This is a genomic window from Nocardioides sp. (assembly GCF_047602075.1).
GTDB lineage: Bacteria > Actinomycetota > Actinomycetes > Propionibacteriales > Nocardioidaceae > Nocardioides.
Genome location: NZ_JASGIF010000001.1, coordinates 2044200 through 2099277, shown reverse-complemented (window position 1 = coordinate 2099277; position 55078 = coordinate 2044200). Strand labels below are relative to the sequence as shown.

The window sequence follows — 55078 nt, the reverse complement described above, 5'->3', positions numbered from 1 at the left end:
CGACGAGCCGACGGATCTGCTGCGACGCGACGACCTTGACGTCGTACTCATCTTGACCAGCATGAACCAGCACGGTCCGCTCGCCCGGGAGGCGATGAGGCAGGGCAAGCACGTCCTCGTCGAGAAGCCGATGGCCACCTCGATGGAGGGGGCCGCCGAGCTGGTCGCGATGTCGCACGAGCTCTCCACGGTGCTGGTGTGCGCGCCGCACATCGTGTTGTCGCCGACCTACCGCGAGATGCATCGCCGCGTCCACGACGGCGTCATCGGGGATGTCTACCTCGCTCGGGCGCGCTACGGCTGGGCCGGTCCGTGGTGGGGCCGCTGGTTCTACGAGAGCGGCGGCGGGTCGCTCTTCGACCTCGGCGTCTACAACCTGACCAGCCTGTGCGGCTTCTTCGGGTCGGTGAAGCGGGTGACTGCCCTGGTCGGCGTGGCCATCCCCGAGCGGGTCGTCGAGGGTGCGCCGATGAAGGTGCGCGCGGACGACAACGCCCATGTGCTGCTCGACTTCGGCTCGTCGCGGTTCGCCTCGATCACCACCGGCTTCACGATGCAGAAGTATCGCTCGCCGGCCATCGAGCTGTACGGCGGTGACGGGGTCCTCCAGATGCTCGGCGACGACTGGGCGCCGGAGGGCTTCGAGCAGTGGACCAACGAGCGTGGCAGCTGGGAGGTGTTCCCGGAGACGGATCCGCAGTGGCCGTGGACCGACGGGCTGCGTCACCTGGTCGACTGCGTCGAGCGTGGTGTGCCGACTGTGACCCGACCCGAGCACGCCTACCACGCGCTCGAGGTGATGCTCGCGGCGAAGCGATCCGCCGAGGAGGGCCGGGTCGTGGAGATCGCGAGCGAGTTCCCCGCGCTGGACTACTCCTCGATCGCGTCGGCTGGTGGTGAGGGCCGTAGGGTGCACGACCCGCGGTCCTCATGACTGGCGTCCCAGCCGCCGATCGTGGCTGGCTCGCCTTCCCCGACGGCTTCGTGTGGGGCACCGCCACGGCGGCGTACCAGGTCGAGGGCGCCGCCGACGAGAACGGGCGCGGGCCGAGCATCTGGGACGTCTTCTGTCGCACCCCCGGCAAGGTGGCGCGCGGCGAGACCGGTGACGTAGCCTGCGACCACTATCACCGGGTCGAGGCCGACCTGGATCTGATGGCGTCGCTCGGGCTGCCGTCGTACCGCTTCTCGGTGGCCTGGCCGCGAGTGCTGCCCGACGGCACCGGCGCGGTCAACCAGCGCGGGATCGACTTCTATCGACGGCTCGTCGACGGCCTCCTCGAGCGCGGCATCACGCCGCTGCCGACGCTCTATCACTGGGACCTGCCGCAGGCCCTGCAGGAGCGCGGCGGCTGGGCCAACCGGGAGAGTGCGCAGTGGTTTGCCGACTACGCCACCGTCGTGGCCGGCGCTCTCGGCGACGTGGTCGGCACCTTCATGACGCTGAACGAGCCCTGGTGCGTCGCCTTCCTCGGGCACGCGACCGGCGTGCTCGCACCCGGCTTCACCGACGACGCCCTCGCCCTCCAGGTGGTGCACCATCTCAACCTCGCGCACGGGCTTGGCTCTGCCGCGATCAGGGCCGCGGCACCGTCCGCCCAGGTCTCGCTGGCCCTGAACGTCGCCCAGGTCTATCCCGCGAGTGATGATCCGGGTGATGCTGACGCAGCCAGGCACGCGGACGGCCTGGCCAATCGGATCTTCCTCGACCCGATCCTGCGGGGCGCCTATCCCGCTGACGTGGTCGCCGACACCGAGCCCTGGTGCGACTGGTCCTTCGTGCTGCCTGACGACCTCGCGACGATCGGGGTCGGTGTCGACGTGCTCGGGGTCAACTACTACACGCCCAGCCGCGTGGTCGGTCCGGCATCTGCCGGGGCTGCTTCTCTCGATGACGCACCCGCTGGTCGGTGGACCGAGAGGGCCGGCGCCAGGCCGGTCGCCTGGCCGGGGACACGGCTCGCCTGGACGGTGCCGCAGCCGGGACCGTTCACCGACATGGGCTGGCGGATCGAGCCGTCCTCGTTCACCGACCTGCTGACCCGGCTGTCCCGGGACTATCCGGGCGTGCCGATGATGGTGACCGAGAACGGCTGCGCCTTCGGCGACGGCCCAGGCGCCGACGGCCGGGTGCACGATAACCGTCGCATCGCCTACCTCCAGGACCACCTTGCCGCCGTCCATGCCGCGATCGCCGCGGGCGCCGACGTACGCGGCTACTACCTGTGGTCGTTCCTGGACAACTTCGAGTGGTCCCTCGGCTACGACAAGCGCTTCGGGCTCGTGCACGTCGACTACGACTCCCTGGTGCGCACGCCCAAGGACTCCGCGTCGTGGTACTCCGACGTGGTGCGCGCCAACGGTCTGCTGGGCTGAGCGGGTCGGCGGACTTCGTCAAGCACGGCAGGGCCATCGGCTGCGGCCGGTCGTCCTTGACCGCCTTGACCACCGCGATATCCTGGTGTTGAACCTTGACCCTCTTGACCATCCTGTGCGCGGGAGGGTTGGGCGAATGACGAAGGGAGCGGGCGATGGCTAACAAGGCGCGCGTTCCACGGGTGAGCGCAGAGACCTACGTCGACAGTGTCTTGAATGAGCTCCGCGTGGCGCTTCTGCCGAGAGTGGCGCGGCTGGCTGAGGCCGGTTGGGCGGTGCCGGCTCCATCGGATCTGGCCGACCTTCTCGGAGCCGGTCTGCCCGCTGCGGGGGTCGACGTCGCTCTCGATGAGCACTTCGCCGACCTGGGGCCGTTCTACGACTCTGCTGGGGCGAGGCTTCAGTTGGGGCTGCGGACCAAGCAGGCGCTCGACAGCCGCCGGAAGACGCAGACGGTTCTGGCGATGCAGACAGGCGATGGGACGTGGCTGTACCCAGCATGGCAGTTCACAGGTGACGGACAAGTCCATCACGTGCTGCGTCCGGCGCTGAAGGCGTTGCGGGGCATGGATCGCTGGCAGGCCGGCGTGTGGCTGGTTTCGGAGCATCCCGACCTGGGCGACATCTCGCCTCGGCAGGCACTTCGCGAGGGCGTTGACCCGGCGGCCGTGGCTCGGGTGGCCGCGCACGACAAGGCCGCGCTCGCCGCATGAGCCCGAGTGCACCGGTCAACCCGATCTCTGGCTCATCTGGACGCAGTAGCAATGCGAGGGGACTGGCGCATCATCCGGCCGCGCCGAGTGACCCCGATGAGGTGTTGGGCTTCCCGTCGCGGGATGCGTCGGGCACGTGGTTTCGAGCGCACGTGGACCGCGGTGGCCCGGATCGTGGCTGTTGGTGGTTCGCCAGCGTGGGGGCGGATCCTGACGAGTCTGGACGGTTCGACCTGCCGACCCCGGAAGGCACCTGCTACTTCGCTTCTACCGACGAGGCCGCCGCCCGGGAGCGGGTCGGGACGCAGCTGCGGAAGACCGCGGGACGTGAGAGCGTCCTGGCGTCTGTGCTCGCGGCCAAGGACGGCCCTGTCGTAGTCACCGGGGTAGTCCTGGGTGCGGTCAAGGCGGCCAACCTGCCGGTTCGCAAGGCTGATCGATGGGTCAACCGGTCGCTGTGGGTTGGGACCGGCATCTATCGCATCTCGCAGGGATGGGCCGCGTTGTGGCGTGCAGCCGGGTTCGAGGGCCTTCTCTACGAACCGCGCTTCACCGGCGGTGCACGAGTGCGAGCGCTGGCCCTCTTCGGAGCCGCGGGACGGCCGAAGCCCGCGCTACCGGTCGAGCACTCGAAGCCCATCGAGGACGTCCTGACTGCGCACCGAGTCCAGGTGGTGCGGCCGCCCGAGTCTGCGCCGACGCTGCCCTCGACGGTCCCTCCTCCGCCCCTGTGAGGAGCACCCGGGTTGCGCGTCACATGTCGACGCCGATGAACTCCGGGTCGCCGTGCAGAGCGGTGAGCGGGCCGAGCTCGGTGCAGGTTCCCGAGGGCACCTCGCAGTCGTACACCGTGGCGCCGTCGCCGGTCATCGCGGCGGCCAGGATCGAGCCGTCGGTGTCGACGGCGAAGAAGTCGGCTTGGTGGTCGAGCACGATCGGTGCGCTGCCATCGGTCGATTCGAGTCGGCTCGACCAGCTCAGGATGTGCCCGCCGTCGAAGGTGAGCTGCGCGTCGATCGGTCCGCGAACGAGGCGGTAGGCCGTGCTCGCGGGTCCGCCGGGAGTCTTGCCGTCGTAGAGCAGGACACCGTTGCGCACGTCAGCCACCGATGTCCGGCGGCCGGCGAGCTCGGCGACCTTTCCGGTCGTGGGGTCCCAGGTGGTGGTGCCGTCATCGGTGCGGAGGAACACGGTCCCGTCGTCGAGGGCGTCGATGACGGTCGCCTCCGAGACTGCTTGTCGGCCGATGACCTCGTTGGTCTCCAGGTCACGGACGATCACGGTCGGATGCCCGTCCAGTGTGGCGCCGTACGCGACCCACGGGTTCACTGAATCAGCCTTCGCGGTCGGCAGGAAAGAGCCCTTCTCGGCGTCGCCTTCGAGCAGTGTCGTGTCGCCGGACTCCGCGAGCAGCGCCGGCCGGCCACTGACGTAGAGGACGATCCCGAACGGCGTGGCCGCAGCATCGGTGTCCAGCGCCCCCAGACCGGCGGACGGGAAGGACCGCCCGCCCAGATGCACCTCTTGGCCGGGAACGGCGTAGGCGCGCAGACCATCGCTGAAGTCGAGCCGGCCCAGCGGGTCGAGGACCCGGTCGGCACGGCCACTTTCGCCGCCTGGACGGAGCGCATAGCCAGCTGCCCCGATGAGGACGGCCGCAGCGACGACCGCAGGCACCCTGCGACGGCGGCGGATGCCGCGCGCGGTGCGTTGGACGGCGGTCAGGTCGCCCGGTGGCACCGGGATCTGGTCGACGCGGTCACGGATCAGCTCGGCGAGGTCGGCGGTCATGTCAGGTCCTCGATGTTCAGGTCGGCGTGCCGACGAAGGTTGGCCAAGGCAGCGGAGGCCTGCGACTTCACGGTGCCCCGAGCGCACCCCAGCACCGCCGCTATCTCCTCCTCGGAGAGTTCTTCGTAGTAGCGGAGCACCACGATGGCTCGTTGCCGGACGGGCAACGCGAGCACTGCGCGCCACACGGCGTCGTGCTCGGTGACTTTGTGCTCGGCGGGGCTCGCAGTTGATGGCGCCGCTCGGTCGGCCGGCTCGGGTGGGCTGGCCGAGGGTCGCTCGCGCCGTGTCCACGCGCGCCGCCGGGTGCTGACGACCTCGTGCACGACGATGCGCCGCACGTACGCCACCGGATGCTCCGCCGACCGCACTCGACGCCACGACGCATAGGCCCGCGCGTACGCCGCCTGAAGCGCATCCTCTGCCGTGGCGGCATCACCCGCGACAGCCAGCGCGGTTCGGTACAGCCGCGGCCACGTCGCGCGGTAGAACTCCTCGAAGTCCGCGGGCTTGTCTGCCTGCACCATCAGCCTCCGGTCCGAGCCAGTCGTCACTGTGTCCACGCCCCACAGACGTCCGTCACCGCTCTCTAGGTTCGCCCGTCGCTGCAGAATCCTCCAGCCAGGTCGCCACGGGTCGCGTCCGCTGCTCATCGCCCAGAATGACGGAGGTGGCGGCGACTCGAGCCGCGGCGGCCGCGTGGAGTCCGGCGCGCACCGTAGCCTCGATCCGTGGACCGACTGGGCCGAGAGCGCTCAAACACCCACCGGATCAACCAGGAGAGCCGGTTCAGTGCGGCGGGGGGCTTGGCGGTGTTGGCTCGGTCGTGAATGCGTCTCGCATGCGTGCGTCGCAGCGCGGGTCAGAGATCGCGCAGCATGCCTGCACCTTCACCTTGCCGGTGAGGGAGCCGACGACAAGGAAGATGACGAAACCCATCACCGGGACTGCGATCACCCAACCCATAGGCCCACCTTCCGCGCCTTGTTCACGACTAGCCTAGGGCGCCGATCGCCCGGGAGGCTATCGGTTGGGGTCGGGGAAGCGCTGCCCGGTCCAACCGGCAGGTTCAGCAGGAAGCGCCCTGATCCGGCCCCCGGTCGCGGCGAGATCTTGGTGCGGGTGCATGTGACCACGGTGAACCGCACCGACTGCGCGTATCGGTCGGGGTATCCCTGGATCAACCGAGTTGTCTGTGGGTGGCCAAGGCCCCGAGTCCAGGTGCTGGGGTCGGAGTACGCCGGAGTCGTGGTCGGCGTCGGGGAAGGCGTCACATCTCACGCCGTCGGTGATCGTGCTCTTGGCCATGGGGCTACCGGGGCTATCGGCACCGGGCTCGTGCAGTTGCTTCACGCCGAGGGCGTCGAAGTCACTGCGGTGTGCGACCAGACCCCTGCTGGCCAGCCGGACCTGTTGGCCGAGCTTGGCGCTGCGGACGTCGTCAGCTTGGCCGAGGGCGACGGGTTGACATCGGTGAGGGGCGGCTTCGGCGCCGTCGTCGATGCGACCGGTCACTTCTCGGCGGTGGTCGCCGTGGCGGCGGCGTAGGCACGCAGCCAGGCAAGCATGGACTCGGGTTTGCGAACCGCCAGTCCTTGCTCAGGAACGTCGCGATCGACGGCGTTTCGTAGGTACGAATCGAGCTGGAACCACAGAGCACGCGAGGTAAGACCGCGTAGCCCGGGGAACCCCGAGTCGACGATCTCTGCTGCGTAGTCAGCTAGACGAAGGTCGCAGGACCCGTCGATCGGCGGCTGTTGTCCGGTGAGAAGTGCTTGGAGGCTCACCGTGGGCTCGACGATCCGCCGCTCAGATAGCACGCGCGGGAACAGTTCATCGAGCTCGGCGTCGATGGTCCGGCGGAGGTAGTCCACGGATGAATCATACAGGTAGCAGCCGCTGAACCGGTCGATTGGCAGGCGTTGAATCAGTCAGTTAGCAGGAGTTGAATCAGACGGTTAGCAGGACGAGCCCGCCTCAATCGCCCTGCAGCAGGCGGGCGGTGGAGAGAGAGTGAGGGCGACGTGGCGCGTACGGCGGGCACCGGTGTCCTCGGTGGACCCGAGCCGGACGAGGAAGGCGTCGGCGGAGTCGGGGAACGCGAAGTCCACTCGTGGCTGCTTCTCCGACGGGCGCCGGGTCGATGGGCGCTGACTATCCGCATGCGGCGGAGCGAAGGCATCGAGGTGGAGGAGCTGGGCCGAGGCTCACAAGCCGGACTGCCTGCGGGCGACCTCTTGACGTCGTCAATGTCGACCGTTAGCGTCTCTTGCCAGACATCAACCTGTCAGACATCCGGATGCCTGGCTCACAAGGCCAGACGCCACTACGCTGCGAAGACCGTGAAGGAGGTGGGAGAGCGTGGCAGGTCCCCGGCTCTTGCTCGAGCGTCGATCGATGGCCCAGCAGGTCCGCGACGACCTGCGCGAACAGATGAAGTCCGGGGCTCTCTCCGCTGGCGCCCGACTTCCCTCAGAACCGGAGAGCGCAGCCTCACGAGGTGTCCCGGGCCACCGTCCGAGAGGCCTACCGGCTGCTGGAGCAGGAGGGCCTCGTCGAGGTCCGACCCGGCTCTGGACGCTATGTCCTCCCGGGTGCGACCGTCATGGTGCAGGGTTCGATCAACCTGGTGCAGTCGACGACGGCGATCCTCACCGACTTCGGATACGACCCGGAGATCCACTTGATCGGCGCCACCGAGCGGCACCCGACGCCCGAGGAGGCCGAGGCGTTCGGTCTCACCCTCGACGATGTCGTCTTGCACGTCGAGCGGGCGTATGTCAGCCACGGAGAACTGCTCACCCACGCAGTCAACGCCCTTGATCCGAAGCGCCTGCCCATGGCATCGATGGATTGGACCACCTCCATCGCCGCCGCGTTCTCCGCTGTGGGGCGAGAGATCTCCTCCGGCTTCACCGATATCTCCGCGGCCGTGCTGCCGCGTGCCTTGGCGCGCCGGTACGCCGTGCCAGCGAGTGCCGCGTGGCTGCAATTCAATGGACCGCTGTTCGACCAGGCTGGCGAACCGCTGTGGTGGTCCAGGGAGCTGTGGCGTAGCGACGTACGCACCCTTCGAGTGGTCAACCGCAGCGGCCCCTAACTACGCCTGATCGCGGGCGCACCCACCCGCGCCACGCCGGAGGCTAGGGCGGCCTCTGGCAGCCGGTGCTGCTCGGTCACTGGCGACGCATGCCCCGGCTCGGACCCCTGCCCACCTCGACTTGTTCCAACCCCAACCCCAACCCGTTCCGTTCAACCTTCAGCTTCAGAAAGGAGGGGAGCCACATGACTCTGGTCCAAGCGATCCTCATCGGCCTCGTCGCGGTTCTCACCCACTTCGACGGCGCCTGGTTCGGCGAGATGAAGTTCCGAGAGCCAATCGTCTCCGGCTTCCTCGTTGGTCTCATCCTCGGTGATGTCTCGCAGGGCCTCATGGTGGGTGCGTCGTTGCAGTTGATGTGGATGGGCATCACCGGCATCGGCGCTGCCCCCAAAGATCGATATCGGTGTCGGCGGCACCATCGGCGCCGCTGCCGCGCTGGTGACCGGCGGCGACGCGGCCAGTGCCGTGCTCTTCGCCGTACCGGTCGCGGTGCTGATGCAGCTCGTCGAGACGGCGGTGATGTCGATGTTCTCGACATTCATGCCGTTGGCCGAGCGGCGCATCGACGACTTCGACATCCGCGGAGTGGTCCGAATCCACTACCTCTGCGGAGTCATCACGTTCTTCGTCTACTTCATCCCGAGTGCCGCCGCGGTCTACTGGGGCACGGACGCCATCGAGGCGATTGTCAACTGGATGCCGAACTGGCTGCAGCACGCCCTCGACGGGATGGCTGCCCTGCTGCCCGCACTCGGCTTCGCCATGCTGCTGGACGTCATCATGACCAAGAAGTTGATCCCCTTCCTCATCCTCGGCTTCGTGCCCGCGGCATTCGTTGGTCATGACCTGAGCATGGTTGGCATCGCGGCCATCGCTTTCGCTCTCGCGATGATCATCTTCAACCTCTACAACGACCTGCAGGCCAACAGTGGCCCCGGCGCTGACCCGCAGGCCAGCCCAGATGCGGCCCCGGTCCCTGCCATGGCGGGCGCGGCTGCAGATCCCGACAACGAGTGGGAGGACTGAACCATGACTGACGTGGCTGAGACGACCGGTATGGTCGCCGAACCCGAGCTCAAGGAGCTTCCGAAGAAGGAGTTCCGCAGCATCTTCTGGCGCAGCTTCTCACTGCTGGGGTCCTTCAACTTCGAGCGGATGGAAGCACTGGGGTTCCTCTACGCGCTGATCCCCTCGCTCAAACGCATCTACGGCGACGACGAGGATGGCCTGAAGAAGGCCATGCGCCGACACATGGCGACCTTCAACATGACCGTCGCACCATCCCCGCTGGTCATGGGCACGGCGATCGCCATGGAGGAGAAGGCCAAGGAGGACCCCGAGTTCCCGCCCTCCGCCATCACCGACGTCAAGGTCGCACTGATGGGGCCGCTGTCCGGCATCGGCGACACCTTCTTCTGGGGCATCTTCCGGATCCTGGCGATCTCGCTGTCCCTCGGCTTCGCCCAACAGGGCAGTTGGCTGGCGCCGGTCGTGCTGCTTGTGGTGTTCAACATCCCCAACTTCGCAACCCGGTGGTACACGCTGAAGCTCGGCTACCGACAGGGCCAGGCGATCATGCACTCGATGGGCAACCCACGAGTGATGCAGCTCTTCACCTACTGCGCAGGCATCGTCGGTGCGATGGCGATGGGCTCGATGACGGCGTTCTGGGTGTCCATCAACAGTCCGCTGAAGTTCACGATCTCCAAGAACGAGATCGTGATCCAGGACTACCTCGACCAGATCTTCCCCCAGCTACTGCCGCTTGCGGCGACGCTTGGCATCCTCTGGATGCTGAAGAGGCGGATGCCGGTCATGTCCATCATCGGGATTGTTATCGCTGTGGGCGGCGTCCTCGGCGCCCTCCGCGTGATCAGCGGCTGACCAGGGGTGATCATCGATGGCAATTGTTGAGGTCCGCATCGACGACCGTCTGGTGCACGGCCAGGTGTCCAACCTCTGGGTGCCCCACGTCGGAGCAGAGCGCCTCCTCATCGTGGACGACGTTGTCGCCCAGGACGAGGACCGCAAGGCGATCTTGAAGTTCGGCTGCCCGCCGCAATGCAAGCTTCTCCATCTTCAGCGCCGCAACAGCGGCCGAGAAGCTGGGCCGGCGGATCGACGAGGGCATCAACGTCATGATCATCGCGGCGAGTCCGATCCCGCTGTTGCGGATGATCGAACTCGGCTATCCGCTGCCTTCCATCACCGTCGGGAACATGTCGCGGCGCGAGGGCACGCGGCAGCTGGCCAACTTGGTCTTCGCGGACGGCGACGAGATCGCCGCGTTCACCCATCTCGTGGAGCTCGGCGCGAAGATCGTGTTCCAGCCCACTCCGTCCAGCCGCAGGGAGGATCTCACTGCGGCCATCGCCAAGAACTGAGGAGAAACATCACCATGGCAGAAGCGGTCGACATCGAGCAGACCGTCCTCGGCAACGTCCTGGATCAGCCGGAGATGCTGCAAGCGGCCTTCGCGGCTCGGGAGAGCTTCGCGACACCATTCGTCGCTGCCTTCCAGGCTGCTCCGGTGTCGCGCGTGGTGTTCCTCGGCTCCGGCACGTCGTACAACGTCGCGAATCTCGCCGCGTCGTACTTCACCCGCATCGTCGGCGTCGAGGGCACTGCTCCTTATCCCACCGAGTTCACCAACTACGGCGCCGGCGTCGACCCGGGTGTGACGGATCCGTCGACGATCCTGTGTGTCGGGATCAGCCAATCCGGCACCTCGATCTCCACATGTGGGGCCTTGGAGCATGCCCGGGCCAAGGGATACCGAACCCTGGCCCTCACCGGATACGCCGACGGCCGGGTGGCCACTCTCGTGGACGCGGTGGCGCCGCTGCTCATGGGCGTGGAGATCACCGGTCCGGAGACGAAGGGCTACACGGCTTCGGTGCTCACCGTCTACCTCTGGGCCTACGCCACCGCGCTGGCCACGGGAGCAGTCAGCGAGGCTGAGGCAGAGGCCGCGGTGGCAGCCGCCGGCGAGGTCACCGCTCGCTTCGAGACCGTGGTGCGCGAGTCGGAGGAGTGGTACGACCGCAACCGGACCGGGCTGCTGCACAGCACTCGGGTCAACATCCTCGGCTATGGCATCGACTACGGCACGATGCTGGAAGGTGTCCTCAAGGTTGCCGAGATGCTCCGGGTTCCCACGATCGGCAACCTGGTCGAGGAGCACGTGCACGGGCCGACGTACGCCCTGCGGTTCGACCACGCCACCCTCTTCATCGGTTCGGACGAAGCAGAGTTCGAGCGGATGGTGGAGATCCGCAACGCCATCGGCGAGCACGCTCCGGGAGCACACGTGATCACCTGTCGCGACTTCCCCGGCGCCGACGAGCGCGATCTGGTCTTCTCGGTGAAGGCGGGCGTCTTCCTCGCACCGCTGCTGTACACCGTGCCCTTCCAGTTCTTGGCGGCCAAGGGCGGGAAGGACGTCTACATCGACACCAATGTCAACCCGGTCCCGATCCACTTCGGACACTACGGGGAGGCCTGAGGAGGGGAATGACGTGACAGGGACGATGCGGGCCAGCGCCTCGACCGCGATTCTTGTCACTGGCCACGGTCAATTTGCGTCCGGTCTGGTGAGCGCCCTGGAGCTGATCATGGGACCGCAGACGAACCTGATGGCCGTCGACTTCCCGGGCACCGACACCGCCACCGAGCTCACCGAGCACCTCACGTCGGCGATGGCCTCACTCTCGACGGCTGACCAGGTCGCAGTGTTCTGCGATCTGCGCGGTGGATCGCCCTTCAACGTGGCGACCTCGCTGGCCAGCGACCGCGACGACGTCGCCGTGCTCTTCGGCGTCAACCTTCCGACACTGATGGAGTTCATCGGCCGACGCTCCAGGGCCGCCGAGGTCGAAACGCTCTCGACGGCGGCCATCGCCGCGGGTAGGGACGGCCTCGGGCGCTTCGCGCTGACGACGGCTCAGGCCGACGATGAAGGTGACTGGGCCTGATCCCGAGAGTCTGGCATGGGTGTGTGGCTCGCCCTGTTGCCCGGCCGGAGGTCGTGCTAGGCGCGCTCAGAGCAGTGCGGCGGCTGTCAGCTCAAGGGTCTGCTCACGCGAGCGGGCGCTCCGCGGGTCCTCACCTCGGTGGGCGGAGCCGATGGGGTTGACCATGACCTCGTCGACCTCGAAGCGTGCTGCCAGCTTGCGGATCTGCTCGGCCGCGTCGGCGGGGTCACCGATGACAGCGCGGGTCAGGCCGTCGTCGATCAGCGGCTGGAGCCGTGAGGTGTCGAGCGCCAACGCGTCCTCGATGAGGTCGAGCGGCCCCAACGGCATCCCGGAGCGAAGTCGAGCCATCAGCTGCATCTGCGGAAGCGCAGCCTCGACCGCCTCCTCGCGGGTCGGCGCCACGACGGCGTTGATGGTGAGGAAGGTGATCGGTTCGGCTGCGGCCTCCGACGGGGCGAACTCACGGCGATAGACCGCGAGTGCCTCGGCGGTGTGCTCTCCCGAGAAGTGGTGCGCGAACACGTAGGGGAGCCCCTTCGCCGCTGCGAGGTGCGCGGAGTACATCGAGGAGCCGAGCAGCCAGAGTCGCGGCTCGGTGGCGGCCGCGGGCGTCGCCTTGAGCACATACTGCTGGCGTGGGATCGGCACTCGGACACCGTCGCTGCCCATCAGCGCGACGACGTCGTCGAGGTACTCGGGGAAGCGCTGAACGTCGGTGTCGTCACGACCCGCGGCACCCCGCAGGGCGATCGAGGTGACCGGGTCGGAGCCTGGTGCGCGGCCGATGCCCAGGTCGATGCGGCCAGGGTGAGCCGCCTCCAGCAGGGCGAACTGCTCGGCCACGGCTAGCGGTGCGTGGTTCGGCAGCATCACCCCGCCGGAGCCGACGCGGATCCGCTCGGTGTGCGCAGCGAGATGGGCGATCAACACTGGCGGAGACGTTGCCGCGACAGCGGCCATGTTGTGGTGCTCGGCAACCCAGTAGCGCGTAAAGCCCAACTCGTCCGCGACTCGCGCCAGTGAGGTCGACGCCGCCAGGGCGTCACTGGTGGTCTGGTCGGTGCGGACCGGGACGAGGTCGAGGACGGAGAGTCGCATAGTGAGAGCCAACGCTCGAAGGCGTCGTCTGCTTCCGTCGCGACCCTCAGGTCACTCGCCGCGGGTCCCCGCCGCGACTGAGAGAAGTACGGCGGAGGAGATGAAGGCCCAGTCGCCGCACCGAGCAGCACCAGCGAGGCGAGCGCCAGCAGATAGCCGTTGACCACCCACTGCAGCTGCCCGAGGGACGCGTCCAGGTCCTCCCCGATCGTGCGGACCGCGACATTGACGACCGTCCCGTCGAGGATCGCGATCCCCTATCCGAGGGTCAGGGCGGCCAGCGTCAGGCGACCGCGTGGCTCGCCGCCACCGACATCGACCCCCGCCTCTGGAGCGACGGATTCGATCGTTATCGTTCCGTTATCTGAAGTCGGTGGATAACCCGGGTCGTGGGGCCATCAGTGTCGGTGGGCGGTGCTGGGATGGAGGCATGGGCAAGAGGAAGCACCGGGACCGAGACGAGCAGCCGCAGCCGCGGGCGCTCGATGACCTGGATGCAGCCCAGACTCTGGCGGCAGTCGAGGCCGGTGTCCTGCATCGTCGGGCAGCGGAGGTCGAGGACCTCGAGCTGGTCGGACGCTGGGCCGACCTGCACGGGGCCGATCCTCACGGAGGTCCGGGGACCGACTCGCCCTTCGGTGACCGACTGATTCACCTCGGCGGCGAAGGCACCCCGGGTGTCCAGGAGCTGTGCTTGAACGAGCTCGCCGTGGCCCAGCGGGTCTCGGTGCTGCGGACACGGTCCATGACCGCCGAGGTGCTCGACCTGCGCCACCGGCTGCCGCGGACCTGGGCGCTGACTCAGCAGCTTCAGGTCGAGCCCTGGCTGGCTCGCAAGGTCTCCAGCGCCACCAGGCATCTGGACCAAGACACCGCCAGCTGGGTCGACGCGTGCGTCGCCCGGGTCGCGGCGGACCTGCCGCCGGGGCGAGTGCTCGCGCTCGTTGAGGCCAAGATCGTCGAGGCCGACCCCGAGGGTCACGCCACTCGGGCGGCGAAGGAGCGCGAGCGGCGCTATGTCGCTCTGGGCCGCACAGACGAGGCCGGTCTGCGCCACGTGATCGCCCGGATCAGCGCTGGCGACGCGGTCTGGATCGATGCCATGGTGGATCGGGTCGCCGACATCCTCGTCGCCCGCTTCCCCGAAGGCACTAGCCGCGACGAGCTCCGCGCCGAGGCCTTTGGCTGGCTGGCGCGCCCCGCCGAGCTCCTCGAACTGCTTCTCACCGCTGCGCAGGAGACAGAAGCAGATGCCGAGACGGAAGTTGTGACCGACACCGACCCAGACCCCGATCCAGAGCGGGAGCCCGAAGAGCCTGCCGGATCTCGGGCTACCGACCTGTCCGCGTGGGCGATCGAGGCACTGCGGAGCTTGGACCCAGCTAAACTGCGGCCGCAGGCCGTCTTGTATCTCCATCTTCACCAGACAGTCCTGGCAGGCCAGAGCCCTGGTGTGGTCAGGGTCGAAGACCTCGGCCCGATCGGGCTGGATCAGCTCACTGACCTTCTTCGGCACGCCTACGTCACCTGCCGCCCGGTGATCGACCTGGCCGACCAGGTCGCGGTGGACAGCTACGAATGCCCCGAGTCGATCCGAGAGCGGATCCGACTGACGAACCCGACCGACTACTTCCCCTATGCAGCGACGGCCTCTCGTCGTCTCGATCTCGACCATGTCGTCCCGTTCGACCGGCATGGGCCGCCCGGACAGACGGGCACCCACAACCTCGGCCCGCTCGGCCGTCGACATCACCGCAGCAAGACCTTCGCCGGCTATCAGGCGCGCCAACTCGGTCCTGGCCGCTATCTGTGGCGGACGCCGCACGGCCGTTACTTCATCGTCGATGGCACCGGCACCCACCCGATCGATCCCGGGTCAGGCGAAGAACTGCTCCAAGCCAGTTAGGGGTCTGCCTCTCCGGGATAACTCCAGATGGCGGCCCTGCGGTCGGGATCATCCGGATCCACGGCGACCTGTTCGGGGAGTGCTCTGGGTCGCGATCTTGGTGACCAGGGATGAGCCGAGCGTAGAGACGGTCGAGCAGCCAGGGGCGCGGAGCACCTGGAAGGACTGCGTGATGCGGGTGCCGCTCCCGATCGGCTCCATCGTCAGCTGCCATTCGGTGCTGTCCGGGACGAAGAAGGTCGGCACCGTCCGCCAGGTGAGCACGTCGGGCGGGTCGACGACGGTGAACTCGCAGATCCGGCACTCACCGGTAGGATCTGCAGGGTGACTGACATCAACGCCGATGGTCCTGTGCTCGAGCACGCCGTCCTGGAAGTGAGAGCTGGGCAGGCGGCCGAGTTCGAGGAGGCGCTCGGCCAAGCCCTGCCGATCATCCGGTCCGCGACGGGGTGCGTGCGAGCCAACGTCTCTCGCTGTGTCGAGTCGCCGAGTCGCTTCCTCCTGCTCGTCGAGTGGGAGCGTCTGGCCGATCACGACCCGGGCTTCCGGAGCTCATCGGGATACCAGCAGTGGCGTGCGCTGCTCCATCACTTCTACGACCCGATGCCCGTGGTCGAGCACTTCGCCGAGGTCGGGCCGAAGGATGTCCGCGGCTGACTCGCCATGAAGCTCTGCCTCCTGCCCAGCCCCCTAACAACCCCGGCGGTGACGCAACCGTTGGCGGCTGCGCTACGAAGGCGCGGGCACGAGGCGTTGGTCGCCACCCGAGGTGGGACGGATGTGGAACAGGTGCTGGCGGAGTTCGTCGCAGCCGCCCAGGGCGCCGATGTCGTCGTACCCCATTCCAACGCCGGTCGGTTCGCGCCGGCAGTCGCGGAGCAGGTCGGTGCGCGACTGGTCTGCCTGGACTCACTGCTGCCCGGGGAGGAGCCCGATCCCGGATGGACCGACGTGCTTCGCTCCAAGGAGCTGGCCGACGGTCTGCTTGCGCCTTGGTCGACCTGGTGGCCGCGCGAGGACGTCGACGCGGTGGTTGGTGAACACTGGGCCCTGCTGACGACGGACGAGCCACGGGTCCCGCTTCGGCTGCTCCTCGAGCAGCCGCCCGCTCCGGAGGATTGGCTAACGCGGCGTTCTGGCTACATCGCCTTCGGCGACACCTACGCCGAGCAGGCGGCGCTCGCGGAGGCGAACGGTTGGGAAGTACGTCGCCTCGACGGCGGTCACCTGCATCTGCTCACCGCTCCCGATGACGTTGCCGACGTCCTGCTCGACGTCGTCGCGGGGCTTGCCCACTGAACCGTGTGAGCCTGCCGGTCGTAACCCGGAGTATGACAACCCGATGGGTCGGCGCCGCTGCGGTGGCGGTTTCAGCGATCGTCCACCTGTCTCTCTGGTTCGACGGGGTCAAGGACCAGGGCACGGTCGGCGCGCTCTTCGTAGTGAACGTGGTGGCGGGCCTGGTGATCGCCGTACTGCTGGTCCGCTGGCAGCACTGGCTGCCGCTCCTGCTGTTGGTGGGCTTCGGCGCGAGCACCCTCGGCGCCTTCTTGATCTCGGCGAGCGGAAGCCTCTTCGGGATCCACACGGGCTGGAGTTGGTATGCCTGGCTGGCGGCAATCGCCGAGATCGTGGCGGTGATCGCCGGTGTTGCCGCCGCCGCCCGGGAGGGCTACCTCAACCGTCGATAGCTGTCGCTGGTTCAGCGGGACGACGGCCCAGTGGACAGGCCGGCCGATACTGTTGCCTGCGCAAGCAGCTGGGCGAGGTCACCTACGTCTCGCAGACGGAGGCTCGTGCATCCCTGGGGCTGCCCACGGCTCCATTGCGGAATGCGCACAACTGAGCCCGGCCTAGTTTCACAAGGAACCTGACAGTCCGAGTCGGGGCGAGCTCTCTCCCGGGGTCGGCCCTATTCCCAGTCGGTGTCCGGACTGAGATGCAGTCTTGGGTCCATGACCTCGTGCAGGACCCGGCCGATGGCCAGCAGATCACCCTCCCACCGACAGTAGAGGACGTGGCGGGGCCGCTTGACGCGCTCGCCCGAGCTTCGGATGACGCTATTGCGCAGGTGCCAGCTCAGGATGTCGGGTCCGAGTTCAGGACGCTTCTTGAGCAGTAAGCTGTCACGGTTTCGTGCTGCATGGCGCAGGGCCGCGACGATCAGTGCGCCGTAGCGTTGCGAGGCTTGCTCACCGAACTCGCGGTACGACGTTGCTAGGACATCATCGATGTCGTTCAGGGCTGCTTGGCTGAGACGAAATCAGCCGTCATGTTCAGCGTCGACCCGCTGGGCCGCGCCACGCCCGATGTTTGCAATGAAGTCGTCGAGGTCGGCGTCCGCAACGTCGACATGACGGCCCTGATCCAAGTCATCGAAGCCCTTCTGGACCTCGGCACGCAGCGCGGTCAGCGCGGTGGCATGATCACCTGTCCCCTCGATGCTGTCCAGCAGTGCGTACGCCAGGTGCTCGCGCTCGGCGGAGGGCAACTCCATCGCCGCTCGAATCACCTCGGCAGTCGTCATGGAAGGAGTCTAGTCCGACTAGATGCTCGTGGGTCTCGTGTTGAGACTGCCCACGGCGCGGTTGTGGATACGCGCACCAGGTTGACCTGATCCACATACCGCAGCGCCGCTGTCTCAGCCCACCAGGCGGTCAGCTTCTCCCATTGCCCGAGCGCGGTCATCGCGATCGCCACCGCAGGCGCCGCGATGGCTAGGACAACTCCGGTGGCCGTGTTCCCCACCTGCCATCCCCAGACGGCGAGGCTCGCGAAAGCCGCCAGCTCGAGCAGGAACTTGACCGCCAGGTTGAGGGATCGCACCAGACCATTCTGGTGCGGCTCTGTTCTAGCCCGGTTCGGTGATGCCCTCGTAGAGCCCGATCTCGTTGCCGTCGGGGTCGCTGATGCTGGCCCACCAACTCGTCTCCGAGATGGGTGACTTCTCCATCACACTTGACCGCCCTGCTCGACCGCCGTCGCCAATGCGGCATCGATCGAGTCGACCTCGACGTAGGAGCGTGGCTGGGTGAAGCCTTCGGAGCGTGGGGCGAGTCCGCTACCGCTGATCTGGTTGGGCGCTCGCCACATCGGGTCGCCCTCAAACCCGGGCACCTCGGCGATCTCCCAGCCGAACAGCGTTGAGTAGAACCCGCTGGATCGTGCTGTGTCGCTGACGGGAATGTCGATATGCGTGATGTCGCCGTGGGGCATGAGTGGCTCCTCGTGATCGGGCGTGCAACATTCCCTCTACCCTGCGCCGCTCGACCGCCGGGTTCAGGAGCTCAGCCCAGCCAGTATGAGCAGATGGGCGTATAGTTATGCGTATGCCACGGATGCAGGTCTATCTTCCAGATGCGCTCTACCACGAGGTCAAGGAGCGAGGGCTCCCCGCCTCCGAGCTGCTGCAAGAGGCTGTCATGGCTGAGTTGCGCAGGCTGGAGCTCGAAGCACGCACGGATGAGTACCTCGATGAGCTTGTTGCCGAGGTTGGCGAGCCGTCGCAGGAGGAAATGGCCCGCGCGGATGCGATCGCCCTCAGACTCCAAGAGCGCGCGCTCGCGGCCCGAGCCGGCTGATGCTCGTCCTCGACTCGGGAGGTGTGAGCCAGCTCGCGAAGCGCGATCGCCACACGGCCGCACTGGTGCTTTCACTTCGCCGCCGAGGACTATGGCCGCCGGTCGTGCCGACGGTTGTGCTGGTGGAGTCGTTGACCGGATCGACCGCACGGGACGCGAACACCAACCGTCTTCTGAAGGCATGCGACATCCGGCCCATGGTGTCGGAGCAGTTGGCTCGCCGGGCGGCTGTGCTACGGACCGCGGCGCGTAGGGGCTCCGCAGTCGATGCGCTCGTCGTCGCCATGGCCGAGCCAGGGCACACCATCCTCACCTCGGACGGTGCGGACCTGAGCGCTCTGGCCGCGAACGCGACCGATGTCGCGATCGAGCTGGTCTGATCCGCTGCAATGGCGACGCGTAGGACGAAAGTCAGCTCGTTGCTCGTTGCTCGTTGCTCGCGGCGCCGCGCTCAGTGGCACCGGCACCCAGATCTCGATCTCGTCTCGGCGCTTAGAACTCGATCATCGGCCGGCTTAGGTCTAGTCGGCGGTCTTGTCGCAGTGGTCAGTTGGCGGTGTTGATCATCCCGGCGCCGACGGTGACGCCGGTGGCCTCGTCGATGAGGATGAAGGAGCCCGTGGTGCGGTTCTTGGCGTAGGGGTCGCACAGCAGCGGCACCGTGGTGCGCAGCTGGACGCGGCCGATCTCGTTCAGACCAAGGCCCTTGGTGGCCACGTCGTCGCTGTCGCGGTGCAGAGTGTTGACGTCGAGGCGGTACTGGATGTCCTTGACCAGCGCACGGCCCATCCGGGTGGTGTGCTTGATGGCCAGCTTCTGCCGAGGCCGCAGCGGCTGGTTCGTCATCCAGCAGACCATCGCGTCGATGTCCTGGCTTGGCTGCGGAGCGTTGTTGATCCGAGCGATCATGTCGCCACGAGAGACATCCACGTCGTCGGCCAGCCGAACGGTCACCGACATCGGTGGGAACGCCTCGTCGAGCTCGGTGTCGAAAAGGTCGATGGCCTCGACCGTGGAGGTCATCCCCGAGGGCAGCACGATGACCTCGTCACCCTTCTTGATGACGCCGCCAGCGACCTGTCCGGCGTACCCCCGATAGTCGTGGAATTCGTCGGACTTCGGCCGGACGACGAACTGCACCGGGAAGCGGACGTCGACCAGGTCGCGGTCGGAGGCGACGTGGACGTGCTCGAGGTGGTGCATCAGGGTCGGGCCGTGATACCACGGCATCGCGTCGCTGCGCTCGACGACGTTGTCGCCGTTGAGCGCCGAGATCGGGATCACCTCGAGGTCGGGGATGTTCAGCTTCGTGGCGAACTGGGCGAACTCGTGGTGGATCTTCTCGTAGACGTCCTCGGCGTAGTCCACCAGGTCCATCTTGTTGACCGCGAGCACGAGGTGCGGGACGCGGAGGAGCGAGAGGAGTACGGCGTGGCGCCGGGACTGCTCGGTCAGGCCCTGGCGGGCGTCGACCAGCACCAGGCCGAGGTCGGCGGTGGAGGCGCCGGTGACCATGTTGCGGGTGTACTGAATGTGGCCCGGGGTGTCGGCGATGATGAACTTGCGGGTGGGCGTCGCGAAGTAGCGGTAGGCCACATCGATGGTGATGCCCTGCTCGCGCTCGGAGCGCAGTCCGTCGGTGAGCAGCGCCAGGTCGGTGTAGTCGTAGCCCTTGGACTGGCTGGTCGCCTCCACGGCCTCGAGCTGGTCCTCGAAGATCGACTTGGAGTCGAGCAGCAGCCGCCCGATCAGGGTCGACTTGCCGTCGTCGACCGAACCGGCGGTCGCGAAGCGGAGCAGGTCCATGGCCCCGGTGCTCGGGACCACGCCCGCATCGCCGTGGGTGGTCGGGTTGGTCTCGTCGCTGGCGGCCATCAGAAGTAGCCCTCCTTCTTCCGGTCCTCCATCGCGGCCTCGGAGAACTTGTCGTCGCCGCGGGTGGCGCCGCGCTCGGTGACCCGGGCAACGGCGATCTCGTCGATGATCTTGCTGATGGTGTCGGCCTCGGACTCCACGGCACCGGTGAGCGACCTGTCGCCGACCGTGCGGAATCGGACGGTGCGCGTCTCGATCGTCTCGCTGCCCCTGGGCTGGACGACGTCCGATGCCGACAGCAACAGTCCGTCGCGGTCGATCACGTCACGCTGGTGGGCGTAGTAGATCGACGGGATCTCGATGCCCTCACGACCGATGTAGTGCCACACGTCGAGCTCGGTCCAGTTGCTGATCGGGAAGATCCGCATGTGCTCGCCCTCGTGCAACTTGCCGTTGTAGAGGCTCCACAGCTCGGGGCGCTGGTTCTTCGGGTCCCACTGGCCGAACTCGTCGCGGTGGGAGTAGACCCGCTCCTTCGCGCGCGCCTTCTCCTCGTCACGACGACCGCCACCGAAGGCGGCAGTGAAGCCGTTCTCCTCGATGGCATTGAGCAAGGTGCCGATCTGCAGCCGGTTGCGGGAGGTCTTGCCGTCATCGACGACGATGCCGTCGGCGATCGCCTGATCCACGCTCGCCACGATGAGGCGTACGCCGAGGCGCGCGACCCAGCGGTCACGGGTCTCGAGCACCTCCGCGAAGTCCAGGCCGGTGTCGACCTGCATCACGGGGAACGGGATCTTGGCGGGGTAGAACGCCTTCTCCGCCAACCGCAGCATGCAGATGGAGTCCTTGCCGCCGGAGAACAGCAAGACCGGCTTCTCGAACTCCGCCGCAACCTCGCGGAAGATATGGATCGACTCCGCTTCCAGCTGGTCGAGCTGGCTCATCTGGTAGTCGGCGTGCGTGGGTGGTGCGCTCATGCTGATGATCGGGCCTCTCGGGTGAAGACAGCGACGCCCATCGTATCCGTCCGAACGGCCGGAACATGAATTCTGACCGATTTGGTGGACTTTCTGGAAACGCCGACGACCGACTTGCGGCGTTGATTGACCCGATCAGCACATGGGCGAGTATCCTGACCCGGCATATATCACACCGAGCCAAGGGGCACAACGTGGCTGACCAGCGACCCGAGACGTCGTCTAGTAGGCGTCTCGATCGACGCGCCGTGGTCCGGGCGGGCGTCTGGAGTGTGCCCATGATCGCTGTCGCCACCGCTGCTCCGGCTCTAGCAGCGTCGGGCGTCGCCGGAACGTTGGTCATGTACACCTTCAACGGTTGGACTGGCGAGAACACGTTGATCTGGCAGGCGAAGGTCACGAACATGTGGTCCTCGACGACTCCTACGACAGGCGCCGTAACGCTGCTGGTGTCGTTTGACGACGCCTTGGTGACCGGTGAACTGAAGAGCATGTCCGGAAGTGATTGGACTTCGTCGGCGCCCGTACAATCGGGCTCCAAGTGGATCTACTCCTTCACCTATGGCGCGACCATCGGCGTTAGCCAAGACTCGACTCTGCTCCAGTTCACCGTCTCGCGCGACGTGACCGCGAGTGGCAGTTTCACGGTCGATGGAGTCGCATCCGCCTCGAACATGACTCCGGCAACCAAATCGGAGACCTTCGCTGTGTGATGACGCAGCCGCCGTTGTTTCGGCGGCTGGGTATGCGGTGCCGCCGACTCGAAGGCGGCGAGGTCATACAGCCGAGTGTCGTCGTAAGTGCCACGCACCAACGTGTTGTACTGCTCGCGAGACGCCTTCGAGTCGCTCAACGACGCGTCCAACTACGTGCGCGATCGAGAGTCGTCAAGGGCTCAAGATCGGTGCTCCCGAGGAAGGTCGCCTGGCGGATGGGCTCCCTGTCCGGCGCCGAGTTCGAGGCTCGCGGGCAGGCAGTGGCCATGAGTGGCTACGGGACCTATCTCCTGGGTCTGCTCGGATAGTCCACCATTCGGCTGCGCCCAGTGGGCGGCCTACATCGGGGCCAGCACTACCGTCCAAGCGACGGCCTTGCCGGAGGCGGTGCCGGCGGTGGCGTTCTGGGCGGGCACCGAGCCGGCTGGCCACGCGGAGCTGTCGGCGGTGAGCGAGGTGAGCATGCCGGCGGAGGAGCCGGTGGTGGTGGCCCGCGAGGTCAGGCCGCTCGGCACCGTCCAGCCGTGGGCGGTCGACGTCTTGTCCACCCAGTAGCGCAGCACCACCGAGCCGGCCGCGCCCACGCTGCTGGCCGGGGCGGTGTGGGTGGCCGAGTTGCCGGTCTCGGCTCGCGAAGCGGAGGCGCTCACGGCGCCGGCGTCGTACGCCGCCAAAGTCACGCTGGTCTTGGCCTTCGCGTCCAGTGCGACACGCACTGTGCTGCCGGCCGAGGAGGCGGTCGCGGTGGTGGTGAGCAGCCACGACCGCAGATCGCTGCCGTCGGTGACCGTGCCCAGCTGCGTCCAGCCGCTCGGCACGGTGAGGGTGGCGGTCCGGTTGGTGGTCACCAGGAGCACCAACCGGTCGCCGGCTCGCACCGCGGCAGGCACGTTCACGGTGACCGCGGCCTTGTTGGCTTCGGTAGCGATCGCGGCACGGAAGCTCGCGTCGGACGTGGTCTCGGCGGTGACCTGCACGCTGGTGGTGTTCGTGCCGGTGGCCCCGTCGTTGTCGGTGACGGTCAAGGTGACCGAGTAGGTGCCGGCCGCCGCATAGCTGTGGGACGGATTGGCGGCCGTCGAGGTCACGCCGTCGCCGAAGTCCCAGGAGCGCGCGGTGATGGTGCCGTCCGGGTCGCTCGAGCCCGAGGAATCGAAGGTGCAGTCCAGCTGGGTGCAGCTCACCGAGGCGACTGCAGTGGGGCGCTGGTTGACCTGCGTCCCGCCACCGCCCACCAGGACCAGGGAGTAGGCCTGGCCGCCGCCTCCCGCCTTGGTTGCATCCGAGATGCCGGGGACGGTGATGGCGGTGGACCGGTTGGTGGTGGTGCCGTCGCCGAGCTGGCCGCTGGCGTTGAAGCCCCAGGCCCGCACCGTGCCATTGGCGAGGATCGCGAGGCCATGGTCGCGGCCCGAGCCGATCGAGACCGCGTTGCTGACGTTGTGGACCACGACGGGCCGGGTGCGGTTGACGGTGGTGCCGTCGCCGAGCTCGGCGCGGTAGTTGCGTCCCCAGGCCCGGACCTGTCCGTCGCTGCCGAGTGCATAGGAGTGGTGCGCGCCGGCGATCACCTCGGTCATCTCGGTGGCCACCTGGACCGGTGAGGTGCGGTTGGTCGTCGTACCGTCCCCCACCTGACCGTAGGCGTTGGCTCCCCACGCCCAGACCGTCCCGTTGCCGAGCAGGGCGAGTCCGTGGTCGCGGCCGCCCGCGACGGCCACGACGTTGGTGAGGCTGCCGACCCGCACCGGCGTGAGTCGCCGGGTGGTGGTGCCGTCGCCGAGGCCGCCCTCGGCATTGCGGCCCCAGGCCCACAAGGTGCCGTCGGCGCGGATGGCGTAGCTCATGTCGCGCCCAGCGGCGATCGCGACCGCGTCGGTCAGCCCGCTGACCTGGACAGGGGTACGCCGGGTCGTAGTGCTGCCGTCGCCCAGCTGCCCGTCGGTGTTCATCCCCCAACTGAGCACAGTCCCGTTCGCGCGCAGGGCCAGGCTGTGGTCGTGGCCCGTCTCGACCGCGATGGCGTCGCTGATGGTGCCGACCCGGGTGGGCACGTTCGTCTCCGCGACGCTGCCCAGACCGAGTTGGCCGAAGCCGTTGCTGCCCCACGTCCACACGGTGCCGTTGGACCGCAGCGCGATCGCGTGATCCCGGCCGCCGTGCAGATCGATCACGTCGGTGAGCCCGGAGACCGGGCCAGGCGTACGGCGGTCGCCGGAGGTGCCGTCGCCCAGTTGACCGTCGGCGTTGCCGCCCCAGGTCCACGGCGTCCCCGGCGGCGCCGCACCCACTGCCGGTGGCGAAACGAGCAGCGTCATCCCCGCTGCGGTAGCTCCCGCGGCAAGGAACGCCGCGATTCTGGTCCCCACGATCCCCATGTCCGCACCCCACGATTGCGGTCCACGAGCCGACGCACGCGTCCGCTCGACTGCTTCCCAGCAGCGTAGGCGGTCGAGGCCCTCGACGGCAGCCTCGAGAAGGCAAAGCCTGACGGTTCGTCAGCCGACCGGTAGTAGTCTCCTTCGAGGCGCATCGTGGGGTGCGCCGATGCGGCCCCTGGGAGTGTTCATGGATCAGCGCAAGCCTCTTGTCGCCCTGGTTGCGGGAGCCGTCGGAGCCTTGCTGATGGTGGGAGCACCGCCCGCAGATGCGGCGACCCGCTGGGAGCCGGTCACCAAGATGTGTCGGGTCAAGGACACCCGGATCACCGAGAACAGCGGGATGTCACACAGCACGTATGCGCGCCGTACTCTCTTCGTCCACAACGACAGCGGCGGCGGCCCGCAGTTCTTCGCCCTCAGCGCCCGGTGCAAGACCCAAGCGGTCTTCGACGTCCCGGGCGCGCCGGCCAAGGACTGGGAGGACATGGACTCCGGACCCGGTCACACGCTGTGGTTCGGGGACATCGGTGGTGACCGCGCCGAGGTCAACGTGGTGAGGGTCAACGAGCCGAAGAAGCTTCACTCGCGGGCGATCGCCCATCACAAGACCTATCGGCTGCGCTACCCGGACGGCGCTCACAACGCCGAGGCGATGATGGTGCGGCCGAAGAGCGGCCGCCTCTACATCATCACCAAGGCGCCCTCGGGAGCCGGCATCTACCGTGCGCCCACGGTGCTCAAGACGCACGGCGTGAACAAGCTGACCCGGATCGCCGCCGCCGGTCAGGGTCTGAGCGGCGCTGACTACGCCCGCGACGGCCGCCTCTTCGTGCTGCGCGGCTATCACATGGCCTTCGTCTACAAGAAGATCGGCGGCGAGCCGGTGAAGTTCCGTCTGCCTGAGGCGCACACGTTCGGCGAGGCGGTCACCTTCGACCGCTCCGGTCGCTTGGTGTTCGGCGCCGAAGGCGTGCGGCAGTGGCTGTGGCGGACACCCTGAGGGGAGATGATGGCCCGATGACCCTCACCGACCCCGTCAGCGTCGAGTTCACGCTCGGCCGCGAGCAGTGCATCTTCGCCTTCGGTCCCGAGCTGCGACCGGCGGTAACGGTGGGCTCTGGGGCGGTGGTCCGGCTGATGCTCAACGACTGCTACCACGGGCAGGTCACCTCTGAGGCGGATCTGCCGTCGGGTATCGACGAGAGCATGATCAACGCGGCCACTGGACCGATCGAGGTGCGGGAGGCCCAGCCCGGCGACACGTTGGTGGTGGACCTGCTCGAGATCAACCCCGGGCCGCGAGGCGCGGCGACGGTCTCGGCAGGCCGCGGACAACTGCAACACCTCGGCCTGACCGATGCCACCCGGATGTTCGACGTTGCCGACGGGTTGGTCCGGATGAACGAACGCGTGGCCTTCCCGGCTCGCCCCATGGTTGGCGTGATCGGTGTCGCGACCGGAGGAGAGGTGGCGCCGACCCTCGACGCCGGCCCACACGGTGGCAACCTCGACGACAACCTGCACACCGTCGGCACCCGAGTCCTGCTGCCCGTGCGTCAGCCAGGGGCGATGCTCGCGATCGGCGACATGCATGCGGCGATGGGTGATGGCGAGGTCGGCGGCAGCGGCGTCGAGATCGACGGCGATGTCCTGATCCGGGTCGGCATCGAGCCCGGTCGGCAGACCACCTGGCCGGCGGCCGTCCTCGACGACCACTGGGTCACCCACGGCACCACCGTGGAGGACCTGACCGGCGCGGTGGATGCCGCCTGCGACGAGGCCGGCCGGCTGCTGGTCGACCAGTGGGGCTTCACGGTGGAGGACGCCATGGTGTTCCTCTCGGTCGCCTGCGATGTCGGCATCGCGCAGGCCGTGCATCCCTGTCCCGGCACCGTGATCGCCCGGGTGAAGGTGCCCCGGATCGACGCCTGCCCGCTGCCGTTCCGGCCGCGGACGTAGGGCTGACTTTCCGTCAGGTGAGCACGAAGTAGCACAGCGCTGCGCCGCCCACGGCGACGATCAGGGCTCGGTAGGCCGGCTGGGGGATGAGGCGGCCATAGCGACCACCGAGGATTCCGCCGAGCAGCGAGCCGACGGCGATCGCGATGGCGGCCGGCCAGGAGACGTGGGTGGTGGAGACGAAGACGATCGCGGCAGCCATGTTGGCGGTGGCGGCCAGCGCATTCTTGTAGGCGTTGGCTCGATGGAGGTCGCCTTCGAGAGTCAGCGACAGCAATGAGAGCAGCAAGACTCCCTGGGCGGCACCGAAGTAGCCGCCGTAGACGCCGGTCAGACCAGCGACGGTCCAGGTCGCGCGCGGGCTGTGCCGGATGGTGCCGGTCGCCTGTCGCTCGGCGATCCGCTCCTTCAACCGTGGTCCGATGATCACGAGCACCAGGGCGACGGCGATGAGCACGGGGACGACGGCCTCGAAGGCCTCCTTGGGCAGGCGGAGGAGGAGCAGGGCGCCGGCCAACCCGCCGGCGGCCGAGCACAGCATGGTCGCGGCAAGCGGTCGCCAGGCGCCGCCGTACTCGTGCCGATTGGTCCAGGCGGCCGCGACCGAAGCCGGCAGCACGCCGACGTTGTTGGTGACATTGGCGAGCACGGACGGATAGCCGAGCGCGAGCAGCGCTGGGAAGGTGATCAGCGAGCCCGAGCCCACCACCGCGTTGATGAGTCCGGCGAGCAGGCCGGCGACACCGAGGATGAGGAAGTCCAGCGGACTCACCCGGCCGATCCGAGGACGACGGCCGATCCGTCGGCGCGGGGGTCGCTGCCGGCCGTCACCGCTCCGTCGTTGTCCAGGGCGATGAGGTTGGCATGCCCGAGCAGCTCGTCGTGGGGTGGCACGGACGTGACCACGAAGGCGGTGTCTGCCGCGAGTGCCGCCCGAACCGCCGCAGGCGCATCGGACTCCACCGTCACGGTGCTGGTCAGGTCGCCGTCGTCTTGCCGACCCACCACGAACCGCGGGGCAGCGACCGCCTCGGCCGGACGGGCACCAGCCATCGCGCGGAGCAAGACCTGGCTGTGGATCTGCGGCTGGCCCTGCCCGCCCATGGTCGACGACACCCAGGCGAGCCGCCCATCGGGCCGGGTGACGACGACCGGCATCAGCGTGTGGCGGGGACGCTTGCCGGGCGCGAACACGTTGGGGGAGGAGGAGTCCAGGGAGAACGACGTGCCGCGATTCTGGAACAGGATCCCGGACGCAGGCTCGAGCACGCACGCGCCGAAGCCGTGGAATACAGACTGGATCAGCGAGACCGCGCAGCCGTCGGCACTGACGGCGCTGATGCCGACGGTGTCGCCATGGGGTACGACGGCGCTGGCCTCCAGCCTCGGGGGAGTGGCGGTGAGCAGTTGCCGCAGATCGACCTTCGCCTGCCTCGGATCGGCAAGCCAGGCGTCGCGAGCGTCGTTGGCAGCCAGGAAGGCTCGGGCCAAGTCCACCGGATCGGGTTCGAACCCGCCCTTGCTCGGCAAGGTGGTCAGCGTGCGGAGCAGGGCGAAGCCCTGGGTGTTGGGCGGGCTGGTGTGGATGTCGAACCCGGAGGCGTTCACACAGCGCAGTCGACCGTTGGGGAGGGCGACCAAGGCGACCAGGTCGGAGCCGAGAGCGACGTTGTTGGGGTAGACGACGCAGAGCACGGCTGCCGCGGCGATCGCTGCATCAACCGCGGTCCCGCCATCAGCGAGGACCGCCGCGCCGGCGTCGGTCGCCAGCACGTGTGGTGTGGCGATCCCAGCGCGGGCCGGCCGGCCTGGGGCCGTGGTCATGGGGTGCTCACGCCAGGTCGTCCTCGCCGGCCTCGGTCAGAGCATCGTCGGTCAGAGCATCGTCGGTCAAGACACCCTCGGCCAGGGTGCGCTCGGCCATCACGATCTGCTCTCGGACGGCGACGAGATGGGCGCGAGCCTCCCGCTCGGCAGCCTCGGCGTCCTTGGCGCGGATGGCGTCCAGGATCCGCTGATGGGCCGCCGTGGAGGAGTCGCGGCGAGCCTTGGTCTGCAGCGAGACGGAGCGGCTGGGGGCGATCAGGCTGGCGATCTGTTGGTTGAGCATCGCTAGCAGGGGGTTGTGGGTGTACTGCGCGATGGCCTGGTGGAAGGCCTGGTCGAGCTCGGCGTAGTGCTCCCTCGATCGCGGCGACCGCTGCGCCTCGACGAGGCCCTCCAGCTGCGCGATGTCGCGGGCGGTGGCCCTGATCGAGGTCAGCCCGGCGATCGGCGGCTCGATGATGGAGCGCAGCTCCAAGATGTGTTCGATGTCGGGGCGTGCGCCTGTGCTCAGCACTCCGCCGATGGCCCCTCCCGCGGCAGTGCGGGCCTCGGTGGGGGAGAGCACGACGGTCCCGCGGCCGGGACGCCGGTCGATCAGTCCCCGGATCTCCAGCTCGTGCAGTGCCTGCCGGATCGAGACCCGCGAGACCCCCAGTTGTTCGGTCAGCTCCATCTCGGACGGAAGCTTGTCGCCCGGCTGGAGGCTGCCGTCCAAGATCAGCTGCTCGAGCCGGATGGAGAGGCGATCGGGCAGGGACAGGGAGCGCTCGTTGCCCAAGGCAGACCAATCCACCACCAGACCAGATTAGTCTGACAAACAGACTAATGGCCAATCAGTCCGGACTGCAGTCAATGCGGCGGAGCCTCGGTGTCCCGTCTGGCCAGCTCTTGGAGATGCTGGTTGTATGCCGCGAGCTCGGCATCGTTGTCTCGCTCCGCCCGCCGGTCGTAGCGATCGGCGGCCCGGGAGTCCTGGCGATACCACTGGATCAGCATCACCAGGAAGAGGATCACGATGGGCACCTCGCTGAGGGCCCAGGTGACGGCACCGGCGAGATACTGATCCGCGGCAAGATCGGTGGAGTAGGGCCGGTCCAGCAGTCGGTAGTAGTCCCCGCCGATCAGGTTCTGCGAGGACATCACGCTGATGGCGAAGAAGGCGTGCAGCGGCATCACCAGGAGCAACAGCAGCACCCGACCGAGGTAGGGGAGCCGCCGCGGCAGCGGAGCAGAGCCGATCAGGACCTCGTAGAACAGCACGCCGGCGAGCAGGAAGTGCAGCTGCATGAAGGCGTGCCCCAGGTGGTTGAGCATCAGCTTGTCGAAGACCGGGGTGAGGTAGACGACGTACAAGCTGCCGATGAAGATCGCCGCGGCGACACCGGCGTTGGTGAGCAGCCGAACCGGCCGGGAGGCCAGCACCCGGGCCAGCAGCTGACGAGGCCCCGTCCCGCCGGGGGTGTCCGCGCCGGGGAGGGCGCGCAGCGCGAGCGTGACCGGGGCGCCGAGCACGACGAGGATGGGCGCCACCATCGAGAGCACCATGTGGCTGACCATGTGCAGGCTGAACAGCACGTGGGAGTAGACGCCGAGGCCCCCGAACGTCGCATAGCCGACGAAGACCAACCCGATCAGCCACACCAGGGTCCGCCAGATCGGCCAGTGATGGCCATGTCGCCGCAAGGTGATCACGCCGGTGAGGTAGAAGGCGGCGCCGAGGCCGCAGACCGCCAGCCCGACCCCTGAAGGAGTGAAACCCCAGAGCACGCGGGCGAGATCCGGCGCCGGTGGCAAGGGGCCGCCGAGGAGGCTCTCGGACAACGTGGTGTACGTCGCGCCGACCGGTGGCGGGGTCCGGGAGAGCCCCACCCCGAGGCCGATCGCAGTGCTCATCACCACGAGCTCGGCGCCGGTGAGCATCCCGAACAGCCGGCTGTCCGTCAGCCCGGCCTCGCGGCTCCTGACCATGGCGCGCAGCCGAGCAGCCAGCAGGCCGAGAACGGCGAAGGCGACGATCTTGGCGAGCACCCCACCGCCGTACCGGCTGGTGAACAGCTCGGTCACCCCACCGAGGCGAACCAGCGCGTTGACGGCACCACTGACACCGGTCAGGGCGAAGCACCAGACGGCCAGACCGGAGAATCGGTGCACTGCCCTGGTCCGCAGCCGCCTGCTGGCACCTAGATGCCACCACAACGCGACGACGCCGCCCACCCAGAACACCACGGCGAGGACGTGGATCAGCAACGAGACCACGGCCAGATCGTGGCTGCCGGCCGAGGCCGAGTGGCCGGTGAAGACGGGCGGGATGACCGCGAGCACCGAGAGGCCCAGCACGGCGCAGGTCTCGCCGTTGGTGAGCGCCCAGCGGCAGCCGACCGCGACCATCGCGACGAGGAGGAGTTGGACGAGGAGCAGCCGGCCCTGGTCGATCGAGGTCGCGAAGTCGACCACCGCGCCCAGGGCCAAGTGCGTCGGTGGCACCGCGAACAGGTCCGACACCGTCAACCAGATCTCGACGAGGCAGACGACGAACCAGGCCGTGGCGAATCGGCGGACTGTCGCCAAGGCGCGGATCGCCGGGTTGGACAGCTCGCTCGCCGTGGTGGTCATGGTGAGCGGCGCGACGACGAGGGCGCCGATGGCCGCGACCGCGAGCAGGTTGCTCAACGCCTGCGCGATCGGCAGGCCCCAACCGGTGAGCGGACCGGGGTCGGGGATGCCGGGCGGAGACGGCTGGGATGCGCCACCGCCGAGGGCGAGCATCGCCGTCATGGCGAGCACGCCCAAGACGGCGATGGCGAGGAGCAGCGCACCGCGCCGGGTCCGAAGGCCCGGGCGGCGCACCGACACCTGAGGTTCCGTCATCTGGCCGACCGTCTGGACCAGAGCAGCAGGATGAGGGCGATCAGGACCAGGCCTGCCCCCACGATGACGTGGGTCGCGTGCCTGGCCCAGAACCCTTCGGCCGACTCCTCGTCGGCCTGCGATGCCGCGGTGGCCGAGGACGAGTTGTCCGGCGAGGCCGCCGCGGTGGTCGGCTCGGTCGACGGCGACGTGCTCGCCGTGCCGTTGTCGGCCAGGGTGAAGGTCAGCTCGTCACTCACCGGGTGGCCGTCGTCGGAGACGACTCGATAGGCGACGGTGTAGGTCCCCGACGGCTCCTCGCCCGTGGAGGCGACCAGGTCCTGCGACACGGTCGCCCCGTCGCGTTGTGGATCACCGGCGGCGAGCTTGGCCCCGTCGGGGCCGATGACCGAGACGTAGATCGGCTCCTCCACCTCCTCGGTGAAGGTCAGGGTGACCGTGGTTGGGAGCCGGTCCACCTCTTGACCCTGCTCGGGGGTCGACGAGACCAGAGCGGTGTGGGCGGCGGCCGGTGCTGCCGTCCCGAGCGCGGCTGCCCCAGCCAGAAGTACGGCGGCGGCCAGGGCTCCGGTTGCCCGGTGTCGCATCGCTGGGTGTCGTGAAAGCGTCATGGGATATCTCCTCGAGGGTAGGCGTAGGCCAGGGGTCGTCGAGCAGCCGGTGGCCGTAGCGGACACCGGTGCTGGTGAGCCGTGGCAGCCGTCCGTTGCGGCCGCAGCGCTCAGCGACGCGGTGGCCCGCGAACCCCGACCGGTGCGCCGCACCAGGCCGCAAGCTGGGAGGTGGCCCGTTCGTGGACCAGCAGAGGTTCGGAGGTGGGTGTCGGGACCGCTCCGAGGAGTGGGCAGCGAGCCGCCACCCAGTGGTGCAGCAGGTCGAGCAGCGCCTGGTCGAGCCGGAGGCAGACCACGGCGGTCAGCGCTCCGACGAGCAGGTGGGTGGCCAGCATCCGCACAGCCGAGACGTCGGCGGCGTCGTGGGCTCCGGCTGCGGTGACCATCAAGAAGGCGTGCCAGCACACCTGGGACAGCAGCGCCGCGGCGGCCACGGCAGCGGCGTCCCCTGATCTGCGCACCAGCACGGCGCACACGACGATCGCCATCGGAATCACCAGCAGGGCGGAGACTCCCGGCACTGCGCCACCGGAGGAGGTGTGTGCGATCAGGGCGCCGAGGCCGCAGATGGATCCGGCGGCGAGGACACGGGGGTCAGTGACTGCGCGAGGGAACTGCTCGGCCCGCGCCTGCACTTCCCGCCTCCTACCCGTTGGTCGGTCGCGCCGACCACTCACTGGACACGGACTCTATCGCTGGGAGTGGAGCGCCCTCGCCCCGACCGCACGTCGAGGAGGGTGAGCCGACGGACTAGGCTCGTCCTGCCAGTCGTACTCCACGAGGTGGGGTCAGGGAACCCGGTGCGACTCCGGGACTGACGCGCAGCGGTGAGGGTGACGGGCGGGGCAGGTGTCCACCCGTGGGCACAGTCACTGGAGCATCGCTCCGGGAAGGCGCTCCGTGCCGGAGGATCCCGAGTCCGAAGACCTGCTGGCCCTAGCGGCGACCGCCGCCAGGTCCACCGCGGCCCCGCGCACGGGTCCTGACCGAGCAGGTGAGGCAGTGTCAGTCACCAGGACACGTGTGGACCGCTGCCCGGGCGTGCTGCGACCGTGGCCGGCCGGGGACGGGCTGCTCGTGCGGGTGCGGTTGATCGGCGGGAGGATCAGGTCGAGCCAACTGGCGGCGTTGGTTGCCTTCGCCGAGGAGTACGGCGACGGTCGGGTCCGCCTCACCGGTCGCGCGAACCTCCAGGTCCGCGGCCTCCCGGGCGCTGACGGAAGGCTCGCCCCAGCCGTGCTGGGCGCCTTGGCCGCGACCGGGCTGCTGCCCTCGACGAGCCACGACCTGGTGCGCAACGTGATGGTCTCGCCTCAGACCGGCCTGGCCGGCGGCCGAGCCGACCTGCGGCCGGTCGCCGACGAGCTGGATCGCCTCCTGTGTGCCAGCGAACGGCTGGCCGCCCTGCCCGGCAAGTTCCTGTTCGTCCTCGACGACGGCCGAGGCGACCTGGTCGATCACTCCTGCGACCTCGGTCTAGTCGCCCTCGACGGCGAAGGAGCCCAGCTCCGGGTCGGAGCGCGCTGGGGAGAGGTCGTCGACCTGACCGCCGCCCCCGCGGCACTGCTCACCCTCGCCGACGAGTTCTTGGATCGACGAGGCTCCGGGCCAGACGCCGCCTGGCACGTCGAGGAGCTCACCGCTGACCTGCGACGGGCAGCACCCGCCGATCCGCGGCTGCCCGAGGTCAGTGGACCACTTCCGTTCGGTCGGGTTCCGGGCGGCACCCATGTCGCCGTACCGGACAGCGGGCTCGACCGTGCCGCCGTCGAGCGGCTGACCAGCGGCGCGGGCGAGCTGGTGGTCACGCCGTGGCGTGGGGTGCTGGTGCCGGGAGGTGAACGATGAGCGGGCCGGTGCCACCGCCGCGACGCTACGACTACCTCACCGAGGGAGCCGGCATCTATCGAGAGTCCTTCGCCACCATCAGGCGCGAGGCGGACCTGAGCCGCCTGCCGCTCGACGCGGAGAAGCTGGCGGTGCGGATGATCCACGGCAGCGGGCAGGTCGACCTGGTCGAGGACCTGGTGATCCACCCCGGCCTGGTCGGTTCGGCCCGCGCCGCGCTGGAGGCTGGTGCGCCGATCCTGTGCGACGCCACCATGGTGGTCACCGGCGTCACCCGATCACGGCTGCCGGCGGACAACGAGGTGATCTGCCTGCTCAATGACGACCGGGTGCCGACGTTGGCGGCCGCCTGGGGGACGACGCGAACCGCGGCCGCGGTGTCCTTGTGGGAGCCCCGGCTGGCCGGCGCGGTCGTCGCGATCGGCAACGCACCGACGGCGTTGTTCCACCTGATGGAGATGCTGATCGCCGGCGCTCCGCGGCCCGCCGCGATCGTCGGCTGCCCGGTCGGGTTCATCGGGGCCGCCGAGTCCAAACAGGCACTCATCGACCTGGCCGACACGCACGGCATCGACGTGCCCTACGCGACGGTGACCGGCCGACGCGGTGGGTCCGCGATGACCTCGTCGGCGCTCAACGCCCTGGCTCAGGAGCGCGAATGACGGGCCGGCTGTTCGGCGTCGGGGTCGGCCCGGGCGACCCGGACCTGATCACTCGGAAGGCTGCCCGGCTGATCGAGTGTGCCGACGTGGTCGCGTATCACGCCGGGGTTGGCAAGGAGTCGCATGCGCGGCGGATCGCGGCGGAGCTCTTTCCCGCCGAGGTGATCGAGGAGGAGCTGACCTATCCGGTCACGACCGGTGGGACCGACCACCCCGAGGGCTACGTCGGGGCACTGCGCGACTTCTACGCCGACGCTGCGGGCCGACTGGCCGCGCACCTGGACGCCGGGCGTGACGTCGTCGTGCTGGCCGAGGGTGATCCGCTGTTCTACGGCTCCTACATGTACCTGCACGACCGGCTCGCCGAGCAGTATCCGACCGAGATCGTCCCGGGCGTGCCGGCGTTCGCAGCAGCGACCGCGGCCGTCGGGTTGCCGTTGGCCCGGCAACAAGACGTGTTGACGGTGCTGCCCGGCACCCTGCCAGAGCCTGAGCTCGCTCGGCGCCTCGCGGACGCGGACGCCGCGGTCGTGATGAAGCTGGGTCGCACCTTTCCCGCCGTACGTCGCGCTCTCGAGGCCGCCGGACGACTCGACGGCGCGGTCTACGTCGAGCGCGCCTCCGGCCCCGGCGAGCGCTGGCTTCCCGTCGCCGAGGTTGCCGAGGACACCGTGCCGTACTTCTCGCTGGTCCTGGTGCCCGGTGACAGTCGGCACGGCCCTCGCTCTCGCGAGCGCGTGGACGAGGGGCCGACGGGCGTTGCTCAGACCGCCGGGTCGTCGTCGACCGCCGAGCTGCTCGTCGTCGGGTTGGGTCCGGGGCCTGACCGCTGGCTGACCGCCGAGGCGGCCGAGGCATTGGCCGGCGTCGACCACGTGGTCGGATACGGACCGTACGTCGACCGCATCCCCCAGCGTGTCGGCCTCTCCCGACACACCTCCGGCAACACCGTCGAGGTCGAGCGGGCCCGGCTCGCGTTGGGCTTGGCCGCTGACGGTGAACGGGTCGCCGTGGTCTCAGGTGGTGACGCGGGGGTGTTCGGGATGGCGGCGGCGGTCTTCGAGGCCGCCGAGGATCCCGCGTTCGCCGACGTCGAGATCGCCGTGCTGCCCGGTCTCAGCGCTGTCCAGGCCGTGGCGGCCCGCGCCGGAGCACCCATCGGCGCCGACTTCGCGGTGCTCAGCCTCTCGGACCGGCTCAAGCCCTGGGACGTCATCGAGCGGCGCTTGCGAGCCATCGCCGAGGCCGACCTGGTGCTGGCCGTCTACAACCCCGCGTCCCGCTCCCGCACCACCCAGGTCGCCGCCGCCCAGCGGTTGCTGTTGAAGCACAAGCGACCCGACACGGTCGTTGTGGTGGGGCGTGATGTCGGCCGAGCCGAGGAGTCGCTCACCGTGACCACGCTGGCCGATCTCGACGCGTCCTCCATTGATATGAAGTGCCTGCTGATCATCGGCTCGACCAGCACCCGGGTCGGCGCCGCTGGTGTCTGGACGCCGCGCTGGGCAGAGCGGTCGGAGGCTGGGCCGCCGGAGGCAGGACCGTGACTGTCTCCTTCGTAGGCGCCGGCCCGGGTGCAGCTGACCTGCTCACCGTGCGCGCCGTACGCCTCCTCGGGCGAGCCGACCTGGTGCTCTATCCGGGCACCTACCTCGACCCCGAGGTGCTCGAGCACTGCGCGCCGTCCGCCCGGCTGGTCGACACCCAGGACCTGGATCTGGACAGGATCGTCGACCTCCTGGTGGCGGCCGATCGGGCGGGTGAAGACGTCTGTCGGTTGACCTCCGGCGATCCCTCGCTCTATTCCGCGGTCGCCGAGCAGACCGCACGGCTGGACCGGGCCGGTGTGCCATGGCAGATTGTGCCGGGCGTCCCGGCCTATGCCGCTGCGGCCGCCGTGGTTGGCCGTGAGTTGACCGCCCCGGTGGTCGCCCAGTCGGTGGTCCTGACCCGCACCCAGGCTCGGTCGACAGCGATGCCCGACACTGAGTCGCTGGCGGCGTTCGCCGCTACCCGCGCCACCCTCGTGCTGCATCTGGCGATCACCCGCACCAGGGTGCTGATGGAGGAGCTGGTCGCGGAGTACGGCGCCGACTGTCCGGTCGTCGTGGTCTATCGAGCCACCCAGCCCGATCAGTTGGTGTTGACCGGAACGGTCGCCACCATCGCCGACGCTGTCGAGGAGGCCGGGCTCCGGCAGGCGGCAATCATCCTGGTTGGCCGCGCTCTCGCCCCTCGCGACGCTGGCGAGTCATTCCTCTACTCGCCTGGTCGGGAGCGCCGCGGGTCTGGGTGACTCCTTGGGTTGGCGGTCGACTTGCTTGTCGGGGCCCGGTGTTCTTGCGTCTCCTGCGCCGCTATGGGTGCTGAGTGCCTGGTCTACCAGACACTCACCCCCGACAACCGCGCACAAGACGGGTCCGAGCACCCACAGACCCGCAGCAGACGGGCACCGGGCCCCGACAAGGGCGCGGGAGATGGGCTGCAGTGGGTCGAGGGGTTGCCGTTTGGGCCCAAACCGCAATCGGGGACGGGGCGGCATGCAGTTTGCGGCCAATCGATGTGCCGTTTGCGCCCAATCGATGGGTTCTCGCTTGATCCGGAGCCAAGGCCCCACCGATTGGGCACAAACGACATCGAAAACGCCGGATTCCATGTCGTTTGCGCCCAATTGATGACTCCTTCCCGCCCGGACCCGCCCCTCTGGTCACAGCGGTCACACGGGTCGCTGCAGTGGCCACCGGCGACCAGCAACCCGGCCGTCAGCCGAACCACCGACCGCCTCTCCGCGTAGGAGCCCTGTCGGTCGCGACTACCGGTGGCCAGCAACTCGGCGGCGGGGACAGGGTGGCGATCGCCGACCGACCTCCTCTTCGGACTCAAGGTGATGCGGTCGCCTACGAGGGCAACGTCAGCGCCCACTGGGTGACGGCTCGGGCGGGGGTCCAGCCGGTGAAGGAGCCGATCGGCGCGGCGACCTCGACGCTGAGGCGGGTCAGCTCGCCGCCGTGCTGGCGGAAGGCGGCGAAGAGCAGTTGCTCGGTCTCCAGGGTTACGGCATGCACGACGAGTCGACCAGCTGGCGCGAGGGAGGCGAGGCAATGGTCGAGCAGGCCGTCCTCCCTGGCGCCACCGCCGACGAAGATCGCGTCCGGGGCGGGCAGCCCGGCCAACGCGGCCGGCGCTCGACCGGTCACCACGACCAGGCCGGGCACGCCGAGGCGGTGGGCGTTGCGGGCGACACGAGCGGCTCGTTCGGGGTCGGCCTCGACCGCGGTGGCCGAGCAGGTCGGGTGCGTCCGCATCCACTCGATCCCGATCGAGCCGGCGCCCGCGCCGACATCCCAGAGATGCTCTCCCGGAACGGGCGCGAGGCGAGCGAGGGCCGAGGAACGCAGGTCTCGCTTGGTGAGCTGACCGTCGTGCTCGAACGCGTCGTCAGGCAACCCGGTTGTCCAGCCGAAGTGGCGCGGCCCGGCAAGGGCGACGGCGAGCACATGCAGCCGAGGCACTTGCGCCGGCGGCGCCGCGAGCCAGTCCGTTGCAGACATCGCCAGGCGGGTCTCGGTGGTCGTGCCGAGGTCGCCGAGCACGGTCAGCACGCTCGCGCCGTACCCCTCCTCGACCAGCAAGGTGGCGACCAACCCAGGGGTGGTCTCGTCCGCGCTGAGCACGAGGAGCCGACGCCCGGGAGCCAGTTCACGCAACAGCGTCGAGGGGCCGCGACCGACCAGACTGACCGTCGTCGTGCGCTCCGTCGGCCAACCCATCCGGGCCCGAGCCAACGTCACCGACGAGATGGCCGGCTCGACTTGCACCCGGTCGGGGCCGAGCACGTCGACCAGCACCGAGCCGATCCCGGACACCATCGGGTCGCCGGAGGCCAACGCGACCACCCGGACTCCGTCTAGAGGGGCGAGCAGATCGGCCAGGCCGTCGCGCAGCGGGGACGGCCAGGGCACTCGTCGCTGACCGACGATCTCGGGCAGCAGAGCAAGGTGGCGAGCGCCGCCCAGCACGACCTCGGCGGCGCCGACCACCTCACGCAGTCGAGCGGGCAGACCAGTCCAGCCATCGGCACCGATACCGACGACGGTGATCACCGACGCCACTGCATCGACCTCTGGTGACCCGGGATCGGATGGGGGAGGAAGACCCGGCATGAGGCACGACGCTATCGTGGTCCGCGACAGGCACGAGGTGCCCCCGCGACCCAGCCATCGCCAAGCGGTGAGGACGGTCAACGGGGAGAATCTGGGAAGCCGGTGAGACTCCGGCACAGGCCCGCTGCGGTGAACCGGGCCCCCGTCGTCGGCGGGGGACTCGACAAGTCCGAAGACCGGCCTCGCGCCCGACACATCGAGTGGCGAAGCGAGCGGGAGCCTCACATGCCAGTGCACTATCCCTTCTCAGCCGTGGTCGGCTGCGAGACCGACGACCTCGACGACATGGGACTCGCACTCGTGTTGACCACGATCTCCCCCGAGATCGGCGGAGTCCTGGTGCGGGGTGAGAAGGGCACCGCGAAGTCGACCACGGTGCGTGCGCTGGCCGCCGTGCTGCCACCGATCGAGGTCATCGCCGAAGACCGCTTCTCCACCGACCCGCACGATCCGTCCGCCTCCTCCCCGGACGGCCCCTTCGGCGAGGACGCCGAGGTGGTCACCCGGCCGGTCCGGCTGGTCGAGCTTCCCGTCGGGGCGACCGAGGACCGGGTGCTCGGCTCCTTGCATCTCGAACGAGTGCTGTCGGAGGGCAAGGTCGAGTTCGAGCCCGGCCTGCTCGCCCGGGCGCACCGCGGGGTGCTGTACGTCGACGAGGTCAACCTGCTCCACGACCACCTCGTCGACGTGCTGCTCGACGCCGCAGCCATGGGCAGGGTCACCGTCGAACGGGACGGTGTCTCGCTGCACCACGCCGCGCGGTTCGTGCTGGTCGGCACGATGAATCCCGAGGAGGGAGAACTCCGACCGCAGCTGCTGGACCGGTTCGGGCTGACCGTCGAGGTGGTCGCGCCGCGAGCAGCCCCGTTGCGCGCGGAGGTGGTGCGCCGACGGATCGCCTACGACGCCGACCCCGCTGGCTTCTCGCGGTCCTACCAGAACGCCGAGGCTGCCCTCACCTCGCGGATCGAGAATGCCCAGAAGCGGCTCGGTGACGTGCGGCTCTCCGAGTCGGTGCTGCTGAAGATCGCGCATGTCTGCAGCGGGTTCGAGGTCGACGGCCTCCGCGCCGACATCGTGACCGCCCGGGCGGCGGTCGCCCATGCAGCCTGGCAGGGTCGCGACGAGGTGGTGCGCGAGGACATTCGCCGTGCCGCACTGCTGGCACTGCCGCATCGGCGTCGCCGCAACCCCTTCGACGCCCCCGGCCTGGACGAGCAGTTGCTCGACCGGCTGCTCGACGAGGAGGTCCCGCCGCCCGAGCCACCCGATCCGTCGGACGATGACGACCCTGGACCCGTCGAGGATCGACCCGACGACGATCAGCCACAACCTGGCCAGGACGCCGACCCACCGGCCGGGCCCGGCCAAGCTCACCCGACGACGCCAACCGGGACGAGGTGGTCCCACCGGACGGACCAGCGCCCGAGTCTGGACCACCCGAGGCTGGCGACCAGCGCACGACCACGGTCGCGGCCGCGACGCCGTACCGTCCGCGCCTGCTCACCGTGCGCGGCATCGGCGAGGGCTCCGACGGTCGGCGCAGCCGATCGATCGCGACGCACGGCCGTCGGGTCGGCGCCACCGCCGGCCGGGTCGACGCCGGCGGCCTGCACCTGGTCGAGACCGTTCGCGCTGCCGCAGTGCACCAGCCTGCCCGGGGTCGCATCTCGGGCCGGTTGAGGCTGCGGGCCGAGGATCTCCGATCCGCCTTGCGAGAGGGGCGGGAGGCCAACCTGGTGCTCTTCTGTGTCGACGCCTCCGGGTCGATGGCGGCCCGCAAGCGGATGACCCAGGTCAAGACGGCGATCCTCTCCCTCCTGCTGGACGCCTATCGGCGCCGGGACAAGGTCTCCCTGGTCACCTTCCGAGGAGCCGAGGCCACGGTGGCGCTGCCGCCGACCGGGTCGGTCGAGGTCGCAGCGCGGTTGCTCGACGAACTACCCGCGGGAGGCCGGACGCCATTGGCGGAGGGCCTGGTCGAGGCGGGCCGACTGCTCGTGCGCGAGCGGGTGCGAGATCCACGGATGCGCCCCTTGCTGGTCGTCGTCACCGACGGGCGGGCTACGGCTGGCGCCGACGCGGTGGGCCGTTCGCTGATCGCCGCTGACCACCTTGCTCGGCTCGGGGTGAGCGCCGTGGTGATCGACGGCGAGACCGGACCACTGCGTCTCGGCTTGGCCGCCGCCCTCGCGGACCGTCTCGTCGCCGACCACGTGCCGGTGGGTGAAGTGAGCGCCGAGACCCTGACCGCTGCCGTGCGCGGCCGGGTGGCGTGATGGGCCACTCGACCGATACCCCCGTGGTCGCTGGCCTACCCGGTGTGGTGCTGGTCGGTGGCGGGCCTGGTGATCCTGACCTGGTGACCGTGGCGGGCCGCCGCGCGGTCGAGCTGGCCGACGTGCTCCTGGTGGACCACCTCGCCCCCGCCGAGGCGTGCAGCTGGGCGCCGGACGACGCCGTCGTCATCGACGTGGCGAAGCTTCCCCGCGGTCCGGGGACGACACAGAAGCAGATCAACGAGCTGATGGTCGAGCACGCGCTTGCCGGACGCCGAGTGGTCCGCCTCAAGGGTGGCGACGGGTTCGTCTTCGGCCGCGGGGTGGAGGAGGTCCGCGCCTGCGTCGAGGCCGGCGTCCCGGTCCAGGTGATCCCTGGCGTGACCTCGGCGACCGCCGTACCCGCTCTCGCAGGGATCCCGGTCACTCACCGCGGGACCGTGCAGGGCTTCAGCGTGATCAGCGGGCACGTCCCACCGGGCCACCCCGACTCCACCCTCGACTACGCCGCCCTCGCTGCTGCCGGAACCACCCTGGTGGTCTTGATGGGGGTGCAGACCCTGCCAGCGATCAGCGGCGCCTTGCTAGCAGCTGGGATGTCACCGGACACCCCCGCGGCCGTGGTTGCCGACGGGGCCTCGCCCGAACAACGGGCGGTGTTCGGGACGTTGACCACCATCGCCGAGATCGCTGCGCGCGCAGCCATCACCGCACCGGCTGTCACCGTCATCGGCGACGTGGCCTCCCTAGCCCCGGCCGCGTCCAGCACAGGAGGCCACTGATGCCCCAAGGACAACCGCTCGCGGTGCCCGACGACGGACTCACCACCCGGCAGCGTCGCAACCGGCCCCTGCTCATCGTCCACACCGGCGACGGCAAGGGGAAGTCGACGGCCGCCTTCGGTCTGGCCCTGCGCGCCTGGAACCAGGGCTTGCGGATCGGAGTGTTCCAGTTCGTCAAGTCCGCCAAGTGGCGGATCGGCGAACAGAGCGTGCTGGAGCGTCTCGGTGCTCTGCACGCCGAGACCGGTGAGGGCGGCCGGGTCGAATGGCACAAGATGGGCTCCGGCTGGTCCTGGTCGCGCAAGCACGGGGACTCCGAGGACCACGCAGCCGCGGCCCTGGAGGGGTGGCGCGAAGTGCAGCGGCGGCTCGCCGAGAAGCGCCACGACCTGCTCATCCTCGACGAGTTCACCTATCCGCTCCAGTGGGGCTGGGTGGAGGTCGACGAGGTCGTCGCCACTCTCCGGGACCGGCCGGGCCACCAGCACGTGATCGTCACCGGGCGTCGCGCCGATCCCGCGCTCGTCGAGGCGGCCGACCTGGTGACCGAGATGACCAAGATCAAGCACCCGATGGACGCCGGGCAGAAGGGTCAGCGAGGCATCGAGTGGTGAGAGGTCCGGGGGAGCCCTTCCGCCTCCCACGGCTGGTGGTCGCGGCGCCGTCGACGGGTCAGGGCAAGACCACGGTCGCTGCCGGCCTGATGGCTGCGCTGACCGCGTCCGGGCAGGTCGTCTCGGGACACAAGGTGGGGCCGGACTACATCGACCCGGGCTACCACGCGCTGGCCTGTGGGCGGCCCGGGCGCAACCTCGACCCCCACCTGACCGGAGAGCACCGGGTGACCCCGCTCCTGCTGCACGGCGCCCGCGGCGCGGACCTCGCGGTGATCGAGGGCGTGATGGGCCTGCACGACGGCCGACTGGGCACGGACGGCTTCGCCTCCACCGCACACGTCGCCCGACTGACCCGCACGCCGGTCATCTTGGTCGTCGACCTGGCGCGAGCCTCCCGATCAGTCGCCGCGGTGGCGGCCGGGATGGCCGACTTCGATTCGGAGGTCGACGTCGCCGGAGTGATCTTGAACCGCACCGGCTCGGCGCGCAACGTGACCGAGGTCGAGCGGGCGCTCCGGCTGCCCGTGTTCGGCGCGCTTCCCCGCGACGACGACCTGGCCACCCCGTCTCGTCACTTGGGTCTGGTCCCCGCGACGGAGCGGTCCGAGTCGGCGGCAGCCGTCGCCAGGCTCGGGGAGCAGGTTGCTCGACATCTGGACCTGCGTGCAATCTCGGAGGTCGCGCGCAGCGCTCCGGACCTGGACGGGCCGGTGTGGGACCCCGCGGTCGAGGTTGCCGGCCCGAGCCCGACCGTCGGTGAGCCACCGTTGGTGGCGATGGCCGGTGGTCGTGCGTTCACGTTCCGATATGCCGAGACCGAGGAGCTGCTGCGTGCGAGTGGTTGCCGCGTGGTCGACTTCGACCCGCTCACCGACATCCGTCTGCCAGCGGGCACCCAAGGGCTCTACCTCGGCGGCGGCTTCCCGGAGATGTACGCCGCCGAGCTCGCGGCCAACCGGACGCTGCTGGCGGATCTCCGAGATGCCATCGCCGCCGGCATCCCGACCGTCGCCGAGTGCGCGGGGCTGCTCTACCTGAGTCGTCGACTCGACGGTGCCTCCATGGCTGGAGCGCTCCCCGCAGAAGCCACCATGACCCCGCGGCTGACGCTGCGGCTGGTCGAAGCGACCGCTGCCGCGGACTCACTGCTCACCCGCCGAGGAGAGGTCGTCGCCGGGCACGAGTTTCACCGCACCGAGCTCGTCCCGGCCGCTGGCTTGGACCCGGCCTGGCGGATCGACGACGACACCATGGGGTTCGCGACCCCGACGCTGCACGCGTCGTACCTCCACGTCCACTGGGCCGGCCACCCCCAGCTCGCCCAGCGGTTCGCCGACGCCGTCCATGCCGCGACGCCCTACTCGGCGTCGCTGCGGCGCGCGCCGACACCTCCCACCGCACCGCAGGTGTCGGAGCCGCTGCGACATCACGGTGACCGAGAGGTCGGGCCGGGTTTGGTCGACTTCGCCGTGAACGTCTACGCCGGCGAACGGCCAGCGTGGTTGGACCGAGCCCTCCAGCGCGGCCTGGAGGAGGCCGCGGCCTACCCCGACCCCGAGCCCGCCCGCGCGGCGATCGCCCACCGACACGGTCGACGCGAGGACGAGGTGCTTCCCACGGCAGGCGCGGCAGAGGCGTTCGACCTGATCGCCCGACTCAAGCCATGGCGGCACGCAGTGGTGATCCACCCGCAGTTCACCGAGCCGCATGCCGCGCTGGCTCGGGCCGGACACCCGGTGACCACCGTTGTCTGTGATCCGGCCGGTGGCTTCGCCTTGGACCCCGATCAGGTGCCCGACGACGCCGACCTGGTGGTGCTCGGCAACCCGACCAACCCGACCGGGGTGCTCCACCCGGCCGAGGTGATCGCGCGGTTGCGGCGGCCCAAGCGGATCGTCGTCGTCGACGAGGCGTTCATGGACGCCGTGCCGGGAGAGCAACAGTCGCTGGTGCGCAACCGGCGCCGAGGACTGTTGGTGGTGCGCAGCCTCACCAAGCATTGGTCGATGCCGGGGATCAGAGCCGGGTATGTCCTCGGCAGCGCCCGCACCATCCACGCACTCAGTCGACGTCAGGTGCCCTGGTCGGTGTCGGCACCGGCGGTCCAGGCGATGGTCGCCTGCGCGACCCACCAGGCCGTCACCGAATCTCGCGCCCGCGCCGAGAACCTGGCCGGCTGGCGGTCTGTTCTCGAGCGCGGGCTGGCCGACCGCCACCTCGAGTTCGTCCCGTCGGCCGGCCCGTTCGTGCTTGCGCGGATCCCGGCCGGCGGCTGGGCCGCCTTGCGGGAGCACGGGATCGCCGTACGGCGAGCCGACACCTTTCCGGGACTCGACGGCGACTGGGTGAGGATCGCGGTCCGGCCACCTGGGACCACTCGGCGCCTACTCGCCGCGCTCGACCTCATCGGTTATCGACCAGCAGTCAGGAGTACGCGATGAGTCTCACCCCACCAGACCCTCAGATCCGTGCCGCAGCAGCCACCAGGCTCGGCGCACTGGCGACCCCACCCGGTGCACTCGGGCTGTTGGGTGAGGTCGCGATCTGGTTGGCGTCGGCCCAGGGCGTGAATCCGCCCGAGCCGATCGTCAACCCTCGACTGGTGATCTTCGCCGGCGACCATGGCGTCGCCGCTCATGGCGTCTCGGCGTTCCCGCCGGCGATCACGGGGCTGATGGTGCGCACCTTCCTGGCCGGCCGCGCTGGGGTGAGCGCATTGGCGCGGGCGCACGGGGTGAGCGTTCGGGTGGTCGACCTCGCCGTCGATGACGACTACGCCGACCTGCCCGCCGAGGTTCGTGGCCCACTGGTCGCGCACAAAGTGCGCCACGGTAGTGGCGCCATTCATCTCGAGGACGCGCTGAGCGGGGCCGAGGTGCGGGCCGCGCTCACCGCGGGCGCGGTGATCGCTCGCGAGGAGCTCGCTGCCGGCGCCGATCTGTTGATGAGCGGCGACATGGGCATCGGCAACACCACCCCCGCGACGGCGCTGGTGGCTGCTGCGCTACGGGTGCCCGCCGACCAGGTCACGGGGCGTGGGACGGGCATCGACGATGCGACCTGGGCTCACAAGGCTGCCCTGATCGACCAGGCGCTGAGCCGAGCCGGCGATCGGCTGGACGACCCCGAGGAGACGTTGGCCGCGGTAGGCAGCGCCGACCTGGCGGCCGCCACCGGCTTCCTGGTCACCGCAGCCGAGGAGGGCGTGCCGGTGCTGCTCGACGGCCTGCTCAGCGTCGCGTGCGCGCTCACCGCCGAGCGGATGGCGCCTGGCGCTTCGGCCTGGTTCGTCGCCGGCCATCGATCGACCGAGCCCGCTCAGACGCTCGCCCTCGACAAGCTCGGGCTGCGACCGTTGCTCGACCTGGAGATGCGTCTGGGCGAGGGGTCCGGAGCGGTCACCGCCCTGCCGCTGCTGCAGAGCTCGGTGGCGTTGCTCCGCGAGGTGGCCCTGCTCTCGGAGGTCACCGGGGCGGGAGACTGAGCAGGTGCTCGACTCCTGGCGCCTCGCTGTCGGCACCCTGACGGCGCTCCCGGTCCGGCCTCCGGCCGCGGTCGATCGCGCGGTCGCTCGCGGAGCCATCCTGCTGGCTCCGCTGGCGATCCTGCCGGTGGCCGCCCTCGCCGTCGGCGTCGGCCTGGGCGTCCGTGGCTGGACCTCCTCACCGCTGTTGGCAGCCGTGTTGATGGTCGGTGTGTTGGCCTGGGGGACCCGGGCCCTGCACTGGGACGGGCTCTCGGATGTCGCCGACGGGCTCGCCGCGTCCTACGACCGCGAGAGGTCGTTGACGGTGATGCGGAGTGGGTCGTCCGGCCCGGCCGGCACCGTGACGGTGCTGATCGTGGCCGGCATCCAGATCGCTGCGCTGGCTGCCCTCTGTGACACCTGGCGAGGCGCCGCACTCGGGGCGGTCGGCGTCTGTGTGGCTCGTGGCGCGCTGACGGTGTGCTGTGCCAGGGGAGTGCCCGGCGCGCGGCAGGACGGACTCGCGGTGACCTTCGTCGAGACCGTGCCCCGCATCTGGGTGGCGGCGGTCTGGCTGGTCGGCGCGGCCGTGCTGTCCGGTGCGGCGGGGTGGAGCGGTGTGCCCTGGTGGCACGGCGCGGTGGCTGCTGCTCTGGGACTGACGGCCGGCGCGGTCGTCGTACGCGTTGCTGTGCGGCGCCTGGGTGGGGTGACCGGGGACGTGTTCGGCGCCGCGGTCGAGCTCAGCGCGGCCGCGATCTTGGTGGGCCTGGCGTGAGAGCGAGCGGCCTGGTGCTCGGCTATCTTGCCGACCGCCTTCTCGGCGACCCGTCGTCGTTCCACCCGGTCGCCGGCTTCGGCAAGCTGGCCGCCGCATGCGAGCGGGCCTGGTACGCCGACTCTCGCGGCCGCGGAGTCGTTCATGCGGCCGCCCTGGCGGGCGGCGCATTCATCTCGGGGTGCGCGCTGGAGCGGGTCGCGCGTCGCCTGCCCGGTGGCTCGACTGCGCTGACCGCGGTGACCTGCTGGGCTGTGCTCGGCGGCAGATCGCTGGAGAAGGAGGCGCTGGCGGTGCACGCGCTGCTCGCAGCCGGCGACCTGGCGGGAGCCCGGCAGCGGCTGACTCACCTGGTCGGCCGGGACACCAGTGCCCTGGACGAGGCCGAGATCGCGCGAGCGGCGATCGAGTCGGTGGCCGAGAACACCTCCGATGCCGTGGTTGCGCCACTGCTGTGGGGTGCCCTCGCCGGTCCGGCCGGAATGGTGGCCTATCGGGCGACCAACACCCTGGATGCGATGGTCGGCCATCGCAGTGACCGTTATCGCCAGTTCGGCTGGGCCTCCGCGCGCCTCGACGATCTCTTGAACCTGCCTGCCGCCCGGCTCTCCGGCGGCCTGGTGATGCTCGCCGCGCCGTCTCGCGCCGAGGCGGCCCGGCGAGCATGGCGGCGGGATGCCGGCGCCCACCCCAGCCCGAACGCGGGTGTCGCCGAGGCCGCCTTCGCCGGCAGCCTCGATCTCAGACTCGGCGGGACCAACGACTACGGCGGAGTCGTCGAGCACCGCGCGATCCTGGGCTCCGGCCCGCCTCCGGTGTCCGACGACATCATCCGCGCGGTGCGACTCGCGGGACGGGTCGGCTGGCTCGCGATGACGGCCGCCGTCGCGCTGGCCGGCGCGCGGCGTCCAGGCCGGCCTCGCCCGGCGGGACCTCATAGTCGGCCTCCTTCGTGCGCGGGACCTGGTAGCCGAGGTTGACCTGGAACGGCAGCGTCTCGGCGTCCATGTCCTGCCCCCAGGACAAGATGCCGGCCGCGATCCGCCGGTGATGGGCCGGCGCGATGACCATCAGCTCGTGCGCCTTGCCGGCGTCGAGGACGGCGTTCCACATCGTCACGTGGTTGACCAGGGCGTCGTACTCCACCATCGGGCCACCGTCCTCGTGCCGGACTGACGGAGGTTGATCGGGACCAGGCGATCGGACTGGTCGACCGAGGGAGCGTTCCGCTCTGTGGGGTGGGCAGCATCGAGGGTCACAGCGACTCCATCTCTCGCGGAACAGCGGTGTGGGTATCGCTACAGAGCGGTCTGCTGACTTCCGGATCACCGCCGTCGCCCAGCCTTCCCAGATCACGAATGATCCAGTGGCGGCGTCTCCATGTGCGGCACCGCGGGGCGGGTTGCTGCTAGGTTGCGGTTGCTGTGGTGAACGGGAAGCCGGTCTGATGCCGGCGCGGCCCTCGCCACTGTAGCCGTCGAGCGAGACGACCTCGCGTGGCAGCCCAGGCTGTCACGGGCCACTGGGGGTGACCCCGGGAAGGTCGGCCGTCGAGCGTTGACACGGAAGCCAGGAGACCGGCCACGGCGCGTCACATTCCACGAGGGTTTGGAGAAACCAGATGCGCAAGTCACCCCTGCCCAGATTGATGCCTGCGGCAGCAGCGCTCGGCCTGGCATTGTCGCTCGTCGGGTGCGCGGGAGCGCCCGAGCCGGAGGCCCAGTCCTCCGAGAGCGGCGTCGCGGGCTTCCCGGTCACCGTCAGCAGCTGCGGACACGAGTCCACCTTGACGGCGCCGCCCGAGCACGCGGTCACCCTGAACCAGGGAGCGACCGAGGTCGCCCTTGCGCTGGGCGTCGAGGACCAGATGGCAGGCACCGCCTACCTCGACGACGCGGTGGCCGAGAGGTGGTCCGCCGCCTACGACACCGTGCCCGTGTTGTCCAAGGAGTACCCGTCGCGTGAGGAGTTCCTAGCCGCAGACCCCGATTTCGCCTATGCGTCGTACGGCAGTGCCTTCGAGCGCAAGGCGGTCGGAACCCAGGAGCAGCTCGACAGCCAGGGCATCGCGTCCTACCTGTCCCCGTTCGGGTGTGACGACACCGAGCAGCGCCCGGCGCCGTCCTTCCAGGCGGTCTGGGACGAGGTCACCGAGGTCGGCAAGGCATTCGGTGTCCCCGATCGCGCGGCCGACGTGGTCAAGGAGCAGACCGACACCCTGGCCGAGCTGGCGGACCAGAAAGCTGGCCAGGGCGTGAGCGTGCTGTGGTACGACTCCGGCCGCAAGACCCCGTTCGTGGGTGCAGGCGACGGCGGTCCAGGCCTGGTGATGGACGCTGTCGGTGCGGACAACGTCTTCGCAGACCACGAGGGCAACTGGTTCGACGCCAGCTGGGAGGACGTCTTGGCTGCCGACCCGGACGTGATCGTGGTCGTCGACGCGAGCTGGGACACCGCGAAGGGCAAGATCGCCTATCTGAGCAAGGACAAGGTCCTGCGCCAGCTCACCGCGGTGAAGGAGAAGCGGTTCGTCACCATCCCCTTCTCGGAGTCCACCCCCGGAGTGCGGCTCGTCGACGGCGCCAGGTCGCTGGCCGACCAGCTCGGCGGGGTCAACCTCCCTCGGTGACCAGCCCTCAGTGACAACGACGCGGCGTCTCGGTCCGTACGTCTCCGTCGCCACCGCCGTGGTCGCCCTTGCGGTGAGCATGGCGGTGGCGCTGGGCGTCGGCGCGGTGTCGGTGCCCGTCCACACCGTCGCGGAGGTCGTCTTGCGCCGGACGCACCTCGGTGGCTTCGACGTCCGGCTGATCGACGACCAGATCGTCTGGCAGCTGCGGATGCCGCGGGTGCTCGGTGCGGCTGCGGTCGGGGCGGGCTTGGCGACCGCCGGCGCGGTGCTGCAGTCGTTGACCCGCAACGACCTCGCGGACCCGTATCTGTTGGGGATCTCCTCGGGCGCGGCCGCGGGCGCGGTGACCGTGATCGTGTTGGGGATCCCTGTGGTCGGCCTGGTGGGCAGCGCCGCGGTGACGACGGCGGGCTTCGCCGGAGCGCTGCTGGCGCTGGTCCTCGTCCTGCTCCTGGCCGCCGGACGGGGCGGGTCGCTGTCGCCTACCCGGACGATCCTCTCGGGAGTGGCGATCGGCGCCGTCGCCGCGGCGTACAGCTCGCTGCTCATCACCCTGCAGGGTGACTCGGACGCGGCGAGGCGGGTGCTGGCGTGGACGTTGGGGTCGCTGGCCGGGCTCCGCTGGGACACCGCCGTCCTGCTCGCGGTGGTGGCTGCGCTCGGCTGCGTCCTCTTCTGGGCAACCGCGGGCCAGCTCGATGCCTTCGCCTTCGGCGAGAACACGGCCCGCTCGCTGGGAGTGCACGTCGAGCGGCTCCGGTGGGGCCTGATGATCGCGACGGCGCTGGTCACCGCGTGCCTGGTGGCCTATGCGGGCACGATCGGCTTCGTGGGGCTGGTCGTTCCTCACCTGGTGAGGAGCGTGACCGGCCCCGGTCACCGACTGCTGCTGCCGCTCTCGGCGCTGGTTGGTGCGACGTTGCTGGTGTGGGCCGACACCCTGGCCAGGACGGTCATCGACGGCCAGGAGATGCCGGTCGGGGTCGTCACGGCGGTCGTCGGTGCGCCGTTCTTCGCCTGGCTGCTGCGACGCACTGGTGACACCGGATGAGCGCGCGGCCGCTGATCGGTGACGGGCTCGTCTGGCAGGCCGGAGGCCGCCGGATCGTCGACGACATCTCGATCCACGCTCGTCCCGGAGCCGTCACCGGGCTGATCGGTCCCAACGGCTCGGGCAAGACCTCGCTGCTGCGGCTGCTGGCCGGTGTGGTGCGCCCGGACAGCGGTCGGGTGTCCCTCGGTAAGGTCGACGTCCACCGCATCTCGGCGCGACAGCGCGCCCGTTCGTTGGCCCTGGTCGAGCAGGAGACGGCGACCACTCTCGATCTGCTGGTGCGCGAGGTAGTCGAGCTCGGCCGGGTGCCGCACCGCTCCCGGTTCGGCACGGGTGATGAGAGTGGCCCGGCGATCGTGGAGGCCGCCATGCGCGCGGCCGGGGTGGACCGCCTGGCCGACCGGCGCTGGCAGACGCTGTCCGGCGGGGAGAGGCAGCGCAGTCATCTGGCCAGGACTCTGGCCCAGGAGCCTGAGGTGTTGCTCTTGGACGAGCCGACCAACCACCTCGATCTGCGTCACCAGCTGGCGTTCCTCGAGGGTATTCGTGATCTCGGGATCACCGTGGTCGCCGTCCTGCACGACCTTGAGTTCGCGGCGGCATACTGCGACGAGGTCGGGGTGCTCGACGCCGGCCGCTTGGTCGCGCTCGGCCCTGTCGGGGACATCCTCACCGCCGGACTGGTCGCCGAGGTGTACGGCGTGGACGTCACCGTGGAGACCCATCCGGTCACCGGACGGCCGCATGTCCGCTGGAACGGACTGATCTAGCCGTCCTCGGCGGCGTCGCCGCGCATCCGGGGCAGACGGTGGCTCTCGACCGACCGGTCTCCGACCAGATGCTCTGCCACGATCTGTTCGGCCACCTCGGGAGAGACCGCGCCGTACCAGATGTCGTCGGGCTGCACGCTGACCACCGGTGCCTGGTTGCACGGGAACTGGCAACCGGTGTGAGTGAGCAACACGTCGTCGTCACCCAACTCGTGGCGCATCAGCGCCAGCACCATCGCCTCGAGGGTCTGCTCGGAGCCGGCAGCCGAGCATCGTGGCCCTCGGCAGACCAGCACCTGGTGACGATGCCCGGTGATGGACTCCCACGCGGGGGAGGTCAACCCAGCCTCGGTGCCGGTGATCGGCCGGGCCTCCGCGACCAGCGTCGGCCAGTCCTCGAGCTGAGTCAGCAAGCGCGCCGGGCAGGCCAGCTCAGGTGCGGGACCAGACCGCTGTCGCCACCAGTGCGCTGCGATCCGCCGCAGCCACGAGGCGCCGGGTGAGAGACGGCCCAGGCTGGCGCCGACCAGCACCACCCGCCGGCAGCCGGTGTCGGCGATCCGGGTGAGCTCGGTGCCCACGGTGGGGGAGCCGAACTGCAAGAAGGCGACTGTGGCGCCGACGGTCTCGGCCCAGCCCAGCAGGTTCTCACGATCCTGCACCTCGCGCGGCGACATGCCGACCAGGACGTATGCGGTGTGGTCGCTGGCCATGGCCCCGCCCGGAAGCGCGGCTTGTCCCATGGAGGCCTCCTCCGATCGGCTTCCCGCCACGGAGCGGCGAGGCTACCACCGCCCTGTGCACCCCCTGTCCGAGTGCTGCCCGGATGCGTTACGCTCGCCGCAGGCGAACGCTCGGAAGCCGGTGAGAGTCCGGCACAGTCGCGCTACTGTGACACCGCCTCAGGCGGTGAAGTCAGACCCGACGTTCGTGTTCCATACCGACTACCAGGGACGCATCATCCCTGAGGAGGACACATGTCGCAGGTCGCTGCGGCGCCGAGTGCCGGCGCACCTTCACTTCCCACCGTCCCTCTTCGCGAACTCGCTCCGTGGGCGTTGTTCTTCGGGCTGCTGGCCCTCATCGTCATCTTCTTCGTCAGCGCCGACCAAGGCGCCATCTCGATCCCGGCAGGGAACGCGATCCACGAGTGGGTGCACGACGGGCGCCACCTGCTCGGCTACCCCTGCCACTGACGGCGGGCCGACAGATGACTGCACGCAACCTCTTGATCCGTGGTCTGCTCGCAGGCCTGATCGCCGGGTTCGCCACGTTCCTGGTCGCCCACCAGATCGGTGAGCCGCACGTCGAGACCGCTATCGGCATCGAAGAGGCCCACTCCGCCGAAGAAGCGCCCGCCGACGAGACGGCGGCCGGGCACGACCACGGCGAAGAGGACGAGGGCACCGTGGTCACGCGTCCCACCCAGCGGACCTGGGGCCTGCTCACCGGCACCATGGCAATGAGCCTGGCCTTCGGTGGCCTGGTCGCGCTGGTGTCAGCCGGGGTCGCCGGCCGGATGGGTCAGCTGACCCTGTCTCAGTCGACGGCGTTGGTGACCCTGATCGGCTTCGTCTCTGTCGCGCTAGTGCCGTTCTTGAAGTATCCAGCCACGCCACCGGCGGTCGGCAACCCCGACACCATCAGCCATCGCACCGGTGTCTTCTTCGCCTATCTGCTGATCTCGCTGATCGCCGCGGTCGTGATCACGATGCTGGCGCTCCGACTGCAGCCTCAATGGGGCACCTACGCCGTCGTCGTGGGCGGCGTCGCGGCCTACGTGCTCGTGGTCGTCGTGGCCGGCGTCGCGATGCCGACCGTCAACGAGATCGGCGACTTCCCGGCCGACACGCTGTGGTTCTTCCGTCGCGCGTCGTTGATCACCATCGCCACGATGTGGTCCGTGATCGGCGTCGCCCTGGTCGGGCTGTTGCGCCACCTGGAGCGGCAGACGGGCGCCGACGACGCACGCCGGGAGCTGGCTGCCAGCCTCTGATGTCCGGGGGCGGCTGCGCTGGTCGTCTCCCGGGCTGGCTGGTCGTCGGGAAAGCAGTCCGCGGCTCCGGCTGGCGGCCGGGTTGCCGGCGGACTGGGGTGCTCGTCGACGGGCAGCTACCGGGACAGCGGTGCTCGGCTTGCGGTTCCCGTCCGGGTTCCTGGTCGCCTAGGGCCACGACTGAGGCAGCTACACGGGGAGCGGTGCTTGCCGTTGTGGTCGGCGGCCGGGTTCTGGTCGCTGGTGGCCACTCCCGTCACTGCTTCATCAAGGTAACTGGGTGGCCCTGCACTTCTCATTGCGTGCACGCAATGAGAAGTGGCGCTTCACCCACTTATCTTGGTGAAGCGGCGACCCGTGTGACCCCTCGGGACAGGGCGGCTCTTGGCCCCGGGATGGGTGCATCGATTGTGCTGAACTGCAGTCCATCATTGGGCTACTGGTGTGTACGGACGGCATATGTGACCTACGCACCAGTAGCCGGTTTCAGGGCGCTGTCGGGTGCGCTGATTGGGCCGAAACTGCATCCCGACCCATCTCCCGCGGTGCAGTGGTGGCCCTTCCCCATCTCCCGCGGTGCTGTCGTGGCTGAGGACCCGTATACGGGCCACTTTGCCACCATAAGACCGCGGCAGACGGCAGAAGACCGCGGCAGACGGCAGAAGACCGCGGCAGACGCTTGCGCGTCACACGCGGAGCACGCGGCCTGCGACGACCAGGTGGACCTCGTCGCAGGCCGCGGCCATGCGCAGGTTCACCACGCCCAACAGGTCGCGGAAGAGGCGTCCCGAGCGGTGGCTGGGCACCACACCGAGGCCCACCTCGTTGGTCACGAACACCGCGTCGCCCGGAAGCGCCCGGGTCGCCTCGGCCGCCTCAGCCACCAGCCGGTCCACGGTCTCGGTGACCTCCTCGACTGGCGCGTTCCACAGCCTGCGGTCGTCTAGCGCGCCGGTGAGCCAGGTGCCGAGGCAGTCGACCAGCACCGGCCCGGATGCCTGGGCCAGTGCGCCGGCGAGGTCACGGGTCTCGAGGGTGTGCCAGCCCGAAGGCCGGCGCGCTTGGTGGGCGGCGATCCTGGCCACCCAGTCCGGGTCGGGATCCTCGGCCACGGTCGGGCCCGGCGCGAGGTAGAGCACCGAGTCGTGCGCAGCAAGCAGCTGCTCGGCATGATGGGACTTCCCCGAACGCACCCCGCCGGTCACCAGCACTCTCATCTCGCGTCCTCTCCGCGTCGTGACTCCAGCCAGGCCAGCGCTGCTGCCGCGTCGCTCACCTGCGCGACGTCGCGCGGCAGCGACGGTCGACGTACGACGACCACCTGCGCGCCGAGCAGAGCGGCGGCCTCCATCTTCGGCCAGGTATAGGTCCCACCGGAGTCCTTGGTGACCACGACATCGGCGCCGTGGCTGCGCATCAGGGTCAGCTCACCGCTGAGCGGGTAGGGGCCGCGACTGGTGATCAGGCGCCAGCCGCTCGGCAGGGAGAGGTCGGGTCGGTCGACCACTCGGGCGAGGACTCGATGCTCCGACAAGGCGGGCAGCAAGCGCGCAAGCTCCTGCCGCCCCACCGTGACGAAGGGTCGCTCGCCCAGATGGGCGGCCGCCTCGCCGGCCGCCTCGTGAGTCTCGACGTAGTGCCAGGCCGGGTCCGCTGGCCACCCCGGCCGCTCCAACCTCAGCAGGGGAACCTCGGGGTCCAGCCGGCAGGCAGCGATGGCGTTCGCGCTCATGCCCAGCGCGAACGGGTGGGTGGCATCGATGACCACGTCGAAGTCGCCGAGCGCGTCGCGCAGGCCGGTCACACCGCCGAAGCCGCCGACGCGGACCTTGCCGACCGGGAGCCGGGGGCGTGCCACCCGGCCCGCCAGCGAGCTGGTCACGTCGACTCCCCGCGCGACCAGGAGGGCGGCGAGCTCGCGCGCCTCGCTGGTCCCGCCGAGGAGCAGCACCCTCATCTTGCGCCGCCCGGAGGAAGGATGGGCAGCCCAGCGGGCGGGCCACCGTGGGCGAGCGCCAGCAGCGAGTCGACGTCGAGGTGCTCCTCGACGAGGTCGGCAAGCACGTCGAGGCGACGCTCTCGCGCCTGGGCGAAGCTCACCCCGGACGGCGGCAACCCCACCACCTCGGCCAGGAACGCGGCACGGAACTCGTCTCCTTCCAAGCTGCCATGCCACATGGTGCCGAACACGTTGCCCGATCGGACACCGCCGAGGAACTCCTCGGTCTCGGGCCCACGACTGATCACCCCGTGGTGGATCTCGTAGCCGGTGGTCGGTGCGCCCAAGACCTCGCCGGCGGGCAGTCGCAACGTCTTCTCGGCGGCG

General features: G+C 69.4%; 58 protein-coding genes, 3 pseudogenes and 4 riboswitches (2 of these 65 only partly in view). Of the genes and pseudogenes, 38 read left to right on the top strand and 23 right to left on the bottom strand.

The features are described 5' to 3' along the window. The 4 genes from QM714_RS10570 to QM714_RS10555 all read left to right on the top strand — a co-directional run. A protein-coding gene (locus tag QM714_RS10570) for a Gfo/Idh/MocA family protein (protein ID WP_415100204.1) crosses the window boundary here: on the top strand, positions 1 to 934 show its 3' portion. 170 nt of this gene lie to the left of the window's left edge; only the last 934 of its 1104 coding nucleotides appear in the window; its start codon lies off the left edge, out of view; its stop codon occupies positions 932 to 934. Beyond that, on the top strand, positions 931 to 2376 hold the full coding sequence (locus tag QM714_RS10565; RefSeq protein WP_415100202.1) for a glycoside hydrolase family 1 protein: 1446 nt from the start codon (positions 931 to 933) through the stop codon (positions 2374 to 2376). The genes QM714_RS10570 and QM714_RS10565 overlap by 4 nt, the downstream gene beginning before the upstream one ends. A 155-nt stretch (positions 2377 to 2531) precedes the next feature. Further along, complete coding sequence (locus tag QM714_RS10560; protein WP_415100200.1) at positions 2532 to 3089, top strand: hypothetical protein; 558 nt, start codon at positions 2532 to 2534, stop codon at positions 3087 to 3089. A 197-nt stretch (positions 3090 to 3286) separates the two neighbouring features. Beyond that, positions 3287 to 3823 carry an RES family NAD+ phosphorylase gene (locus tag QM714_RS10555; protein WP_415100198.1) on the top strand — a complete coding sequence of 179 codons (537 nt, stop codon included), beginning with the start codon at positions 3287 to 3289 and terminating at the stop codon, positions 3821 to 3823. A 19-nt stretch (positions 3824 to 3842) separates the two neighbouring features. Here the strand turns inward: QM714_RS10555 and QM714_RS10550 are convergent, their stop codons facing one another. Together QM714_RS10550 and QM714_RS10545 are read right to left on the bottom strand one after the other, a co-directional pair. Next, on the bottom strand, positions 3843 to 4880 hold the full coding sequence (locus QM714_RS10550) for a hypothetical protein (protein ID WP_415100196.1): 1038 nt from the start codon (positions 4878 to 4880) through the stop codon (positions 3843 to 3845). Continuing rightward, positions 4877 to 5434, bottom strand: coding sequence for a SigE family RNA polymerase sigma factor (locus tag QM714_RS10545; RefSeq protein ID WP_415100194.1), 558 nt, complete (start codon positions 5432 to 5434; stop codon positions 4877 to 4879). Before QM714_RS10545 ends, QM714_RS10550 begins: the two co-directional genes overlap by 4 nt. A 1-nt stretch (position 5435) precedes the next feature. On the opposite strand from QM714_RS10545, the gene QM714_RS10540 reads away from it, so the two are divergent. Then, positions 5436 to 6428, top strand: a complete 993-nt coding sequence (locus QM714_RS10540; RefSeq protein ID WP_415100192.1) for an alcohol dehydrogenase catalytic domain-containing protein — start codon at positions 5436 to 5438, stop codon at positions 6426 to 6428. Here the strand turns inward: QM714_RS10540 and QM714_RS10535 are convergent. Further along, positions 6392 to 6754, bottom strand: coding sequence for a hypothetical protein (locus tag QM714_RS10535; RefSeq protein WP_415100190.1), 363 nt, complete (start codon positions 6752 to 6754; stop codon positions 6392 to 6394). The genes QM714_RS10540 and QM714_RS10535 overlap by 37 nt on opposite strands. 626 nt (positions 6755 to 7380) lie before the next feature. On the opposite strand from QM714_RS10535, the gene QM714_RS10530 reads away from it, so the two are divergent. From QM714_RS10530 to QM714_RS10500, 7 genes and pseudogenes are all read left to right on the top strand, one after another. Further along, positions 7381 to 7980 carry a GntR family transcriptional regulator gene (locus tag QM714_RS10530; protein ID WP_415100188.1) on the top strand — a complete coding sequence of 200 codons (600 nt, stop codon included), beginning with the start codon at positions 7381 to 7383 and terminating at the stop codon, positions 7978 to 7980. 89 nt (positions 7981 to 8069) lie between these two features. Then, positions 8070 to 9009: pseudogene (locus QM714_RS10525) on the top strand (PTS mannose/fructose/sorbose/N-acetylgalactosamine transporter subunit IIC). A 3-nt stretch (positions 9010 to 9012) separates the two neighbouring features. Beyond that, positions 9013 to 9867 carry a PTS system mannose/fructose/sorbose family transporter subunit IID gene (locus QM714_RS10520; RefSeq protein WP_415100186.1) on the top strand — a complete coding sequence of 285 codons (855 nt, stop codon included), beginning with the start codon at positions 9013 to 9015 and terminating at the stop codon, positions 9865 to 9867. Between the two features lie 16 nt (positions 9868 to 9883). Continuing rightward, positions 9884 to 10000: pseudogene (locus tag QM714_RS10515) on the top strand (PTS sugar transporter subunit IIB); the annotation flags it as partial. Between the two features lie 121 nt (positions 10001 to 10121). Continuing rightward, positions 10122 to 10367: a PTS sugar transporter subunit IIB gene (locus QM714_RS10510; protein WP_415101062.1), complete on the top strand. Its 246-nt coding sequence runs from the start codon at positions 10122 to 10124 to the stop codon at positions 10365 to 10367. Between the two features lie 14 nt (positions 10368 to 10381). After that, positions 10382 to 11488 carry an SIS domain-containing protein gene (locus tag QM714_RS10505; protein WP_415101060.1) on the top strand — a complete coding sequence of 369 codons (1107 nt, stop codon included), beginning with the start codon at positions 10382 to 10384 and terminating at the stop codon, positions 11486 to 11488. After that, positions 11442 to 11957, top strand: coding sequence for a PTS sugar transporter subunit IIA (locus QM714_RS10500; protein WP_415100184.1), 516 nt, complete (start codon positions 11442 to 11444; stop codon positions 11955 to 11957). The genes QM714_RS10505 and QM714_RS10500 overlap by 47 nt, the downstream gene beginning before the upstream one ends. Before the next feature lie 66 nt (positions 11958 to 12023). Here the strand turns inward: QM714_RS10500 and QM714_RS10495 are convergent, their stop codons facing one another. Further along, a complete protein-coding gene (locus tag QM714_RS10495; RefSeq protein ID WP_415100182.1) occupies positions 12024 to 13058 on the bottom strand; it encodes an LLM class flavin-dependent oxidoreductase in 1035 nt (344 codons plus the stop codon). 430 nt (positions 13059 to 13488) lie between these two features. Between QM714_RS10495 and QM714_RS10490 the strand changes: the two genes are divergently transcribed. After that, on the top strand, positions 13489 to 14964 hold the full coding sequence (locus QM714_RS10490; protein WP_415100180.1) for a hypothetical protein: 1476 nt from the start codon (positions 13489 to 13491) through the stop codon (positions 14962 to 14964). Between the two features lie 48 nt (positions 14965 to 15012). On the opposite strand, the gene QM714_RS10485 is transcribed toward QM714_RS10490, so the two are convergent. After that, positions 15013 to 15228, bottom strand: coding sequence for a hypothetical protein (locus QM714_RS10485; RefSeq protein WP_415100178.1), 216 nt, complete (start codon positions 15226 to 15228; stop codon positions 15013 to 15015). Between the two features lie 60 nt (positions 15229 to 15288). Between QM714_RS10485 and QM714_RS10480 the strand changes: the two genes are divergently transcribed. From QM714_RS10480 to QM714_RS10470, 3 genes are read left to right on the top strand one after another with little or no spacing between them, the layout of a single operon-like run. Continuing rightward, positions 15289 to 15621, top strand: coding sequence for an antibiotic biosynthesis monooxygenase family protein (locus QM714_RS10480; protein WP_415100176.1), 333 nt, complete (start codon positions 15289 to 15291; stop codon positions 15619 to 15621). A 48-nt stretch (positions 15622 to 15669) separates the two neighbouring features. Continuing rightward, complete coding sequence (locus QM714_RS10475; RefSeq protein ID WP_415100174.1) at positions 15670 to 16263, top strand: hypothetical protein; 594 nt, start codon at positions 15670 to 15672, stop codon at positions 16261 to 16263. A gap of 32 nt (positions 16264 to 16295) precedes the next feature. Continuing rightward, positions 16296 to 16655, top strand: coding sequence for a hypothetical protein (locus QM714_RS10470; protein ID WP_415100172.1), 360 nt, complete (start codon positions 16296 to 16298; stop codon positions 16653 to 16655). Between the two features lie 572 nt (positions 16656 to 17227). On the opposite strand, the gene QM714_RS10465 is transcribed toward QM714_RS10470, so the two are convergent. Genes QM714_RS10465 through QM714_RS10450 form a run of 4 tightly spaced genes read right to left on the bottom strand, consistent with a single transcriptional unit; the run spans position 17228 to position 18180 of the window. Continuing rightward, positions 17228 to 17491 (bottom strand): hypothetical protein, encoded by a 264-nt coding sequence (locus QM714_RS10465; RefSeq protein ID WP_415100170.1) that lies wholly within the window; start codon positions 17489 to 17491, stop codon positions 17228 to 17230. Then, positions 17488 to 17790, bottom strand: a complete 303-nt coding sequence (locus tag QM714_RS10460; RefSeq protein WP_415100168.1) for a DUF2568 domain-containing protein — start codon at positions 17788 to 17790, stop codon at positions 17488 to 17490. Before QM714_RS10460 ends, QM714_RS10465 begins: the two co-directional genes overlap by 4 nt. A gap of 25 nt (positions 17791 to 17815) precedes the next feature. Then, positions 17816 to 17917 carry a VOC family protein gene (locus QM714_RS10455; RefSeq protein ID WP_415100166.1) on the bottom strand — a complete coding sequence of 34 codons (102 nt, stop codon included), beginning with the start codon at positions 17915 to 17917 and terminating at the stop codon, positions 17816 to 17818. After that, positions 17917 to 18180, bottom strand: coding sequence for a VOC family protein (locus QM714_RS10450; protein WP_415100164.1), 264 nt, complete (start codon positions 18178 to 18180; stop codon positions 17917 to 17919). Before QM714_RS10450 ends, QM714_RS10455 begins: the two co-directional genes overlap by 1 nt. Positions 18181 to 18293: 113 nt before the next feature. On the opposite strand from QM714_RS10450, the gene QM714_RS10445 reads away from it, so the two are divergent. Together QM714_RS10445 and QM714_RS10440 are read left to right on the top strand one after the other, a co-directional pair. After that, entirely contained in the window at positions 18294 to 18545 is a 252-nt protein-coding gene (locus tag QM714_RS10445) for a hypothetical protein (RefSeq protein ID WP_415100162.1), read from the top strand. 23 nt (positions 18546 to 18568) lie between these two features. Continuing rightward, positions 18569 to 18925, top strand: coding sequence for a hypothetical protein (locus QM714_RS10440; RefSeq protein WP_415100160.1), 357 nt, complete (start codon positions 18569 to 18571; stop codon positions 18923 to 18925). Positions 18926 to 19091: 166 nt separating this feature from the next. On the opposite strand, the gene QM714_RS10435 is transcribed toward QM714_RS10440, so the two are convergent. Together QM714_RS10435 and cysD are read right to left on the bottom strand one after the other, a co-directional pair. Further along, a complete protein-coding gene (locus QM714_RS10435) occupies positions 19092 to 20351 on the bottom strand; it encodes a sulfate adenylyltransferase subunit 1 (RefSeq protein ID WP_415101058.1) in 1260 nt (419 codons plus the stop codon). A 68-nt stretch (positions 20352 to 20419) separates the two neighbouring features. Beyond that, entirely contained in the window at positions 20420 to 21340 is a 921-nt protein-coding gene (gene cysD, locus QM714_RS10430) for a sulfate adenylyltransferase subunit CysD (RefSeq protein ID WP_415100158.1), read from the bottom strand. Positions 21341 to 21618: 278 nt separating this feature from the next. Here cysD and QM714_RS10425 point away from each other — a divergent pair, with 278 nt between their 5' ends. Next, entirely contained in the window at positions 21619 to 22053 is a 435-nt protein-coding gene (locus tag QM714_RS10425) for a hypothetical protein (RefSeq protein ID WP_415100156.1), read from the top strand. 341 nt (positions 22054 to 22394) lie between these two features. Here QM714_RS10425 and QM714_RS10420 read toward each other — a convergent pair whose 3' ends face one another. Next, positions 22395 to 24434 (bottom strand): PKD domain-containing protein, encoded by a 2040-nt coding sequence (locus QM714_RS10420; protein ID WP_415100154.1) that lies wholly within the window; start codon positions 24432 to 24434, stop codon positions 22395 to 22397. Between the two features lie 190 nt (positions 24435 to 24624). Between QM714_RS10420 and QM714_RS10415 the strand changes: the two genes are divergently transcribed. Together QM714_RS10415 and QM714_RS10410 are read left to right on the top strand one after the other, a co-directional pair. Continuing rightward, positions 24625 to 25437: a hypothetical protein gene (locus QM714_RS10415; RefSeq protein ID WP_415100152.1), complete on the top strand. Its 813-nt coding sequence runs from the start codon at positions 24625 to 24627 to the stop codon at positions 25435 to 25437. A gap of 17 nt (positions 25438 to 25454) precedes the next feature. After that, positions 25455 to 26396, top strand: a complete 942-nt coding sequence (locus tag QM714_RS10410) for an acetamidase/formamidase family protein (protein WP_415100150.1) — start codon at positions 25455 to 25457, stop codon at positions 26394 to 26396. Between the two features lie 13 nt (positions 26397 to 26409). On the opposite strand, the gene QM714_RS10405 is transcribed toward QM714_RS10410, so the two are convergent. From QM714_RS10405 to QM714_RS10380, 6 genes are all read right to left on the bottom strand, one after another. Next, positions 26410 to 27168, bottom strand: coding sequence for a sulfite exporter TauE/SafE family protein (locus QM714_RS10405; RefSeq protein ID WP_415100148.1), 759 nt, complete (start codon positions 27166 to 27168; stop codon positions 26410 to 26412). Then, positions 27165 to 28220: a gamma-glutamyltransferase gene (locus QM714_RS10400; RefSeq protein ID WP_415100146.1), complete on the bottom strand. Its 1056-nt coding sequence runs from the start codon at positions 28218 to 28220 to the stop codon at positions 27165 to 27167. The genes QM714_RS10405 and QM714_RS10400 overlap by 4 nt, the downstream gene beginning before the upstream one ends. Before the next feature lie 7 nt (positions 28221 to 28227). After that, a complete protein-coding gene (locus QM714_RS10395) occupies positions 28228 to 29019 on the bottom strand; it encodes a FadR/GntR family transcriptional regulator (protein ID WP_415100144.1) in 792 nt (263 codons plus the stop codon). A gap of 53 nt (positions 29020 to 29072) precedes the next feature. Further along, entirely contained in the window at positions 29073 to 31091 is a 2019-nt protein-coding gene (locus QM714_RS10390) for a cytochrome c oxidase assembly protein (RefSeq protein WP_415100142.1), read from the bottom strand. Then, entirely contained in the window at positions 31088 to 31702 is a 615-nt protein-coding gene (locus tag QM714_RS10385) for a copper resistance CopC family protein (RefSeq protein WP_415100140.1), read from the bottom strand. Before QM714_RS10385 ends, QM714_RS10390 begins: the two co-directional genes overlap by 4 nt. Before the next feature lie 110 nt (positions 31703 to 31812). Next, entirely contained in the window at positions 31813 to 32340 is a 528-nt protein-coding gene (locus QM714_RS10380; RefSeq protein WP_415100138.1) for a hypothetical protein, read from the bottom strand. Positions 32341 to 32453: 113 nt separating this feature from the next. Beyond that, a riboswitch (cobalamin riboswitch) is annotated at positions 32454 to 32655 on the top strand. Between the two features lie 52 nt (positions 32656 to 32707). Here QM714_RS10380 and QM714_RS10375 point away from each other — a divergent pair. The 4 genes from QM714_RS10375 to cobM are packed head-to-tail and all read left to right on the top strand — an operon-like array spanning position 32708 to position 36511. After that, entirely contained in the window at positions 32708 to 33553 is an 846-nt protein-coding gene (locus tag QM714_RS10375; protein WP_415100136.1) for a nitrite reductase, read from the top strand. After that, complete coding sequence (locus QM714_RS10370) at positions 33550 to 34215, top strand: precorrin-8X methylmutase (protein ID WP_415100134.1); 666 nt, start codon at positions 33550 to 33552, stop codon at positions 34213 to 34215. The genes QM714_RS10375 and QM714_RS10370 overlap by 4 nt, the downstream gene beginning before the upstream one ends. Then, positions 34212 to 35762 (top strand): precorrin-2 C(20)-methyltransferase, encoded by a 1551-nt coding sequence (locus QM714_RS10365; RefSeq protein ID WP_415100132.1) that lies wholly within the window; start codon positions 34212 to 34214, stop codon positions 35760 to 35762. The genes QM714_RS10370 and QM714_RS10365 overlap by 4 nt, the downstream gene beginning before the upstream one ends. After that, positions 35759 to 36511, top strand: coding sequence for a precorrin-4 C(11)-methyltransferase (gene cobM / locus QM714_RS10360; RefSeq protein WP_415100130.1), 753 nt, complete (start codon positions 35759 to 35761; stop codon positions 36509 to 36511). Before QM714_RS10365 ends, cobM begins: the two co-directional genes overlap by 4 nt. 601 nt (positions 36512 to 37112) lie before the next feature. On the opposite strand, the gene cbiE is transcribed toward cobM, so the two are convergent. Further along, complete coding sequence (gene cbiE / locus QM714_RS10355) at positions 37113 to 38327, bottom strand: precorrin-6y C5,15-methyltransferase (decarboxylating) subunit CbiE (RefSeq protein ID WP_415100128.1); 1215 nt, start codon at positions 38325 to 38327, stop codon at positions 37113 to 37115. Positions 38328 to 38453: 126 nt separating this feature from the next. Beyond that, positions 38454 to 38560, top strand: a riboswitch (cobalamin riboswitch). A gap of 43 nt (positions 38561 to 38603) precedes the next feature. On the opposite strand from cbiE, the pseudogene QM714_RS10350 reads away from it, so the two are divergent. The 11 genes and pseudogenes from QM714_RS10350 to QM714_RS10300 form a co-directional block, all read left to right on the top strand. Continuing rightward, positions 38604 to 39587 (top strand): annotated as a pseudogene (locus QM714_RS10350) (ATP-binding protein); the annotation flags it as partial. A gap of 503 nt (positions 39588 to 40090) precedes the next feature. Then, the gene (locus QM714_RS10345; RefSeq protein ID WP_415100126.1) at positions 40091 to 40657 is read left to right on the top strand and encodes a vWA domain-containing protein; all 567 of its coding nucleotides are present in this window, start codon (positions 40091 to 40093) and stop codon (positions 40655 to 40657) included. Then, entirely contained in the window at positions 40657 to 41439 is a 783-nt protein-coding gene (gene cobA / locus QM714_RS10340; protein ID WP_415100124.1) for a uroporphyrinogen-III C-methyltransferase, read from the top strand. Before QM714_RS10345 ends, cobA begins: the two co-directional genes overlap by 1 nt. Further along, positions 41439 to 42053: a cob(I)yrinic acid a,c-diamide adenosyltransferase gene (gene cobO, locus QM714_RS10335; protein WP_415100122.1), complete on the top strand. Its 615-nt coding sequence runs from the start codon at positions 41439 to 41441 to the stop codon at positions 42051 to 42053. Before cobA ends, cobO begins: the two co-directional genes overlap by 1 nt. Continuing rightward, a complete protein-coding gene (locus QM714_RS10330; RefSeq protein ID WP_415100120.1) occupies positions 42050 to 44497 on the top strand; it encodes a cobyrinate a,c-diamide synthase in 2448 nt (815 codons plus the stop codon). Before cobO ends, QM714_RS10330 begins: the two co-directional genes overlap by 4 nt. Beyond that, positions 44494 to 45540, top strand: a complete 1047-nt coding sequence (gene cobT / locus QM714_RS10325) for a nicotinate-nucleotide--dimethylbenzimidazole phosphoribosyltransferase (protein WP_415100118.1) — start codon at positions 44494 to 44496, stop codon at positions 45538 to 45540. The genes QM714_RS10330 and cobT overlap by 4 nt, the downstream gene beginning before the upstream one ends. Positions 45541 to 45544: 4 nt before the next feature. Then, positions 45545 to 46300 carry an adenosylcobinamide-GDP ribazoletransferase gene (locus QM714_RS10320; protein WP_415100116.1) on the top strand — a complete coding sequence of 252 codons (756 nt, stop codon included), beginning with the start codon at positions 45545 to 45547 and terminating at the stop codon, positions 46298 to 46300. Then, complete coding sequence (locus QM714_RS10315; protein ID WP_415100114.1) at positions 46297 to 47280, top strand: cobalamin biosynthesis protein; 984 nt, start codon at positions 46297 to 46299, stop codon at positions 47278 to 47280. Before QM714_RS10320 ends, QM714_RS10315 begins: the two co-directional genes overlap by 4 nt. A 419-nt stretch (positions 47281 to 47699) precedes the next feature. After that, a riboswitch (cobalamin riboswitch) is annotated at positions 47700 to 47901 on the top strand. 20 nt (positions 47902 to 47921) lie between these two features. Further along, on the top strand, positions 47922 to 48929 hold the full coding sequence (locus tag QM714_RS10310) for an ABC transporter substrate-binding protein (protein WP_415100112.1): 1008 nt from the start codon (positions 47922 to 47924) through the stop codon (positions 48927 to 48929). Between the two features lie 79 nt (positions 48930 to 49008). Next, positions 49009 to 49983 (top strand): FecCD family ABC transporter permease, encoded by a 975-nt coding sequence (locus QM714_RS10305; RefSeq protein WP_415101056.1) that lies wholly within the window; start codon positions 49009 to 49011, stop codon positions 49981 to 49983. After that, positions 49980 to 50756 (top strand): ABC transporter ATP-binding protein, encoded by a 777-nt coding sequence (locus QM714_RS10300; RefSeq protein ID WP_415100110.1) that lies wholly within the window; start codon positions 49980 to 49982, stop codon positions 50754 to 50756. Before QM714_RS10305 ends, QM714_RS10300 begins: the two co-directional genes overlap by 4 nt. Here QM714_RS10300 and QM714_RS10295 read toward each other — a convergent pair. Then, positions 50753 to 51499, bottom strand: a complete 747-nt coding sequence (locus tag QM714_RS10295; RefSeq protein ID WP_415100108.1) for a (2Fe-2S) ferredoxin domain-containing protein — start codon at positions 51497 to 51499, stop codon at positions 50753 to 50755. The genes QM714_RS10300 and QM714_RS10295 overlap by 4 nt on opposite strands. Positions 51500 to 51568: 69 nt before the next feature. Next, a riboswitch (cobalamin riboswitch) is annotated at positions 51569 to 51700 on the top strand. A 33-nt stretch (positions 51701 to 51733) separates the two neighbouring features. Here QM714_RS10295 and QM714_RS10290 point away from each other — a divergent pair. Further along, positions 51734 to 51952, top strand: coding sequence for a CbtB domain-containing protein (locus QM714_RS10290; RefSeq protein ID WP_415100106.1), 219 nt, complete (start codon positions 51734 to 51736; stop codon positions 51950 to 51952). Positions 51953 to 51966: 14 nt separating this feature from the next. After that, complete coding sequence (locus QM714_RS10285; RefSeq protein ID WP_415100104.1) at positions 51967 to 52752, top strand: CbtA family protein; 786 nt, start codon at positions 51967 to 51969, stop codon at positions 52750 to 52752. A gap of 686 nt (positions 52753 to 53438) precedes the next feature. Here the strand turns inward: QM714_RS10285 and QM714_RS10280 are convergent. The 3 genes in view from QM714_RS10280 to QM714_RS10270 are tightly spaced (each overlapping or abutting the next) and all read right to left on the bottom strand, a layout consistent with a single transcriptional unit that may run on beyond the window. Continuing rightward, positions 53439 to 53969: a bifunctional adenosylcobinamide kinase/adenosylcobinamide-phosphate guanylyltransferase gene (locus QM714_RS10280; RefSeq protein WP_415100102.1), complete on the bottom strand. Its 531-nt coding sequence runs from the start codon at positions 53967 to 53969 to the stop codon at positions 53439 to 53441. After that, positions 53966 to 54709, bottom strand: coding sequence for a cobalt-precorrin-6A reductase (locus QM714_RS10275; protein WP_415100100.1), 744 nt, complete (start codon positions 54707 to 54709; stop codon positions 53966 to 53968). Before QM714_RS10275 ends, QM714_RS10280 begins: the two co-directional genes overlap by 4 nt. Continuing rightward, on the bottom strand, positions 54706 to 55078 hold the end of the coding sequence (locus tag QM714_RS10270; RefSeq protein WP_415100098.1) for a cobyric acid synthase. The gene runs 1112 nt beyond the window's last position; 373 of the gene's 1485 nt are visible here — the last part of the coding sequence; the start codon falls outside the window, past its right edge; the stop codon is at positions 54706 to 54708. Before QM714_RS10270 ends, QM714_RS10275 begins: the two co-directional genes overlap by 4 nt.

Bases quoted from the DNA above. Each gene is read 5' to 3' on its own strand.
- QM714_RS10500 (WP_415100184.1), top strand. From the start codon at position 11,442: ATGTCAACCCGGTCCCGATCCACTTCGGACACTACGGGGAGGCCTGAG.
- cobO (WP_415100122.1), top strand. From the start codon at position 41,439: ATGCCCCAAGGACAACCGCTCGCGGTGCCCGACGACGGACTCACCACC.
- QM714_RS10455 (WP_415100166.1), bottom strand. From the start codon at position 17,917: ATGGAGAAGTCACCCATCTCGGAGACGAGTTGGTGGGCCAGCATCAGC.
- QM714_RS10470 (WP_415100172.1), top strand. From the start codon at position 16,296: ATGACAACCCGATGGGTCGGCGCCGCTGCGGTGGCGGTTTCAGCGATC.
- QM714_RS10445 (WP_415100162.1), top strand. From the start codon at position 18,294: ATGCCACGGATGCAGGTCTATCTTCCAGATGCGCTCTACCACGAGGTC.
- QM714_RS10300 (WP_415100110.1), top strand. From the start codon at position 49,980: ATGAGCGCGCGGCCGCTGATCGGTGACGGGCTCGTCTGGCAGGCCGGA.
- cobA (WP_415100124.1), top strand. From the start codon at position 40,657: ATGGGCCACTCGACCGATACCCCCGTGGTCGCTGGCCTACCCGGTGTG.
- cysD (WP_415100158.1), bottom strand. From the start codon at position 21,340: ATGAGCGCACCACCCACGCACGCCGACTACCAGATGAGCCAGCTCGAC.
- QM714_RS10550 (WP_415100196.1), bottom strand. From the start codon at position 4,880: ATGACCGCCGACCTCGCCGAGCTGATCCGTGACCGCGTCGACCAGATC.
- QM714_RS10305 (WP_415101056.1), top strand. From the start codon at position 49,009: ATGGCGGTGGCGCTGGGCGTCGGCGCGGTGTCGGTGCCCGTCCACACC.
- QM714_RS10435 (WP_415101058.1), bottom strand. From the start codon at position 20,351: ATGGACCTGCTCCGCTTCGCGACCGCCGGTTCGGTCGACGACGGCAAG.
- QM714_RS10425 (WP_415100156.1), top strand. From the start codon at position 21,619: ATGATCGCTGTCGCCACCGCTGCTCCGGCTCTAGCAGCGTCGGGCGTC.
- QM714_RS10490 (WP_415100180.1), top strand. From the start codon at position 13,489: ATGGGCAAGAGGAAGCACCGGGACCGAGACGAGCAGCCGCAGCCGCGG.
- QM714_RS10385 (WP_415100140.1), bottom strand. From the start codon at position 31,702: ATGACGCTTTCACGACACCCAGCGATGCGACACCGGGCAACCGGAGCC.
- QM714_RS10450 (WP_415100164.1), bottom strand. From the start codon at position 18,180: ATGCCCCACGGCGACATCACGCATATCGACATTCCCGTCAGCGACACA.
- QM714_RS10420 (WP_415100154.1), bottom strand. From the start codon at position 24,434: ATGGGGATCGTGGGGACCAGAATCGCGGCGTTCCTTGCCGCGGGAGCT.
- QM714_RS10560 (WP_415100200.1), top strand. From the start codon at position 2,532: ATGGCTAACAAGGCGCGCGTTCCACGGGTGAGCGCAGAGACCTACGTC.
- QM714_RS10495 (WP_415100182.1), bottom strand. From the start codon at position 13,058: ATGCGACTCTCCGTCCTCGACCTCGTCCCGGTCCGCACCGACCAGACC.
- QM714_RS10415 (WP_415100152.1), top strand. From the start codon at position 24,625: ATGGATCAGCGCAAGCCTCTTGTCGCCCTGGTTGCGGGAGCCGTCGGA.
- QM714_RS10565 (WP_415100202.1), top strand. From the start codon at position 931: ATGACTGGCGTCCCAGCCGCCGATCGTGGCTGGCTCGCCTTCCCCGAC.
- QM714_RS10275 (WP_415100100.1), bottom strand. From the start codon at position 54,709: ATGAGGGTGCTGCTCCTCGGCGGGACCAGCGAGGCGCGCGAGCTCGCC.
- QM714_RS10520 (WP_415100186.1), top strand. From the start codon at position 9,013: ATGACTGACGTGGCTGAGACGACCGGTATGGTCGCCGAACCCGAGCTC.
- QM714_RS10365 (WP_415100132.1), top strand. From the start codon at position 34,212: ATGACGGGCCGGCTGTTCGGCGTCGGGGTCGGCCCGGGCGACCCGGAC.
- QM714_RS10400 (WP_415100146.1), bottom strand. From the start codon at position 28,220: ATGACCACGGCCCCAGGCCGGCCGGCCCGCGCTGGGATCGCCACACCA.
- QM714_RS10505 (WP_415101060.1), top strand. From the start codon at position 10,382: ATGGCAGAAGCGGTCGACATCGAGCAGACCGTCCTCGGCAACGTCCTG.
- QM714_RS10285 (WP_415100104.1), top strand. From the start codon at position 51,967: ATGACTGCACGCAACCTCTTGATCCGTGGTCTGCTCGCAGGCCTGATC.
- QM714_RS10390 (WP_415100142.1), bottom strand. From the start codon at position 31,091: ATGACGGAACCTCAGGTGTCGGTGCGCCGCCCGGGCCTTCGGACCCGG.
- QM714_RS10290 (WP_415100106.1), top strand. From the start codon at position 51,734: ATGTCGCAGGTCGCTGCGGCGCCGAGTGCCGGCGCACCTTCACTTCCC.
- QM714_RS10370 (WP_415100134.1), top strand. From the start codon at position 33,550: ATGAGCGGGCCGGTGCCACCGCCGCGACGCTACGACTACCTCACCGAG.
- cobT (WP_415100118.1), top strand. From the start codon at position 44,494: ATGAGTCTCACCCCACCAGACCCTCAGATCCGTGCCGCAGCAGCCACC.
- QM714_RS10410 (WP_415100150.1), top strand. From the start codon at position 25,455: ATGACCCTCACCGACCCCGTCAGCGTCGAGTTCACGCTCGGCCGCGAG.
- QM714_RS10280 (WP_415100102.1), bottom strand. From the start codon at position 53,969: ATGAGAGTGCTGGTGACCGGCGGGGTGCGTTCGGGGAAGTCCCATCAT.
- QM714_RS10465 (WP_415100170.1), bottom strand. From the start codon at position 17,491: ATGACGACTGCCGAGGTGATTCGAGCGGCGATGGAGTTGCCCTCCGCC.
- QM714_RS10310 (WP_415100112.1), top strand. From the start codon at position 47,922: ATGCGCAAGTCACCCCTGCCCAGATTGATGCCTGCGGCAGCAGCGCTC.
- QM714_RS10510 (WP_415101062.1), top strand. From the start codon at position 10,122: ATGATCATCGCGGCGAGTCCGATCCCGCTGTTGCGGATGATCGAACTC.
- QM714_RS10295 (WP_415100108.1), bottom strand. From the start codon at position 51,499: ATGGGACAAGCCGCGCTTCCGGGCGGGGCCATGGCCAGCGACCACACC.